This window comes from Candidatus Zixiibacteriota bacterium (assembly GCA_029860345.1).
GTDB lineage: Bacteria > Zixibacteria > MSB-5A5 > GN15 > FEB-12 > JAJRTA01.
In genome coordinates this window covers 115,343-173,013 of record JAOUBJ010000003.1, presented here as the reverse complement: position 1 = coordinate 173,013, position 57,671 = coordinate 115,343, and the positions used below count along the sequence as shown (strand labels likewise).

48 protein-coding genes (2 of these 48 running past the window's edge) are annotated in these 57,671 nt (G+C 53.6%); 22 read left to right on the top strand and 26 right to left on the bottom strand.

Translation table 11 applies throughout. The annotated features are described in order from the left end of the window. The 3 genes in view from OEV49_04380 to OEV49_04370 are tightly spaced (at most 15 nt apart) and all read right to left on the bottom strand, a layout consistent with a single transcriptional unit that may run on beyond the window. Nucleotides 1-178, bottom strand: the 5' end (the start) of a protein-coding gene (locus OEV49_04380) for a hypothetical protein (protein MDH3890299.1). Its footprint begins 1,478 nt before the window's first position; the window shows 178 of its 1,656 coding nt (coding positions 1-178); its start codon is at nucleotides 176-178; the stop codon falls past the left edge of the window. Between the two features lie 15 nt (nucleotides 179-193). After that, on the bottom strand, nucleotides 194-1,018 hold the full coding sequence (locus OEV49_04375; GenBank protein MDH3890298.1) for a prepilin-type N-terminal cleavage/methylation domain-containing protein: 825 nt from the start codon (nucleotides 1,016-1,018) through the stop codon (nucleotides 194-196). Between the two features lie 11 nt (nucleotides 1,019-1,029). Continuing rightward, nucleotides 1,030-1,395, bottom strand: coding sequence for a prepilin-type N-terminal cleavage/methylation domain-containing protein (locus OEV49_04370; protein ID MDH3890297.1), 366 nt, complete (start codon nucleotides 1,393-1,395; stop codon nucleotides 1,030-1,032). A 336-nt stretch (nucleotides 1,396-1,731) separates the two neighbouring features. Between OEV49_04370 and OEV49_04365 the strand changes: the two genes are divergently transcribed. From OEV49_04365 to OEV49_04350, 4 genes are all read left to right on the top strand, one after another. Continuing rightward, the gene (locus OEV49_04365) at nucleotides 1,732-3,156 is read left to right on the top strand and encodes an aldehyde dehydrogenase family protein (protein ID MDH3890296.1); all 1,425 of its coding nucleotides are present in this window, start codon (nucleotides 1,732-1,734) and stop codon (nucleotides 3,154-3,156) included. Between the two features lie 99 nt (nucleotides 3,157-3,255). After that, nucleotides 3,256-3,633, top strand: a complete 378-nt coding sequence (locus OEV49_04360; GenBank protein MDH3890295.1) for a hypothetical protein — start codon at nucleotides 3,256-3,258, stop codon at nucleotides 3,631-3,633. A 23-nt stretch (nucleotides 3,634-3,656) separates the two neighbouring features. Next, a complete protein-coding gene (locus OEV49_04355) occupies nucleotides 3,657-4,082 on the top strand; it encodes a RidA family protein (protein MDH3890294.1) in 426 nt (141 codons plus the stop codon). Between the two features lie 108 nt (nucleotides 4,083-4,190). Next, nucleotides 4,191-6,002: a YCF48-related protein gene (locus OEV49_04350; GenBank protein ID MDH3890293.1), complete on the top strand. Its 1,812-nt coding sequence runs from the start codon at nucleotides 4,191-4,193 to the stop codon at nucleotides 6,000-6,002. 29 nt (nucleotides 6,003-6,031) lie between these two features. On the opposite strand, the gene OEV49_04345 is transcribed toward OEV49_04350, so the two are convergent. Both OEV49_04345 and OEV49_04340 read right to left on the bottom strand, forming a co-directional pair. Continuing rightward, nucleotides 6,032-6,484, bottom strand: a complete 453-nt coding sequence (locus OEV49_04345) for a hypothetical protein (protein ID MDH3890292.1) — start codon at nucleotides 6,482-6,484, stop codon at nucleotides 6,032-6,034. 255 nt (nucleotides 6,485-6,739) lie between these two features. After that, nucleotides 6,740-7,900, bottom strand: coding sequence for a hypothetical protein (locus OEV49_04340; protein MDH3890291.1), 1,161 nt, complete (start codon nucleotides 7,898-7,900; stop codon nucleotides 6,740-6,742). Nucleotides 7,901-8,075: 175 nt separating this feature from the next. Between OEV49_04340 and OEV49_04335 the strand changes: the two genes are divergently transcribed. The 3 genes from OEV49_04335 to kynB are packed head-to-tail and all read left to right on the top strand — an operon-like array spanning nucleotide 8,076 to nucleotide 10,745. Next, nucleotides 8,076-8,921 carry a deoxyribonuclease IV gene (locus OEV49_04335; GenBank protein MDH3890290.1) on the top strand — a complete coding sequence of 282 codons (846 nt, stop codon included), beginning with the start codon at nucleotides 8,076-8,078 and terminating at the stop codon, nucleotides 8,919-8,921. A 22-nt stretch (nucleotides 8,922-8,943) separates the two neighbouring features. Beyond that, nucleotides 8,944-10,110 (top strand): aminotransferase class V-fold PLP-dependent enzyme, encoded by a 1,167-nt coding sequence (locus tag OEV49_04330; GenBank protein ID MDH3890289.1) that lies wholly within the window; start codon nucleotides 8,944-8,946, stop codon nucleotides 10,108-10,110. Next, nucleotides 10,107-10,745: an arylformamidase gene (kynB, locus tag OEV49_04325; protein ID MDH3890288.1), complete on the top strand. Its 639-nt coding sequence runs from the start codon at nucleotides 10,107-10,109 to the stop codon at nucleotides 10,743-10,745. The genes OEV49_04330 and kynB overlap by 4 nt, the downstream gene beginning before the upstream one ends. Before the next feature lie 11 nt (nucleotides 10,746-10,756). On the opposite strand, the gene OEV49_04320 is transcribed toward kynB, so the two are convergent. The 5 genes from OEV49_04320 to OEV49_04300 all read right to left on the bottom strand — a co-directional run bounded on the left by OEV49_04320 (nucleotide 10,757) and on the right by OEV49_04300 (nucleotide 18,126). Further along, entirely contained in the window at nucleotides 10,757-12,055 is a 1,299-nt protein-coding gene (locus tag OEV49_04320) for a hypothetical protein (GenBank protein MDH3890287.1), read from the bottom strand. A 428-nt stretch (nucleotides 12,056-12,483) separates the two neighbouring features. Then, nucleotides 12,484-12,879, bottom strand: coding sequence for a hypothetical protein (locus tag OEV49_04315; protein ID MDH3890286.1), 396 nt, complete (start codon nucleotides 12,877-12,879; stop codon nucleotides 12,484-12,486). A 63-nt stretch (nucleotides 12,880-12,942) separates the two neighbouring features. Then, nucleotides 12,943-14,232: a metallophosphoesterase gene (locus OEV49_04310; protein MDH3890285.1), complete on the bottom strand. Its 1,290-nt coding sequence runs from the start codon at nucleotides 14,230-14,232 to the stop codon at nucleotides 12,943-12,945. A 463-nt stretch (nucleotides 14,233-14,695) separates the two neighbouring features. After that, nucleotides 14,696-15,160, bottom strand: coding sequence for a hypothetical protein (locus OEV49_04305; protein MDH3890284.1), 465 nt, complete (start codon nucleotides 15,158-15,160; stop codon nucleotides 14,696-14,698). Between the two features lie 164 nt (nucleotides 15,161-15,324). Next, nucleotides 15,325-18,126, bottom strand: coding sequence for a cytochrome c3 family protein (locus tag OEV49_04300; protein ID MDH3890283.1), 2,802 nt, complete (start codon nucleotides 18,124-18,126; stop codon nucleotides 15,325-15,327). 490 nt (nucleotides 18,127-18,616) lie between these two features. On the opposite strand from OEV49_04300, the gene OEV49_04295 reads away from it, so the two are divergent. Beyond that, nucleotides 18,617-20,587: a cytochrome b/b6 domain-containing protein gene (locus OEV49_04295; protein MDH3890282.1), complete on the top strand. Its 1,971-nt coding sequence runs from the start codon at nucleotides 18,617-18,619 to the stop codon at nucleotides 20,585-20,587. A 374-nt stretch (nucleotides 20,588-20,961) separates the two neighbouring features. On the opposite strand, the gene OEV49_04290 is transcribed toward OEV49_04295, so the two are convergent. From OEV49_04290 to OEV49_04280, 3 genes are read right to left on the bottom strand one after another with little or no spacing between them, the layout of a single operon-like run. After that, nucleotides 20,962-23,073 (bottom strand): multiheme c-type cytochrome, encoded by a 2,112-nt coding sequence (locus OEV49_04290; protein MDH3890281.1) that lies wholly within the window; start codon nucleotides 23,071-23,073, stop codon nucleotides 20,962-20,964. Between the two features lie 10 nt (nucleotides 23,074-23,083). Next, on the bottom strand, nucleotides 23,084-24,658 hold the full coding sequence (locus tag OEV49_04285) for a hypothetical protein (protein MDH3890280.1): 1,575 nt from the start codon (nucleotides 24,656-24,658) through the stop codon (nucleotides 23,084-23,086). Then, entirely contained in the window at nucleotides 24,658-25,620 is a 963-nt protein-coding gene (locus OEV49_04280; GenBank protein ID MDH3890279.1) for a cytochrome c3 family protein, read from the bottom strand. The genes OEV49_04285 and OEV49_04280 overlap by 1 nt, the downstream gene beginning before the upstream one ends. Nucleotides 25,621-26,350: 730 nt before the next feature. Between OEV49_04280 and OEV49_04275 the strand changes: the two genes are divergently transcribed. Beyond that, on the top strand, nucleotides 26,351-27,901 hold the full coding sequence (locus OEV49_04275) for a NapC/NirT family cytochrome c (GenBank protein ID MDH3890278.1): 1,551 nt from the start codon (nucleotides 26,351-26,353) through the stop codon (nucleotides 27,899-27,901). A 428-nt stretch (nucleotides 27,902-28,329) separates the two neighbouring features. On the opposite strand, the gene OEV49_04270 is transcribed toward OEV49_04275, so the two are convergent. Further along, entirely contained in the window at nucleotides 28,330-30,729 is a 2,400-nt protein-coding gene (locus tag OEV49_04270) for an ABC transporter permease (protein ID MDH3890277.1), read from the bottom strand. 344 nt (nucleotides 30,730-31,073) lie between these two features. On the opposite strand from OEV49_04270, the gene OEV49_04265 reads away from it, so the two are divergent. The 3 genes from OEV49_04265 to OEV49_04255 all read left to right on the top strand — a co-directional run bounded on the left by OEV49_04265 (nucleotide 31,074) and on the right by OEV49_04255 (nucleotide 33,135). After that, nucleotides 31,074-31,649 (top strand): RNA polymerase sigma factor, encoded by a 576-nt coding sequence (locus OEV49_04265; GenBank protein MDH3890276.1) that lies wholly within the window; start codon nucleotides 31,074-31,076, stop codon nucleotides 31,647-31,649. Then, nucleotides 31,619-32,287, top strand: coding sequence for a hypothetical protein (locus OEV49_04260; GenBank protein MDH3890275.1), 669 nt, complete (start codon nucleotides 31,619-31,621; stop codon nucleotides 32,285-32,287). The genes OEV49_04265 and OEV49_04260 overlap by 31 nt, the downstream gene beginning before the upstream one ends. A 107-nt stretch (nucleotides 32,288-32,394) precedes the next feature. Continuing rightward, nucleotides 32,395-33,135 carry a DUF1573 domain-containing protein gene (locus OEV49_04255; GenBank protein MDH3890274.1) on the top strand — a complete coding sequence of 247 codons (741 nt, stop codon included), beginning with the start codon at nucleotides 32,395-32,397 and terminating at the stop codon, nucleotides 33,133-33,135. Nucleotides 33,136-33,274: 139 nt separating this feature from the next. Here the strand turns inward: OEV49_04255 and OEV49_04250 are convergent, their stop codons facing one another. Further along, entirely contained in the window at nucleotides 33,275-35,245 is a 1,971-nt protein-coding gene (locus tag OEV49_04250; GenBank protein MDH3890273.1) for a CHRD domain-containing protein, read from the bottom strand. Nucleotides 35,246-35,453: 208 nt separating this feature from the next. Between OEV49_04250 and OEV49_04245 the strand changes: the two genes are divergently transcribed. Then, nucleotides 35,454-35,876 carry a bacteriohemerythrin gene (locus OEV49_04245; GenBank protein MDH3890272.1) on the top strand — a complete coding sequence of 141 codons (423 nt, stop codon included), beginning with the start codon at nucleotides 35,454-35,456 and terminating at the stop codon, nucleotides 35,874-35,876. A 52-nt stretch (nucleotides 35,877-35,928) separates the two neighbouring features. Here the strand turns inward: OEV49_04245 and OEV49_04240 are convergent, their stop codons facing one another. Further along, a complete protein-coding gene (locus OEV49_04240) occupies nucleotides 35,929-38,067 on the bottom strand; it encodes a DUF4388 domain-containing protein (GenBank protein MDH3890271.1) in 2,139 nt (712 codons plus the stop codon). Continuing rightward, complete coding sequence (locus tag OEV49_04235) at nucleotides 38,067-39,149, bottom strand: type IV pilus twitching motility protein PilT (protein ID MDH3890270.1); 1,083 nt, start codon at nucleotides 39,147-39,149, stop codon at nucleotides 38,067-38,069. Before OEV49_04235 ends, OEV49_04240 begins: the two co-directional genes overlap by 1 nt. Nucleotides 39,150-39,479: 330 nt before the next feature. On the opposite strand from OEV49_04235, the gene OEV49_04230 reads away from it, so the two are divergent. The 4 genes from OEV49_04230 (at nucleotide 39,480) to OEV49_04215 (ending at nucleotide 43,560) form a co-directional block, all read left to right on the top strand. Next, entirely contained in the window at nucleotides 39,480-40,751 is a 1,272-nt protein-coding gene (locus OEV49_04230) for a thrombospondin type 3 repeat-containing protein (protein ID MDH3890269.1), read from the top strand. A gap of 117 nt (nucleotides 40,752-40,868) precedes the next feature. Further along, nucleotides 40,869-41,222 carry a septum formation initiator family protein gene (locus OEV49_04225; protein MDH3890268.1) on the top strand — a complete coding sequence of 118 codons (354 nt, stop codon included), beginning with the start codon at nucleotides 40,869-40,871 and terminating at the stop codon, nucleotides 41,220-41,222. 192 nt (nucleotides 41,223-41,414) lie between these two features. Then, entirely contained in the window at nucleotides 41,415-42,212 is a 798-nt protein-coding gene (gene recO / locus OEV49_04220; protein ID MDH3890267.1) for a DNA repair protein RecO, read from the top strand. Between the two features lie 13 nt (nucleotides 42,213-42,225). Continuing rightward, nucleotides 42,226-43,560: a glycine--tRNA ligase gene (locus OEV49_04215; protein ID MDH3890266.1), complete on the top strand. Its 1,335-nt coding sequence runs from the start codon at nucleotides 42,226-42,228 to the stop codon at nucleotides 43,558-43,560. A 6-nt stretch (nucleotides 43,561-43,566) separates the two neighbouring features. Here OEV49_04215 and OEV49_04210 read toward each other — a convergent pair whose 3' ends face one another. From OEV49_04210 to OEV49_04175, 8 genes are all read right to left on the bottom strand, one after another. Continuing rightward, nucleotides 43,567-44,016, bottom strand: a complete 450-nt coding sequence (locus OEV49_04210; GenBank protein ID MDH3890265.1) for an ASCH domain-containing protein — start codon at nucleotides 44,014-44,016, stop codon at nucleotides 43,567-43,569. After that, complete coding sequence (locus OEV49_04205) at nucleotides 44,009-46,105, bottom strand: GNAT family N-acetyltransferase (protein MDH3890264.1); 2,097 nt, start codon at nucleotides 46,103-46,105, stop codon at nucleotides 44,009-44,011. The genes OEV49_04210 and OEV49_04205 overlap by 8 nt, the downstream gene beginning before the upstream one ends. 526 nt (nucleotides 46,106-46,631) lie before the next feature. Beyond that, entirely contained in the window at nucleotides 46,632-47,708 is a 1,077-nt protein-coding gene (locus OEV49_04200; GenBank protein ID MDH3890263.1) for a protein DA1, read from the bottom strand. A 35-nt stretch (nucleotides 47,709-47,743) separates the two neighbouring features. Beyond that, complete coding sequence (locus OEV49_04195) at nucleotides 47,744-48,703, bottom strand: hypothetical protein (protein ID MDH3890262.1); 960 nt, start codon at nucleotides 48,701-48,703, stop codon at nucleotides 47,744-47,746. Further along, nucleotides 48,700-48,858, bottom strand: a complete 159-nt coding sequence (locus tag OEV49_04190) for a hypothetical protein (protein ID MDH3890261.1) — start codon at nucleotides 48,856-48,858, stop codon at nucleotides 48,700-48,702. Before OEV49_04190 ends, OEV49_04195 begins: the two co-directional genes overlap by 4 nt. After that, complete coding sequence (locus OEV49_04185; protein ID MDH3890260.1) at nucleotides 48,859-48,990, bottom strand: hypothetical protein; 132 nt, start codon at nucleotides 48,988-48,990, stop codon at nucleotides 48,859-48,861. It lies immediately after the preceding gene. Between the two features lie 208 nt (nucleotides 48,991-49,198). Beyond that, on the bottom strand, nucleotides 49,199-50,083 hold the full coding sequence (gene pdxS, locus OEV49_04180) for a pyridoxal 5'-phosphate synthase lyase subunit PdxS (GenBank protein MDH3890259.1): 885 nt from the start codon (nucleotides 50,081-50,083) through the stop codon (nucleotides 49,199-49,201). Nucleotides 50,084-50,323: 240 nt separating this feature from the next. Then, nucleotides 50,324-50,734 (bottom strand): Rrf2 family transcriptional regulator, encoded by a 411-nt coding sequence (locus OEV49_04175; GenBank protein MDH3890258.1) that lies wholly within the window; start codon nucleotides 50,732-50,734, stop codon nucleotides 50,324-50,326. Nucleotides 50,735-51,082: 348 nt separating this feature from the next. Between OEV49_04175 and OEV49_04170 the strand changes: the two genes are divergently transcribed. From OEV49_04170 to OEV49_04150, 5 genes are all read left to right on the top strand, one after another. Continuing rightward, nucleotides 51,083-51,379 carry a (2Fe-2S)-binding protein gene (locus OEV49_04170; protein ID MDH3890257.1) on the top strand — a complete coding sequence of 99 codons (297 nt, stop codon included), beginning with the start codon at nucleotides 51,083-51,085 and terminating at the stop codon, nucleotides 51,377-51,379. A gap of 584 nt (nucleotides 51,380-51,963) precedes the next feature. Further along, nucleotides 51,964-52,722 (top strand): type II secretion system protein GspG, encoded by a 759-nt coding sequence (locus tag OEV49_04165; GenBank protein ID MDH3890256.1) that lies wholly within the window; start codon nucleotides 51,964-51,966, stop codon nucleotides 52,720-52,722. A gap of 5 nt (nucleotides 52,723-52,727) precedes the next feature. Then, nucleotides 52,728-53,969, top strand: a complete 1,242-nt coding sequence (locus OEV49_04160) for a prepilin-type N-terminal cleavage/methylation domain-containing protein (GenBank protein MDH3890255.1) — start codon at nucleotides 52,728-52,730, stop codon at nucleotides 53,967-53,969. Nucleotides 53,970-53,998: 29 nt separating this feature from the next. Further along, nucleotides 53,999-55,150, top strand: coding sequence for a prepilin-type N-terminal cleavage/methylation domain-containing protein (locus OEV49_04155; protein ID MDH3890254.1), 1,152 nt, complete (start codon nucleotides 53,999-54,001; stop codon nucleotides 55,148-55,150). Beyond that, nucleotides 55,147-55,884, top strand: a complete 738-nt coding sequence (locus OEV49_04150; protein ID MDH3890253.1) for a type II secretion system GspH family protein — start codon at nucleotides 55,147-55,149, stop codon at nucleotides 55,882-55,884. Before OEV49_04155 ends, OEV49_04150 begins: the two co-directional genes overlap by 4 nt. Before the next feature lie 492 nt (nucleotides 55,885-56,376). On the opposite strand, the gene lepA is transcribed toward OEV49_04150, so the two are convergent. Further along, on the bottom strand, nucleotides 56,377-57,671 hold the 3' portion of the coding sequence (lepA, locus tag OEV49_04145) for a translation elongation factor 4 (GenBank protein MDH3890252.1). The gene runs 505 nt beyond the window's last position; the window shows 1,295 of its 1,800 coding nt (coding positions 506-1,800); its start codon lies off the right edge, out of view; it ends in the stop codon at nucleotides 56,377-56,379.

The window sequence follows — 57,671 nt, the reverse complement described above, 5'->3', positions numbered from 1 at the left end:
CGAGTCCCGCCTCGGCGGCATAAAAGGCGCGCATCTCCTGAAGTTCATTGCCGGCGATGTTTACTTCATCGTCGGATGTCGACAGGGCGGCGATGCCCAACAAAGTCAGCATGCCGACCATCAAGAGAGCTATCAGGGTGGCGAAACCGCTCTCAGATTTGAGTACAAACTTATTCATACTGAACCACCTATTCTAGGATTCCAGATTCCGCAGGTAGACCGACGTGGCGAAGGTGCGGAATCTATATACATCGGAAGTATCCGGGGCTTCCGGGTCGGGACTGTTGGAACGTCCGGTGACCGAGATAGCTATCTCTCTGATATCATCGACCAGGATCGGAGCATCGAGAGTGTCACCATTTCTCATGTGGTACACAAACTGCAGATCGGTCATGTTCATCGAGTAGACCTGTGGCGTCTGACCCATATACTGAATCATCAAATTGGGATGTTCGGTGTCGGTCGTGTCGATATAGAACTTCACCTGAGTCAGGGAGAGGATTTCCGAATCGGCGCCGTACTTCCGCGATAATTGCATAGTGTTGTGTTGCAGGTGCATGGATGCTTCCTGTACTTGAGTGATCTCAAACCACTCGCCGATGTTCACGGCCGGCTCATAAATGTAAACCCACTGTCCTGTCCAATAGCAGGAGATATCGGTACCGCACTTCAACTCCGCCGACGGCTGCGGCATTGGTGCTGAAATGTAGGTATCGCAGGCATCGGTGTGATAAGTTATCGTGATCGTATCCGGATTGGTGTTGGACGCAGCGATAGCCGCCATTCCCATCGGCAGATCGTGTCCGGCCATACGCACGTGTCGAGAGAGTTCATCGATCGCGGCTCGGGCGTTTTGCTGAATGTCGGTGACATCTTCCTGCACGATGTAGTGTCGATGTTGGGTAATATAGGCTTTGAACACGGCCAACGTAACCACACCTGTAATGGCCAAAGCGACCAGCACTTCCAAAAGGCTGGCCCCCCGCACTTGCTTTAGTTTGTCTATTACATTTTTCATTTTGTCACCACCTACACCGAATCAGATTGAATGAACGCCGTCATCGTGTCGGCTTTTTCGTAATTGCGAAGGTCCTCCCAGTTAATGCAGACATCGACCTTCCTGAGATGTTTGGCAACGGTCGAGACCGACCAAGTACGCACGTAGTCTTCTATAGTGTCACTGCCGTTGACCAGATCGCCGGTGTTCCTGAGCTGCTCCAGTTTCTCCTGCATCAATTGCGTGGCCATAGTGGCGTTATTGGCCCAGTCGTTGCCGTCCAGGGCCACCATTGCCATGTTCAAAAGTAACAGCAGCGACACGCTCAGGATGATCATCGCTACCAACACTTCCAGTAAGGAGAGACCTTTTTCGTTATGAATCTTGCGCTTTTGCATAAAGTAATTCCTCAGCTTGTTGCTTTCTATCTTGTAAATGCTGTGCCGCCTGAGTACAATTGTGTTGGCCTTGGCGGCTGGGGTCTGTAAGTAGGTGGCGGGTAAGTTGTTAGCGGCCCGGAGGGCGGGCGAGCCGGAGCAGTTTCTGGACCTACGGGTAGCTCACTCAACTGAAAACGCTCGTTCTCATTCCAAGTCGCCCATAAAGTATGGGGTATCGCCCACAGGTCAACACTGACTAGGGGAGTTGGATTGTTCCGGTTCAACAAACCGGTGGAATTCGGGAGAATCGGTGATTATACTGAAGACCTGAACCTAAGTTACACTGGAGACAAAATGGCCAAGACTTATAAGATGTACCTGGGAGGTCACTGGGTTGACCGAGCCAATAAGATAAAAGTAGCTTCCCCATATAACGGCGCTGTTGTCGGACAGGTGGCGGCAGCCTCCAGAAAAGACTATACCGAGGCGATCAAGATAGCACACCAGACATTTCAGCAAACCCGCGATCTGCCGTCGTACCAACGTGAACAAACCTGTCTGGCTGTAGCTGCCGGACTTGAGAAGAACCACGAAAAGATTGCCACCATGATGTCTCGCGAACTGGGTAAGTCGCTCACGGATGCGCGCGGCGAGGTTACCCGCAGTATCGGTGTGTTCAGAGTGGCCGGTGAGGAAGCCAAGCGGGTGGGTGGCGAGATAATCGACCTGGACTGGTCGCCCGGCTCGGAGGAGCGGATGGGATTGGTCAGGCGTTTTCCACGCGGCGTCATTGCCGGGATATCTCCGTTCAATTTCCCTTTGAACCTGGTTGCGCACAAAATCGCACCGGCCATTGCTTCAGGCAATACAATCGTCCTCAAGCCGGCTTCGAGCACGCCGATAGTAGCGTTGATGCTGGCCGAGCTGATCGACGGTACCGACCATCCCAAAGGCGCCGTATCGATTCTGCCGGGATCAGCCCGGGAAGCCTCGCCGTTGTTGGACGATCCTCGTGTTAAGCTGATTACTTTTACCGGTTCCTCCGAAGTCGGCTGGTGGATCAAAGAGCACTCGGGCCGGAAAGAAGTGGTGCTCGAACTGGGCGGCAACGCCGGGGTGGCAATCGCTGACGACGTCGACCTCGAATTTGCTGCCACCCGTCTGTTGTATGGCGCCTTTGCTGTGGCGGGGCAATCCTGTATCTCGGTTCAACGGATCTATGTACACGAGAAAATCTACAACCGTTTTCTTCGCTTGTTCAAGGCCAAAGTTCTCAAGCTGAAAGTCGGCAATCCGTTGAATCCCCGGACCGACATAGGTTCGATGGTCAGTCGTGAGGCGGTCAAAGCCGCCATGCAGATTGTCAAAGCGGCGGTCGCGGACGGCGCCGAACTTCTTACCGGCGGTGCGGCGCGCGGCGGATTGATGCAGCCGACGGTGCTGACCAATGTTAAGAGGACGATGGACGTTTGCTCGAAAGAGGCTTTCGCTCCATTGGCCGTGGTGCAACCATACAAGAGTTTCAAGAAGGTTATCGCCGAAATCAACGACTCCGAATACGGTTTACAGGCCGGGGTCTTCACCAATCGGTTGAAGGATGTGTTTTATGCTTTCAAACATATCCAGTGCGGTGGCGTGGTGGTGAATGACATCCCTACCTACCGCGCCGACCATCAACCGTATGGTGGTATGAAAAACTCAGGGCTTGGTCGGGAGGGAGTGCGCTATTCGATAGAGGACATGACCGAGATCAAGATTCTTTCGATGAATTTGAAATAGCCGGTGCAGATAATAGTTGCCGAACAACATATCCAAAGACATTATTGAGAAAACAGAAACGTCACGGTTATAGTCTGAGTTACGAAGAGGAGAATTGGTATGGAGAAACATGTACAGGTGTTGGGCATACTTTTCATAGTATTCGGTATAATGGGGTTGATTGCAGCGGTAGCCGTATTTGCCATTTTCGGACTTGGGGGTGCCCTTGCTCCCAGTGACGAGGAAGTTCTGCTATTGGTTACGATCGGAACATTCATAGCAGCCATGGTTGCAGTAACGTCGGTACCGGGCATACTGGCGGGCTGGGGTCTTTTGAAACACCAGAACTGGGCGCGGATTCTGGCTTTGGTCCTGTCCTTCTTGAACCTGCCCGGAATCCCGTTTGGAACTGCCTTGGGCATCTATGGCATCTTCGTACTTTTCAACGACGAAACGGTGCGGTTGTTCGAGGGACGGTCGACGACACCGACAGCCTGAAACTGTAGATAGAAGTGAATGAAATGAAACGAACTCTGATATCGTCGGCATCACCATACGAGAGTGAGATAGGCTTCTCACGAGCCGTGCGCGTGGGCGACCTGGTCGCGGTGTCGGGCACGGCGCCGATCCTGCCCGACGGTAGCAGCGCCTGCCCCAACGATGCCGTCGGTCAGACCCGACGATGCCTGTCTATAATCCAGGACGCTATCGAAGAAGCGGGCGGTTCGCTAGCCGATGTATACCGCACCCGCATCTACCTCACCGATGCAGTGCACGCCGAAGATGTAGGCCGTGCGCACGGCGAGTTTTTTTCAGACATCCGACCGGCCGCCACTATGGTTGTTGTCAAGGCCCTTCTTCGCGATGACTGGCTGGTCGAGATCGAGGCCGAGGCGCTGGTCGGGTGTTCCCGCAAAGTGATAACGTCCTTGACAAAGACGACTTAATGCACCATCTTCACAGTGATAGAGGACAGCACAAAAGATTGATAGATCTTGTCTTGACTGGAGGGTATCGCTGTGAACGTTCTTTTGAAGTCACCGCATGGGGTAGTCGTGGCGCTTCTTGTCACTGTTCTGCTAGTTACGTTTTGTGCCTGTGATAACAAGGGTCCTACGCAAACCAGTAATAGGGGCAGAGGCTGGCATACTCAAAGACCAGTGCCAACTGGCAATGATATCAGAGATATTGAGTTTATTGACGAACAGAACGGCTGGGTAGTAGGGGATGCCGGCACCATTCTACGCACAGTCGATGCCGGCGATAGCTGGATTCGCGAGAAGAGCAATACTGATCTGAATTTGAACGCAATTTGCATGCTCGATCACAAGTCGGCCTGGATAGTCGGCTCAAATGGCCTGATACTGACAACAACCAACGCTTTTCGATCATGGTATCAAGTTTCCTCCGGTACACCGTCAAGTCTCTACGATGTTACCTTCACTGATAAATTGAACGGGTGGGCGGTAGGCGCTTCCGGCACGATTATCCACACCAGCAACGGTGGTAGTGTTTGGCAGAAACAGCAAAGCGGTGTTGGTGTGTCGCTGAGGAGCGTCTTCTTTCACAGTAACAGAGTGGGCTGGGCGGTCGGTGGGAATCGGGTTGTGTCCACTATAAATGGAGGCGAGACCTGGGAATCCCAGACGATTGAACATGACAACACCTATATGAGGTTGAAGGCTGTTGCTTTTGCGGATCAATGGATCGGAGTTGCTGTCGGCGAAGCAATTTATTACGATAGTTTTGCAGGAGTGCGCCTCCGCACAACCGACGGTGGTGAGACATGGATGGTAACCCTTACGCCGGTGGAGCACAGTGATGTTCTGTTCACCGATTACACCACTGGGTGGATACAGGGACCTTTGCAAAAGACGACCGACGGAGGGGAAACATGGCAAGTCATCGATAACGGGCTTGGCTGGTGGAGCTATCAGTCGATCGACTTTCAGGGAGATATGGCGTGGGCAACGGGCAGGGGCGGACGTATGGCGCGGAGTGTCGATGGCGGCGTTACCTGGGAACCGATCAGTACCGGCACAGGTAGTTGGTTCAACACCCTTCAGATGGTTGACAGTCTCCATGGCTGGGCGGGTGGGTATCGGACTTTCCTCGCTACCGAGGACGGCGGCAAAACCTGGAATCCGAGAGGTGAGCAGGAGCTGGGACTTTGGGAAATCGAGTTCATAAGCCGGACCGAGGGCTGGTATGTAACTGCAGGCGCCACTGTTTATCATACCACCGACGGCGGATACACCTGGGAAAAGCAAATTGAGGACCTGGGGAGAGGTCTGTACGATATCGACTTCGTCAATGACACAGTCGGCTGGGCGGTCGGCTGGGCCGGTACTATTGCACGCACCGACGACGGGGGCGTCACCTGGAGAGGACAGGTTGCCCCGGTGTGGGAATCGATGGAATCTGTCTGTTTCGTCAGTGAGCAAATCGGATGGATCGTGGGGAGGGATGGGGGAGTCTACAGAACTGTCAATGGGGGTGAGCTGTGGGTCCAAAACCCGGTTGCGTTGGAGGGCTGGTTGCACGAGGTCATCTTCCTCGATTCCCTGAATGGTTGGTGCGCCGGGGGTGGCCGGGTTTTTCATTCGACCGATGGTGGGCTCACATGGACTGTTCAGTTGGACGCACCGGCGCACTTTTTTAGAATTCAATTCGTCGACGAGCTCTATGGCTGGGTGACCGGATACAACGGTGATGTTTACGCCACTACCGATGGCGGCGAGAACTGGAAGCTACAGGAAACCGGAAGCGACGACGTCTTCCAGGGTCTGTTTTTTACTGATCGAAACCACGGCTGGGCGGCAGGTCGCGACGGAACAATCATCCACACTTCCAACGGCGGATGGTAACCCAACAGATCGGAGCCGGAGCAGACCTGCTATGATTCATCGTCGCGAAGCAGTCCCAGTTTCTTAAGCCTCAACTTAATCGCACCCCGTTTACGTTCCAGTACCTTGGCGATTTCATTCAGGCTCTTTCCTGAGTGGAACAGATCAGTCAGTTGACGTTCCTCTGTTTCGCTCCATTTCATAAAGGCTCTTGGGTGGTCTTCGCGCATTTTACTGACATTTTGAATGCGACCGCCACTGGCGGCAATCTGGATTGAGCCTTCCACTACGATGATGTGTTCGGTTTCCACGAAATTTTCGATTAGTTCTTTGGCCAGCTTGGCCGTTACCATAATGTCGGTCAAGGTCAATCGTGTGTCAGTCAGCAGGATTTGGTAATATGACAGCCCCCGCGAGATCATGTCGAGAACATCGGTGACCTTAACTTCGGTGTCTCGAATCAGAATCGAATGCTCCATTTGGATACCCCATACCAGGTTCAAGTTTGCTCAGACACATGTTAACAGGGGGGACTGACAGATCGTGTCAGTGAAATTTCGACCTGGCCAGAAAATAGAGTCAAACCGCTAAGTTAATGGTGCAAAAATGTTAAGCGGACTGGATTTGGCCGACGCGGTTGACCGGTTTCTTCAATCAGGGCAGGCTTTTACAGCTTTGGCGGGTCCGGCTTCGCCTGCGCGCCGCGGCGTGAACCCGCCTTTTCCGGCAGGTCTGAAGGCAGACCTGCCCTACTGGATTCACGGGTCGATGAGATCGAAATCGGTCAGGAATGCCTCGATGACAATGTCGGCCGTTCCAATTGGATAGGCATGCCCCCAATCATTGATTTGCACATCCCGGGCTATTGTTCTGCGCTTGATAAGTCCTTCGGCAGCGACATAATCGACAATCTCGAGAGTATTGTCCCAAGTACCGTCTTCGGCCAGGTTGTGCAACTGCCTGATGACGAAGCAGTCGAAACGGCCCAAGCCGATCTCGATGCTTTGCCTGTCGACGACTCGACGCACCACGCTTCCCGGAGTGGCATGGTTCTCCGTATAAGTCCACTGAGTGCCGATCCTGAGAGGGTATTGGAGGGACTTTCGAGGATAATCATGATCCGACCCGGCAGCGAACCCACCCGGGATGCCAGCCCCCAGAAAAGCTGAGAGAGCATTCGTCGAATTGAATGTCCTGCCGGCGAAGCTATAACTTATGCCCTTCCCCGTCTTGGGCCATACGCCGCTGCCGGTCCCAACTTCAGCCATCGTCATGTACAAACCGTCCTGATGAACTTCGTAGTAACAAGAGGCCTCAGATGGGCGGGTGCGGCCGGTGGTTCCTGTGTGGAAGCGGTATCGTCCGGGTCCTCCGATTGCGCTGTCGAAGTTATCAATCTCTACTTCCCTGATGACAAAGGTGGTGTCACCAAATCTCGGCACCAGACTCTTGGGTTGGAGGTTTTCATACCAGGAATTGCTCCTGTATCGCCAACTGTTACCTACCGCCACCGGATAGGTTATGCTCTTTGTTGTGAAGCTCCACAGAGGTGAAGCCGGATTGCGACGACGTACACCCTTGGTGATCACCCGCCAATAGTAAGTCCAACCCGATTCCAGCCAGTCAGGTCTGAACACGGTGTCGGTCAGATTAACAGCGTAGAGAGTTGGTGGGTTGACGGTGTCGAGATACAGTTCGTAACGCGCCGATTGGTCGAAGGCATCAGCACTCGGCCAGATCAGAGTTGGACTGTTGGCAACGTCGACGGCCTGGTCATTCGGTACCGGCTCAACCTGGGGTCGGTCGATAAAAACCTGTGGTCCGCTGGGCGAATCATCGCAAGCCGACGCCCACATAAATGTCGCCAGGGCCAGGGCAACAATCTTTGTCAGCGTACATATTCCTGCCCTGTTTGGCATATTGAATCCCTCCGGTTTGATCGTCACACTCCTCTTCTACATTAATAGGTGGTCAAGGTTGTCGATGCAATTAGTTTCTTGCAGATTGATCGTGCAGATTAACCGGTTGCATCCTGCCCCCGTTTTCGTATTTTGATGTTTGTGAACTTGAAAGGCCTGTTTTAAGGATTACGATATGCTGTTTGGCGCCCACGAATCTATCGCCGGTGGTGTTTTCAACGCCATCGAACGAGGCAAAAAGGCAACCTGCGATACCATCCAGATGTTCAACAAATCCAACAATCAGTGGCGGGCCAAGAAGCTTGAGACGGCCGAAGTCGATCAGTACCTTGCGGCCATTGAAAGCACCGGGGTCACGGTTTCGTGTTCGCACACCAGCTATCTGATCAACATCGCGTCGCCGGATGAAGCCTTACGCGAGAAATCTCGCAACTCGCTCACAGAAGAAATGCAGCGTTGTAACCTTTTGAAGATTCCCAACCTGGTATTGCATCCCGGCTCACATGTCGGTTCCGGCGAAGAGCTTGGTCTGGCCACGATTATTGAGAGCATCAATCTGATGTTCGATGAACTGGGCGACAACAATGTCACGCTTTTGTTGGAAGCGACCGCCGGGCAGGGTTCCAACCTCGGTTACAAGTTCGAACAGTTGGCGCAGATCATTGATGGCGTCGAGGACCAAGAACATATAGGCGTATGTCTGGATACCTGTCACATTTTTGCGGCCGGCTATCCCCTAAGCGATCCGAAAGACTTCAAAAAGACAATCAAGCAGTTTGATGATATAGTCGGGTTGGAGCGCCTCCAGGTCATTCACATGAACGACAGCAAACGGGAATTCGCATCGCGCAAGGATCGTCACGAACACATCGGGAAAGGGCACATAGGCCTTGAGGCCTTTCGAAATATCGTTAATGATCGCAGGCTTAAGAAAGTGCCCATGATCCTTGAGACACCCAAAGGCGATGACCTTTCTGAAGACATCGAAAACCTGGCCATCTTGCGAGGATTGGTCAAGTAGGGAGTCTGCCCTGAGCGAGTGTATGAAAGACCTTCTGGACTACCGCACCGAATTCGAGTCGCTTGAGAATTGCCATCATCTTATCGCCAATTCGCTGGGCGCCATGCCCAACAAAGCGCGCGAGTGTTCTGATCGGTACCTCAAGCTATGGAGCACACGCGGGGTTCGTGCCTGGGAGGAAGAGTGGTGGATGATAGCGCGGACAGTCGGCGACAAAATCGGATCGTTGATGAATGCCGCATCCGACACGGTTTCGATCCACGCCAATGTCACCAGTGCGCAGGCAACGGTGCTGTCATGTTTTGATTTTGATAAGCCCCGCGACAAGGTCGTAATGGTCCAGCAGGAGTTTCCATCGCTGTTATACTTGTACCGGCAGACGCTACGCGATCGGGGACGGTTGGAAATCGTGCCGTGTCCCGACGGCATGACTGTGCCGACCCAGGCGGTGTTGGATGCTATCGATGAAACGACGGCACTGGTATCGATCTCGCAGGTTCTGTTCAAGTCGGCATATATTGTCGATGTCGCTGCCGTTATCGAGAAAGCGCACCGGGTCGGCGCGCTGGTGCTGGTGGATATTTTCCAGGGGTTGGGGGCGGTACCTGTCGATATCCAGACACTGGGCGCCGACTTTGCCGCCGGCGGTTGTTTGAAGTGGTTGTGTGGCGGCCCCGGTGTGGGTTACCTGTACGTTAAGCCAGAGGTAGCCCTGGAACTTACGCCGCGTTTTACCGGATGGCTGGCTCACGAAAACCCGTTCGCTTTTGACCCCTCGCCGATACGCTTTGCCGAGGGTTCTTACAAGTGGATGAACGGTACGCCGGCGGTACCGGCCTTGTATACCTGCCAACCCGGGCTGGACATCATTACAGAAATAGGTGTGCCGCGTATTCGAAAGCGGTCGCTTGAGATGACCTCGCGCCTGGCCCAATTGGCCCGGGAACGTGAGTGGTCCGTTTTTACGCCGGAGGATCCGAAACATCGCGGGGGAACAATAACTCTCAATGTCGCTAAGGCCGAGACGGTCACGCGCGAACTACTGGCCCGCAGTTTCCTTGTCGACTACCGGCCGGGCGCCGGCATCCGCGTCTCGCCGCACTTTTACAACAGTGATCAGGAAATCGACGACCTGGTGGTCGAGATTGAAAAGATTCTAACCGAACTATCGGTTAAGCAGAAGACGTGAAGCCAGACAAACAGAGATCGGGGCTGATCGATATCTCACAGCCGGTTGCTCCCGGTATTCCGGTTTGGCCGGGGGATACGGAGTATCATCGGTTTTGGGTGATGCAGATGGATCGCGGCGACTCCTGCAATGTCGGCAGTACAACTATGTCCCTGCACACCGGGACGCACGCCGATGCGCCGCTTCACTTTCGGCAAGGCGGCGTCTCGATCTCGGAGGTCGCCCTGGACGTTTACTTTGGACCGGCGCTGGTTGTGGATGCTCTAAATGCACCGCAGATTACGGTCGACTATTTGAACGATCTGCCTGAGTCAACGCCCGAACGTCTCTTGTTCAAAACGCATTCGGACATGCCGGAGACGTTTGATACCGACTTTTGCTGTTTATCAACTGATGCGGCCAGGATGCTTGTGGGGTCTGGTGTGAAACTGGTCGGGTTGGACACACCTTCGGTCGACCCGTTCGACTCCAAGACAATGGAATCGCATCATATACTGACCGAAGGAGGTGTGGCCATACTTGAGAACCTTGCCTTGCAGGAGGTGACAGCCGGAGTCTACGAACTGATCGCCTTTCCCTTGAAGCTGGTCGGCATGGACGCCTCCCCAGTGCGGGCGGTGCTGAGGGTAGTTTGAGAGTCGCTGATCTATAGCTTCACGGTGAACTCCAATTTGTACGTCTCGTGACGGTCGCGGTGGCGGTGCCACACGCCTTCGTGTTCAACCGATGGTGGATGAGAGTCAGTTCTGAAGTCGTAGCTGAGCTTTATGCTCACCTTGGGCTCCAAGTCTCCATCCTTCGCGACATCCCACTTGACGGCACACGAAGCATCCTTACGGATATCGTAGCAGCCGTCTATCTTCCCAGGATGGGATAGTGGTAGCTTCCAGTAGTGGTAGCCCTTAATCTCAAGGTCTTGGGTAATCCTGACAGCAACCGAGGGGCGAATCACCCATCGGTACCGCTCCGTTGGATCAATCGAGAGGGAGGTAGTGTCCGTAACCGCTACTACCTTATCCAAGGTGTCGATGGTCACAAGGGTATCAACGAGATTTTTAGTGTTTGCCTTTTCCAGTTCTCTGAAGATCGATAAGGCCAGTCCCAATTTGACGCGGGATTTTCGTTTTCGAATGGATGTCAGTGCCTTATCTACCTTCCCATGCAGAGGCTCTTTGAGAGCAGTGATATCTATAGGCAATTTCTCGATCGACTGGTCTATCCTGTTAATCTCGCGCTTGGCCGCTTCGATCTCGTTGACATGCTCCAAAGTCCTCTTCTTAACCTCGATAGCTCCAAGAGAAACAAGTTTGGCTGTAAGGATTCTCTTGTCACAGGTCAACGAATCCAGTTTAGATTTGGGTGTTTTCTTGCACAGCGTTGTGTCTTCGGCCCGGGCAGAGATTAAGTTCCGACGAGCCCGCTCAACAACGACCCGATCCTTACTATCAACCAATCCAAAGCAGGCATACTCAAACTTGAGTCCAATGCCGAACTCAAACCGCTGGTCGATGCCCATGTAGGTGTCGCTGAACCGTTCCATGAAAGCATAGGTCTCAACGTGCGGATGGATGTAGTAGTCGTAATTAAGCAACAGCCCGGTCACCTCATCATCCAGCTTGGAGGCCTCCAGCTCGACACTGCTGGTTGTCACAAATCGAAACTCCCTAGGATATCCACCCTTGGAGAAGTCTGTCGAGATGTTGAGCACCGATTCGGACTTGCCATCGGCGAAGTCATTCTTGAAACTGGCTACCACACCCATATCCCATTGGATCATTCTCTTTTCTTCATCCAAGGACAGTTGCGTCAAAGCCTTTGTTGCTGAATCCAGGGCAGTATTGGTCTGTACTGGTGCTTTTACTGCCACGGAATCTTCAGCAAGGCTCAACATGGGCGCCAGCAGCATTCCCACAACCGTCCATAGAACAACTTTCACTTTTCGCATACAGAAACTCCTTCCAGTCCATGCTGACCGTCAACGATCATCAATGAAGCGCCGACGGGCAGACGGTAATTGCCAGCAGGGTCCGCTGATCGGTGCGCTTATGATCTGCTGGAAAAAACGAGACATCCTCTGCAGGCGGCGACCCATGGGCTTGCCGGACATACGGCCGAACCATGGTTCCAAACCTGCAACATCGCCCTAAACTCGATTGCCGATGGTTATGTTGTAAATATCACGCCAAACCCCAGTACAAAAAACACGGACCCCAGAACACTTGGCCATAGGATAAATAGGATACATGGACCTGTCAAGTACTTTATTGTGTCTACAGTCTATGGCCCGCCCACACCCAAAAAAAAGCGCCGCCGGGCGTGGAAGCTGCGGCGGCACGGTCAAAGTTCTGAATGGTTGCGCGTGTGGCCGGGTCGTTAGTTGTACTTGATGACATCCCCGGTCACGGTGAGCGTGCGTGTACTGTACACCGGCAAAACCAAGCCGATAAGGAAATCCGTAAACTGGTACTGGCCACGTAATGTCACGTTGATTACGGCATCACCGCCGGCGGCCTGAATCTCTCGGTCGAGAATTGTTTTGAGATAATAGTGGTTGTCACCGGCCGGTGGGTTGACCGGAACGAGCCCGAGAATCCAGCCGGCTCTGTCGTTCACCGTGAAACTACTTATCACCGTGTAGTTGGCAGTCCCGGCCGCATTCATCTCGGCCGGTTCCGGCAGGGTAGTAGCGTTCATAGCGATTGTGGCGCAACCACTCAACAGACACATTGCCGCGCACAAACACAAAAGCAGTCCCGTCGCTCTCTTCATAACAGCCTCGCATGGTTTGATAGTTAAGTACATATCACCGAATCAGATTTACTCATTGACACCTCACTCAATTCGCGTTGATGCAAACCCGTCATCGGAGTTGTATGTAAAGACTTCGGCACCACAGAATTCCGTTTTCTTTGTTTTGGGATTCTTTCTGTAAAGCCATCCGCCGGTGTTGTACAGCCTGACGCTCATCTTGTTCACGGTGGTGTTGGGCGCCTTGGGATCGAGCCATTTAATCGGACGATGAGTGTGTCCGAATATCACTCTCTGTGGCTGGCTCATTTCGAGGCCGTATTCATCTTTGAGTTGTTGAATCTCCCGCAAACTTGCCTGGAAGTAGCGCTTGAAACGCATCAGCACTTCCTTTTTGGTAATGAACTCTTCGCTATAGCGTGTGTCCTCTGCTTCTTCCAGCCCCTTGATTACTTCCTTTTCGACTTTGTTGGCCACGAGATCGGTAAGCCACTCGCGCACCCAGGTCTCCGGGTTGTACCATTTGAGTTTGGTCATTTCATCCAGGGCCGTGACGATCCTGTTGAGGTACCGCTTGACTCGCTTCAGGTTTCCGTATTTCACCTCATGTTCGATTTTTTGTACCAGAGGGGTGAGCTTGCCCGCCTGGCCGATGCTTGAGCATGAAGCCTGACAGAGAGGTACGTTGAAGGCCACCAAGTCCTCAATGATGACCTTCTGTGGCAGATCTTTCTGGGCGATTTTGCGAAGCCACTCACCGGATAGACTCCAGAAAGCTTCGAGATAATGGCCGTGTGTGATGAGCAGTGATTCCTTGTCGGTTATCATATAGAGATTTGGATAAGCCACATAAAAGTTGGTAGCTTCGCCGCCCCCGGCCGGATTCAGGGTGATACCGTTGAGAAACAGCTTATTGGCATCCGGTGGCGCGTCCGGATTGATCGGTCCGTCGATGGGGCCGGGCAGGTAGACTCCCCGTTTGTTACCTCTCTCCTTGCGATCATCAATGAACCCAGGGAGCGACCAGCGGAACCACTCAGCCGGTTTGCCGCGGCGCACCTGGTGTATGATTCTGAATTCCTGCTGGACCGTGTGCCACATGTCAAAGTCGTGATTGCCCGGAACGTACAGGATACTCTTGGCTATGTTTTCCTTCTTCACCAATTCGAAGAACACTTTTGCCCGCCGGTAGGCATCCTCATAACTACTGACGGAGAAATCGAAAATGTCTCCCATCACCACCAGGAAGTCGTTCCCGGTCCCGGCGGCCTGGGCGAATAGATCGAACTTGTTCCCCCTGGTAATGTTAGCGTGATCAATCAGCGCACAATTGGTGTCGCCGAAATGCGTGTCGGAAATGAAAGCAAGTTTCATGACTGGTCTCCTTTGCCTTTGGAGTCCGGGCGGGATTTGCGGTCCTACCCATTTTTAACACAGTGTGTTGTTTGAGAGAACTTTGTTCCCGGGGCGGGAGTTGCCGCCGCGGGAAGAGAATCTGATCTCCCCATTTAGGAAGCCAACATTCGGACCCAGAGCAATACAATTGAATCTAATGGACAAGGTGGGTCTGTCAAGCGTTTTTGGAAATATACCAGCCCGTAAAGCGCTCAACAAAAGGTGTCGTCGGAGCGAATCAACTGATCGCGCTTCCGTTGACACGGTTCACCGGGGATACCTATCCGGTGGCCAGGGTTATTGGAGTCGCACTATACTGGTGCCGGCCGGTGATCATGCGGGCCGCTCAACCGCGTGTTTTCGATCATTAGAAGCTCAGACCACTCCACGCCGAATGGCACCTGATCCTTGCCGTAAGCCTCCTCATCCTCTGAAGAGGAATCTACCAATCCACCCCGCCCGGACGCAGGGTGCCATGGGGGCCGTCGGTTTCGCTGCCCATCAGCACCTCGGTGGCGCTTTTGACATCAGACGGCGCCACCCACAGGATATAGCCGAAGCGTCCTGATCCGCAGGCGACACCATTAGCGGCGTGCACGTTGATGTTGGCGTTGGCCAGTTTCAGATGATGGTCATGCAAGGCTCCCGCTCGGTCGTCCCCCTGGATAAGAATGGCCTCCTTGGGGCCGACCAGATCCACGCCGGCATCGGCAGCGGCCGCCAGCAACTCCTCGGACTTGTCGGGGACGAAATCCAACTGTGATCTGTTCCCCTCGATGGGAAAGGCCGTGAAGGCCAGCAGGTTAACCCCTCTTTCACTGAGGTGCTCCATCAAGCGCCTCGCTTCGCCCGGCCGGTCACCGACAGTCGCATAGTAATATTTGACAATTCTTATGGTCTCAGCCATCTCCAACCTCCTTGATAGACTTCCTCCAAGTGCCGGTCTCCACTGCCAATAAGCCACTTTGCATCAGCAGGCACCAGAAGGCCTTGGTCCGATTCGATGGACAATTCTAAGTCAATAGACTGGAGCCCCGAAAGTCAACAAATAGACTGTGGGCCAGACGCCAATCAACGATAACCGAATACTTCGGCGTAGACAATGAGCAGGATTATGGTGATCCCGATAGTCAAGGCGATGGCGCCGAAAACTCGCGCCGTTCGCTCCATGGCCGGCGGTAACGGTTCGATGAGGTGCTTTCTCAACTGATGAGTCTTGACCAGGTGATCGTATTCGCGGGGGCGTTCCAGCCTGAGTTCTTCAAGCGGCATGCGACCGGTGAAAATGACCGTATCCATCGGGAATTTGTCCGGCCGAAAATGGGTGTTGAAAAAGTGCACGGTGAAAATAAAGGCCACCGCCAGAAGGGCTTCGTCCGAGTGTATGATCGTGGCCACATTTATGAACCAACCGGGGAAGAGATGCGTGAAAAACTCCGGGAACCACAGCATTAGTCCGGTGCTGCCGATAATAGCGACACCCCAAAAGACGGCAAAGTAGTCAAACTTCTCCCAGTAGGTCCAGCGTCCGTAAGCCGGGCGCGGGCCCATGCCGATGAACCACTTCAAGGTGTGATACACTTCTTTTGCATCCGTCCAGTTCGGCAACATCGAATATGGGCTTCGTAGCATCGCTTTCAGAGATACCTTCTTGTGCCGATTCACCCAGATGAGATCGAAGACATGCACCCCGAAGTAGAAGAAAGTGATTACCGCGCACAAGCGATGTATGAACCCGGCCGATTCAAAACCGCCCAGCAGAGCCGATATCCATTGAGCCCAACCGAGGTAGGAGAACTTGAGGGTCATGCCGGTCAAGGCCAGTCCGAGGAAACTGATGACCACCAGAATGTGCAACCGGCTATGCAGCGGTTTGAATCTTCGATACTGCAACTGTCCGCGCATGTCCTCGCGCATCTTTTTATGCTGCCGCATGGCCTGGAAGGAGCGCGGCAACCACAGTAGCGTGTGGGTCAAGGCGATTACCAGGGTACCGATCAACAGGCAGGTCATGAACCAGAAAGTGTAAAACAAAATCGGGTACTTGTCCCGATCATGGTGGGTGGCGTGGGTCAGGTATCCGGCAAACTGGCGATGAGAACCGCTGTGGCATTTGCCGCAGGTCTCGACAATATGCTGTCGGGCCAGAGTAGATTTCGGATTGTCGGGTGGGAGTATATTGTGAGCGCCGTGACAATCGTAGCACTGCGCCGCGGCCGAGTAGCCCAACTTGGATACCTTGCCGTGAAATGTCTCAAAGTAACTTTCGGTAACCTCCTCGTGACAGCCGCCGCACTGGTCTCTTAGCGTCAGTCTGAAATCTACTTTGTCGGCGCGACTGATGGTATGCGACTGGTGACAGTCCTTGCAGTTGGGCAACGGTTTGTCGGTGTCCGTGACGGTGGGCGAGTGAACACTACTGGTGAACTGTTCATAGATACCGTGGTGACAATTGGCACAAGTCTCAGCAATTTTGTCGTGGTGTATGCTCGATTCCGGGTCATCATGGGGCAAGACATGGTGCGCCGTATGGCAGTCGGTGCACATAGCGGTCACAATCAGCCCGCTTTGCAGAAGTCCCTTACCGTGAATCGACATGCGGTAGTTCTCGACGATATGGTCCGGATGCTCCGCTCCATTGTAGTATCTCACGGCTGCCTGGTTACCTTCGCGGTGACACTTTCCGCAAAGTTCGGGGACGTTGGTGGGAAAGGTGGGTGAGAGCTTGTCGAGTTTCTCGCGAATATCGTGTATACCGTGACAATCTGTGCATGACGGAGCATCTTCGTCGCCCCTATCGGCCAGGGTACCGTGCATACCGGTCTTATAAATGTCGACAATCTCGGGATGGCAATTGGAACAGTCCACACTTGTAGCCACGGTGGCGCAGGGTCTGTCGAGTCCGGGTGTTGCACCGGTATGACACTGGGCGCAGGAAGTGTTGCGGTGTATCGAGCTGTGCGTTTCGATGGAGTCGACATACAGCGAATGAACCTCGCCGTCCCTGGTTATGGAAAGATCAGGTTGTTGGTGGCATTCCATGCATTCGCGGTCGGCCATCCCTTCTTCGTAGAATACTCTCCGGATTTTGTGAGGGGAGTGACAGTCCACACACACCGGCACCTGCTCGGGTTGCTTCTCCCATAACTCGCCGCGGATTACTTTGCGATGGACCTTCTCAATCTGGCCGTGACACTGTTGACAGGTGTTGGCGACATTGCCGCGATGAATCGACGATTCAGGATCGGTGTGGTCACGGACGTTATGCGCGGTGTGGCAATCCACACATACTGCGGTAACAGTTAACCCTCGTTGAAACAGACCAACGCCGTGGATCGATTGCGAGTAGTTGGAAAGAACGCTGTCTTCCGGGATATCATAGGCTCGCGTCACTGCCGAACCCTCTTTATGACATCGCCCGCACATAACCGGAATATTGAACTTGGTAACAGCCGAACCGGGCTGATCCGGTCCTACTATATCATGAGCACCATGACAGTCCCAGCACTTAGGCGCCAGGTCTTCACCTTTGGCCACCAACTCGCCGTGCAGACTGGCCATGTAGGTCTCGGCCACGTCGTCGTGACACATTGAGCAGTCGACAGGTTCAAGGGAATCCTCATGCGGAAAGTCAACATCGGTAAGGTCCTGGTGACAATCGATACAATCCTGATCTCCATGGACCGATTTGTGAAAGCTATCCAGGTTGACAAACAGGGATACCTCTCGGCCCCGGCGTTCTTTGGTAAGGTCGGGATCATCATGGCAGGCCAGACAGTCATCAACCTCCTGGGCCGAGGCCGGTCCCGCAATGAAAATGGTCAGCAGAACGAAGATGAAAAGGCTCAAGCGTCCGGAAATGTTGTTGGTCACAAGTCTCTCTTTGTCCTCAATGTCAAATCCAAAGCCTCGGCTGAGACATTCAGCCGATAACTTTCCATAAGCATAATAAACTTTCTCGCCTGGTCAAGAGAAAACCTGTCAAGATTGGTATATTTTAGAGAAATTATTCACATGGTTTATATGCTTGATCTCGTGCTCAATCCAGATCAAGGCGCCTCCAGAGGCTGTTCCGCCTCAATAAACAGATAGCCTGCCGCTGCAAACCGGGTGCAAACAAGACAGTTTTCCCCTTGAAAACCCCCAAGAATCAATACAAAACCAGAATAGGGATAGTTTTATCTGTTTTTTCCGCTTGCCAAATACGTAAATCGGTATTATGATAATATGAGAATGATGATTGACTTTTTTTTGTGGATATTTGTGAAAGATTTCACATGAAATTTACTTACTTTGGACTCAGGCACGCAAGTATTGACCTTGTACAGCCGATGAGAGAAAATAGACTCAAAAGGAGAGTTAAATGATACGAACGCATAACATTGGTTTTTGGTCGGCCCTTCTGGTTCTTCTGATTTGTGTCGGGGTGCCTGTCCGGGCGCAGGAAGATGTAGGAGACGGTACCACCGCATGTTTGGATTGCCACGATGTTACCGAGGACAATGGTGACCATGCTTTTGATGTCGCCTTGAACGGCTCGGTTCATGAGGGATTCTCATGTACCGATTGTCATTTGGATATTGAACAGTTGCCGCACGAGGAGACGCCCGGCTCTGTTCCATGCGGCGACTGCCACTCCGATGTGAGCGAAACATACATGTGGCATGGCCGACTCAAGACCGAGAGTGGCGTGGATATTCCCGGCTGCGCGAATTGTCATGGTCGTCACGATATTCTGGCCTCAAGTGAGAAGCAATCTCGGGTGAATCCGATCAATCTGCCGTATACGTGCGGAAAGTGCCATGAGAATCTGGATATGACCGAGAAGCATGTGACTCTTTACGATCAGGCGGTACAGACATACCAAAGTTCAGTTCATGGGAAGACCGAGATTGGCGGTATCTACTCGGCCGCAACCTGTGTCGATTGTCATTCCCCCGGTGGCAGTTCGCATCATATTTTGGCGGCCAATCATCTGGAGTCATCGGTCAACCATTTCAATATTCCAAAGACCTGCGGAAAATGCCATCAACGAATCGAGCGCGACTTCTGGGATGGCATTCATGGTCAACTGGTTCTGCAGGGGGATAATGATTCGCCGGTCTGCACCCACTGTCACGGTGAGCACGGGATCATAGCCTCCAGTGATCCTCGTTCGCCGGTAAGTCCCGACCGAATTGCCGAAGCTACTTGCAGCCCCTGTCACGAATCGGCGGCCTTGAATGAAAAGTATGAAATCCCCACTGGTGAAGAGGTCAGCTATGTCGACAGCTATCACGGATTGAAGAGCCAGGCTGGCGATCAGTCGGTGGCCAATTGTGCTTCCTGTCACGGTGGTCACCGCATCCTTGATCACAGCGATCCGACGTCATCGATCCACGCCGACAATCTTGAAGAAACTTGTGGTAACTGTCACCCCGAGATTTCAGCCGAGATAGCTCAGACCCCAATCCATGGTGATCCCGGTTTGGAAGACAACCGTCTGGCCAATATTGTCAAAGATATCTATATTTGGTTGATCCTTCTTGTTATTGGGGGTATGCTTCTTCACTGGCTGATCGACCTTCGCAAGGAGATTCAGAAAGTCAGCAAGGGTCCCCAACTGGTCCGCATGACGAGAAGCGAAGTGTGGCAGCACACGTTTCTGACAGTGTCCTTCATTTCATTGGTGGTATCCGGCTTCGCTCTCAGGTATTCCGATTCTACATGGGTTCACCTTTTGTTTGGGTGGGAAGGCGGCTTCGAACTCCGTGGCACGATCCACCGTATTTCGGCGGTGATGTTGATAGTGACCACTGTTTGGCATCTGCTCTACTTGATGACGGCTCGCGGGAGAGGCTTCCTCAGGGACATGATCCCGACCATGACAGACTTGCGACAGGCGATTCAACTGATCGGCTACAATCTTGGCCTGGCCAAAGACAAGCCTCGTTTCGGACGCTTCGCCTATATTGAGAAAGCGGAGTACTGGGCGCTTGTTTGGGGTACGGTAGTAATGGTGGCAACGGGACTGCTCTTGTGGTTCGACAACTTCTTCATTGGGTGGCTCTCCAAGTCATATCTGGATGTGGCGTTGGTGGTTCACTTCTATGAGGCCTGGTTGGCCACGCTGGCCATTATGGTTTGGCATCTATATGCCACTGTTTTCAATCCCGGAACCTATCCGATGAACCCGGCCTGGTACTCAGGCAAGATGCCGGTCGACAAGTATCGTCACGAGCATCCCGAAGATCCGATCATACTGGAACTGGATCGTGAGAATATGGCTTCGCGCGACAGTGTTGGCGAAAGCAAGGATGACAGAGTGCGCAAGGAACGCGCAGCCGACACTTGATTGTGAGAGGGGACCCATAGATGGGCCATCAATGGCTCCCTCTCGCTTCGCGCGCCCTTCACCACATCCTGGGCGGACAGGTTGTGTCATGATAGGGTTGCGCTGGGTCCTTCGCTGCCAAAGGCAGCGTGAGACCCTGCGCCATGGCAGCAGCTGGGTCTCAGCTTCACCATTGGTGAGGCCAGGACCCTGCTGAACGAGGGAACAAAGTGTGAAACGGCCACTCGTCGAATTGTCACGACCACAATCCGCCACGGCGGACTGACCTGCGAAGAGAACAGCTAATGAGGGGAGCGGCTTGATACGCTCACTCGGATGCGCGTACAAAAAAGGCCCCTTCGTCTGAAGGGGCCTTTTCACACAACAAATACAATCTAATGAGTTGTCAACATGACAGGTTTCCGCCTGGCGGGAGCGCCGTTGGGATCACCGGTCGTCATGTAATTATAGGCTGATCGCAAGAGCCCCACAGCGTACAGAGTGTTGTGGATGCCGTGCGACTGGTCCTCATGGACGAAGGCCCAGTTGTAGACAGCGCCCAAACTGTCAACGTTCGGCACAACCAGGTCATCGGTAGGTTCCCAAATGCCATCCTCGGCAATCCATTCGAGCAGGCCGGCCGCGATCAACTCATCCTGCAGGTCATCAATAAGACCCTCGATCTCATCGAATACGCCTTCGATGTTACCGTCACCGTCGAAGTCCGCGTCGGCAACCCTGTTCAAGCTGTCGATTTCGAACTCGTCGCCGTGACAGCCGGTAATATTGCAGGCCTCGACGTTTTCATCGCCGTCCTCGTTCCTCATTCGGAAGCTATGTCCACCGAATTCGTAACGGTCGGCTTCGTCGTAGTGGCAGCTCAGGCAGGGATCGTCGATTCCAGACGTGTGCCACGAGTTGGTGTAGGTATATCCGTCGTACTCATAGGCGTTTGTGCCCATCACCATGTCGGCATGAGGTCCGTGATGGGGACCGAAGTGGTTGCTCATTTCCTTGCCGGCTACGACGTAGGTAGCTACATCGCGACGGCTCTTGTGGCAGTTGGCACACAGATTTGAGATACCGTTGTCGAATTCGGTGCCGTCGCCCAGCTCCACTTCATCGGTGGTTCTGATAGCGAACGATCCATTGGTGTGAGGATCGTGGCAAGTGAAACAACCGATGGCGTTGAAGACGTCGCCGGCAACTTCTTCACCCTCAAGATCGGCTATGAATCCTTCATTGGTATGACACGGAGCGCAAGAGCCACGGCTGCGATCAGAGCGTTCGCCGGTTGCGTGGAGTGAGAACTCCCACTGACGAGTGGCGGCAATCACTTTTTGAGCGAGATTGTTGGAACCGTCGTGGCAGGTCATGCAAACATCGGTATCAGCCGTGTTGGGAGCGTGGGAGCGGTCGGCGTTGGCCGCTGCCCAGGCCTTGTCTTCGGTGGTGTGACACTGAAGGCAGGTGTACTCCACAGTCAGGTAACCGTTGGCGAAGTTGTCGGTGATGTACTCGGCGTCGACATCGGTATTGATCCGCCACAAATGCGAAGTCACGTCGCCGACATAAGTATCCGCTGCCACGGCCGATTTGGCTCCTTTGGGCATGTGGCAATCGATACAGCCGGGCGCGAACGGGCTGCTTAGGTGTTCCTCGATATCGGTCCGCCCGAACGATTCTGTTTTTTCCAGATGGCAATTCTCACAGGTGAGCTTGATAGCCATGTCGCGGTCGGGGCTATCCGGATGCAAACCATAGTGCACGTCGTGACAGTCCACACACTGGATAGAGGCGTGCTTGGTGGTGAACATCTCGTTCCACTGTTCGTGATGCTTCACAAAACTTCCGCTGGCCGGAATCTTATTGACATCGCCGCGGATGTGGCACTTGCCGCAACCTTCGTTGGAGCGGTCGATTTTCATGGCGACATCGTAGGGTGTGGAAGCATGCAGACTACCGGCACCGTGGCATTCCTCGCACTGAACGCCGCCGAATGCCCAGGTACCGATCAGGCTGTCGTGGCCTTCCTGGTTGCCGGTATCGCGATAGGCGGTCATGTGACAGGGACCACAATCGTAGGGGAGGTCCTCCCCATCATGGTAGCCGACCCATCCCTCGGTGGCCAGATTGTACTGGACCGCGGCGCCGGTAACTATAGAGCCTGAGTGGCGAATGAATCGCGCTTTCCACCAGAAGCCACCGATCACTTTGTCAACATCGTCCCATGATACTATAGAGGGCGCATCGGGCACATCGCTGAACGGATAGTAGTCACCCGCCTGGACATCTTCAGCCTCGTTTAGCTTGTAAGGGTGTCCGGTGTTCTGGAAACTCTCATAGGTAGCTGCATGACATGCGCCACAGGCAGAGCTTCCGATGTATTCGGCAGCGTCCTCGGCTGCGACGATTTTGGTCACTTCCTCGGTGACCTTTCTCTCGCAGCCTGAGAAAACCGCTATCAAAACGGCCAGCCCCACTGCTGCAATTCTCAACTGTCTCATCATTTACTCCTCAATCTAAAGATACTGCTTTCTTAACGTTTATCTCAACGATGTTGGCTGTGTAGTAGGCGCTTCGCGCCAGGTAGTCATCAAAGTTGAACACATTGTATTTGATTTCCAACTCATGGTCTTTCAGGAAGCCGTATGTCACACCGAAATTGAGGCTGAATTTCTCCGTGTCCAGGTCGCGACGGCTGCGATAGTAGCTGCCGCCGATGTAGGCATTAGTCTTCCGGTATGACCTGGGATACAGTGTTGCCGAAATGACATTATCTGCGAACTCAAACCCGGTATTGAGGTCGGTGTTTTCGTACTTGCCCATGTAGTAGCTGTAGGCTATGGCTACTCGCCCGTATTCGGATCGTTTCAGATTGGCATTCAGCGAGATCGATTGGTAATCAACTTGGCTGTTCAAGTCATCGTTGGTTCTGAAGCGTCCCTGCCACTGTGCTCTGATGTCGCCCCACGCCGCACTGCGATACTGCGCCGTTACTCGGTGGCGGGTCAGGTCTTCATCACCAAGCAGCGTGGCACCGGTCTTGACTTGTTTTTTGCGTGTGGCCAACGAGGCCTTGATAAACAAGCGTCGCTGATAGTCGTACCAGGCCTTGATCAGGAGCCCGTGCGAAACGGTGCGATCAACAAGGTCATCGGATATGCGATTCTCGTAGCCTATCCTGACACCACCATATCCTTTGATTGCTTTTCCAACGGCCAAAGTGTTGACGACATTGTCGGTCTCTGAGTTTTCGCCGGTGTGCCTGGTGCGAGCAAAGAGTAGCCGATACTCGACTTGATGAAGTTTGGGCAGATGAAGCTTGAATCCGCCCCAGCCCTGGTTGGTTTTCAATTCGAGGCCGGATGATTCGTACTCGTCGGTGCGGTGGTAGTATCCGCCGGACAGATCAAGCCAACTGTAATTGGGTACTCGGATGTGAGCATCCAGGTTGATGCCGGCAGCCTTGCGATCACCGTTCGAGATCAGGCGATCATCGAAACTTGAACTACGGTATTCAAGCCGTGCAAAGCCGTATGGCAAGGCGGCCAGAGCGCCTAAGTTCCATTTGCTGTGCTCATAATCGGTGCTGTGATAGACTGTGTCGGCAACAGGGGAGAGCAGCACGGCACTGTTGCCGTGTTTGTCAGACCGGCCGAAGCCACCAAACAGCGTGATCTCTCGATATGGTTGTACCGATATTTTCATGCCCGTTGAGCGTCGGCGTGTAAACTGAAGGCCGTCGAAATCATAGCTGCGCCGGTATTGATTGTTGTTAAGCGAAATGTTGAACCGTCCCGGCTTGGATGCTGAGAGACGCAGGTTACGATTGTTGAGCGTGAGGTTGCGAAGGTCGGCCCGGAGAGTGATGCTGTTATTGACCCGGTATCTCCAGTTCTCGAACGAGATACCCAGACCTTCATAGCTGTTGTAGGTTTCATGATTTACGCCCCGGTTGCCTTCCTCGTCGATGTAGATATAACCGGCCTTGATCGAGCCGCCCCCCTCACCAGCCAGCGCAGGTGCCCAAAGCAACAGGCAACAGGCCGCGAACAGGAAGGTCAGTTTTGTAATGACAGAGTGTCCCATTAGTTGCCTCCCTGACCGTTGAGAGAATGACATCCGGCATCATAGCAGTTCCCGCCGAGTTTGGCGGGTAAGTCCGGGTCCAGATAGAGCGCGCTGACAAAAGAACCGTGGGTATCAGTATGGCAGGTTTGACACGGCTGTTTGCTCCACACGTTATCCCAAAGATCGGCGTGGTTTCTGGTAACATGCTCAACATGGCATGAGCGACACATCTGATTCCCCGGCTGACGCAACAGACGATTGTTCTCACTGCCGTGCGGGTTGTGGCATTCGACACAGTGACTGCCTGTCACCGCGTATGCCTGGGTGGCCGCATGTTCATGCAGGAAGGGACCGCCCTGATCGGGATGACAGTCCTGACAGACGCCCCCTAACCCATAGACCGTATTATGGTCGGCCCGCTTGGTGAAATTATGGCATGACAAACAGGTGACGTTGTCCTGAAGCACCGGATGATTGGACCGGCGGGAGAGTTTGTTGCTCATTTCCTGGTGACACTTCAAACAGAACTCAGCCCGATCATCGAGCAACTCCTGGCCACCGACACTGTGTACGCGATGGCATTCGGCACAGTTTATCTCCAAAGTCGAGTGAGCATCAAAACCATAATCGTCAAGTTCCTGGTGCGATTGATGACACTTGGAACACAGTGTGGTAACTTCGGTGCCTATCAGGCGGCTGGGGTTGGTGATATTGTCCGTTGACGGATCGTCGATATGAGCCTCGCCACCCGTATGGCAATTCACGCACCCGACCTCAAGGGCGTACCCGGTGGTCTGGGAACTCAGCCGATGAACTCCTTCCGCCAGTGAACTATCCAAACCGTCGTGGCAGTCCAGACAGGTCTCATCGGGAACCTCAGCGCCATAGAGAACCAGTGGTATCGACAGAACGATAACACCTATGGCCAGGATCGATCCAAGCCTCTTGTATCGTCGCCAATGCGTTGGTCTACTGCTCATAAAGAAACCTCAAAATTGTCCCGTATCATGGGCTCGTTTAGCCTTTTTTTTTCAATAATACCTACCCCATCCAAGGCCAGGGTGCAAGATAAAAGTGAATATTTTCACATGGGCCAATCCAGCGGCGGGAATCTGTATAAAAGCGTTCGAAATTCTCGGATCGGTAGAACTGGCCCCCATTCTCTGTGGTGATTCTCTCAACACATCGTCCAAAATCCTCAATTCTCGTCCTAGCTAATCTATCGGTAGAAACACATAGAGTATTAGCTTTAGACCAGGGCTTGAGGAGTAAAACCGGACAAAGATGACCATGAATAAGGGGGAAAACAGGCTCCCTGAGGGATACGGCGGCACTCAGGCATGCTTGCATGTTTGTCGCGACAAATGGCAAACTCCGCCGATTGAGAAAAAAATAACAAGCATCGGCGAAGTGCCGAGATTGAGCGTGAATGGCTGCAGTTATCTGATTGGCAGCGCCTTGAACATCCCCGGGTATGGCCTGCTATGTCCCTGTCGGTACTGGTTTTGAGCCGATCAGCGGAACCGGTCGAAGGAATCGGCTTGCCCGACAAAGAATAAGAATACCATAATTATCCAAAAGGTGCATAAACTTCTCTTGTGTTTTACCGAGGAAAACTTATATTCCGCCAACTGGAGCTTGAGAAAAAATTAACAAGCTCCGGGCGGCCAATACCGACCGCCCGCAATGGCTGGTAAATGAGAGGTCACCATGACTGATGAAGTAGAAAAGCCCCAAAAAATCCGGCGGCGAACGATATTCAGACATCCCTTGTCGGCGGTCGGCGGAGCACTGCTGTTTTCCGGCGCCTTCTTGTTTCTGATCCTTTTGCTGATCGATCTGAGCAGTGGTACAGAAAACCCGTATCGCTCACTGGTTACCTTTGTCGTCGCGCCCTTTATCATGCTAATCGGCTTGCTGTTTTTCGGCGGTGCGCTGGCCCTGCAGATTCGCAAAGCCAGGAAAGCCGGTGAGCGAATCCGCTTCCGGTTGTCAATCGATCCTACCATTCCGCAAAACTGGCGCAACCTCTGGCTCTTTTTGGGATTGTCGTCCGTGTCGATTTTTGTAGTCGCCTACATAGGGACCAAGGCATACGAAGCGACCGACTCCACCGGTTTCTGCGGCGAGACCTGCCATGTAGTGATGGAACCTCAGAGCGTGACCTATCACAATTCGCCACATGCCAAGGTGCCATGCGTTGAGTGTCATATCGGAGAAGGTGCGTCGTTTTGGGTGAAAGCCAAGTTCGATGGTATGCGTCAGATGTATTCGACGGCTCTTGATTTGTTCGACAGACCGATTCAGACGCCGGTGCACGATCTCAGACCGGCTCAGGAGACCTGTGAGAACTGTCATTGGCCCCAACAATTCTACGGCGATAAACTGAGTACGCGGACCTACTATCGCACCGACGAAGAAAACTCGCCGTGGACTATAAAGCTGCTGCTCAAAATAGGCGGTGGCAATCCGCGCACCGGACGGGCCGAAGGTATCCACTGGCACATGATCGGTGAGAACCGCGTTGATTATATCGCTACCGATTACACACGCCAGGAAATCCCCTGGGTGCGTTTTATCACTGCCGAAAATGATACAGTCGTGTACACCGATCCCGGATTCGAACTGACCGATTTGCAAATTCCGGAAGGGGAGGACTCAAGCTTGTATGAGATTCGGCGGTTCGACTGCATGGATTGCCACAACCGACCGTCGCACCGCTTTCAACCGCCGGCGGTGTCCATTAACCTGGCCCTCTCGACAAGGCGCATAGACCCCGGTTTGCCATACGTTCGTCAAGTCGGTCTCGATTTGCTTAACGGCGACTACAAGGACAACGACGAAGCTCACATGAAAATCACCAGTGGCTTAGTCGATTACTATCAGGAGAATTACCCCAAAGTAGCCGATTCGGCCGTCGATGCCATAAAACAGGCATCGAAAACACTGACTTCAATCTACGACCAGAACTTTTTCCCGGAGATGCGCACCGACTATCGGGTGCGGGAAAACAACCTCAGCCACTTCGTCAACGAGGGCTGTTTCCGCTGTCACGATGGTGAGAAGACCAATCAGTATGGTCAGATTCTGGCCACAGATTGTAAGACTTGTCACTTGATGGTGGCACAGGGTGCATCGGAGGACCCTGGGGAGTTGGAAACGGATATTACCGGGCTTTTGTTTGAGCATCCGGAAGACATCGACGGCGCCTGGGCCGAGATGCTATGTACCGAATGTCACGACGAGAGTTCGGGGTATTAGTATTGTAGGTCAGGTCCTTTACGGACCTGCCGCAATTGTCGGGACCACAAGGGGTTCCGACCTACTGTTGTCATGCTTCGCGCGCCCTCTTGTGTCATGCTTCGCGCGCCCTCTTGTGTCATGCTTCGCGCGCCCTCTTGTGTCATGCTGAGCGCAGTCGAAGCATGAACGCACCCACCTCATCCTGAGCGGAGTCGAAGGATGAACTCGGCGATTTGACATGTTGTGAATTCCTGTAGGGTGGGTCCGTCTTCGGACCCGCCTTTCTTGGTTGGGTGTAGAAGCCTCTATGGCGGCATCCCTGTGATGCCGCCAGAATCGGCAGGATCACAGGGATCCTGCCCTACTAAACTGTTCGTGGTGACTATGCACAAGGGCGAGGTTTCGACATGCGCGCAAAGCGCAAAAACAGGGCTTGACCCTGTTGTCTACTCACTCCTCAACGAATCGGCCGGGTTGGCCAAAGCGGCACGAGTGGCCTGGTATGCAGCCGTGGCCAGGGCTAACAATAGCGCTGCTCCTCCGGCGATGACAAAAGTCGTGATCGAGATGTCGATATGTGAGGCGAACATCGACAAAAAGTCCTGCATGAAAAAGTAGGCCGCCGGCCAGGCAATAGCATTGGCGATGGCTAACAGAATGACAAACTCTTTGGCCAAGAGGGCGACGATGCTGGTGACATGGGCGCCGAGAACTTTTCTGACACCAATTTCTTTGGTTCTCTGCTCAGCCGAATAGGAGACCAAACCGAATACACTCAGGCATCCGATGATAATAGTCACCAAGGCCAGACTGAAAAAGATCCTACCGATCCATCTCGCTTCATCGAATTCCTGATCGATCTCAGCATCGAGAAACCGGTACTCGAAAGGTTCACCCGGCGACACCACCTCCCACGCGGCCGCCACCGAAGCCAATGACTCGGTCACGCTTCCAGCCGGCAGCTCTATGGTCAACGTTGGGCTTTGTTCCGGGTCCAGCATGATGACCATTAAATCCTGACGGGCCCAACTCTTTGAGGTGCCGAGGAAGTCCTTGACCACGCCTACGATCTCGAACGTCTGATCACCCTTACGATAGAGTCGTTGACCGACCGGGTTATCCATCTGCAAGAACCGGGCGCTGGATTCATCGATAAGGACACTGCGTTTTTCATCTTCGGGGTGGTCGGGTGAGAAAGCACGTCCCTGAGCCAGAGTCAGGTCAAAGGTCGACATGAAATCGTAATCGACGACGTAACCGTTGGTCCGAATCACTTCGCTACACTCGGCGTCGGCGTAGAATCCCCAGAAGGCGAAAGAGGTTCTTCCCGGCGGAGGATACGATGCAGTGGCAGAATTGGTGGTGCGGTTAGCCAGCAGACCGGATTTCATAATCCGGCATTTTTGAGGTCCATCGTTCCCTTCAAAATCAAGGACAAGCATGTTTTCATGTTTGAAACCGAGGTCATACCCCATTAGGTAGTCCACCTGCTGGTAGGTGATGACAGCGCAGCAGATGAATGTAATAGCAATGGCAAACTGCGTCACGACCAAAATCCGGCGGAGCGTCGACCTGGGCGATCTGGCCTGGGCTTGACGCTTCAGGATAGCTGCCGGTCGGAACCGCGACATATACAAAGCCGGGTAGAGCCCGGCCAGGATACCAACGACCACAACAAGTGACCCGGTGAGGGCCAGCATTAGCGGACTGTCAGAAAGATTAACGGTGGCCTGGCGCATGAAAATCTGATCGACTTCCGACTTGAAAACTTCGTAGAGCACCAGACTGACCAGTATGGATAACATTGTGAGCAAGAGTGACTCGCCCAGGAACTGCTTTACGATATTATTGCGTTCGGCGCCCAGTACTTTGCGCACGCCCACCTCTTTCATCCGGTCGGCCGACCGCGCCGTGGTCAGATTAACGAATCCGGCCACCGCCTGCACCAGTATGAACAGAGCCAGAATACCGAACATGTAGATGATCTCGTACTCTCCGCGCGGCTGCATCTCGCTAATGATACCTTCACCCAACGTCCCAAGATAGATATCGGAAAACGGACGTAAGCCCAGTTCGTATTCCACCCCGATCTCCGGAGGTAGATGCTTTGCCACCAGTGCGCCTATCTTTTGTTCGACCGAGGCGACATCTGCATTGTTGCTTAACAACAGGTACAGGTAATCATACGGTCGCTGTTCCCATGAGTCCAGATCAACTGCGGTTGACTGGAGGCTGGTATAGGATGCGATGAAATCACAGTGCAGTTGAGTGTTCTTCGGAATGTCCGCAAGTACGCCGGTGATTCGGTAGTCAGTGTTTTCGTTGATGGTGAGTGTGCGCCCCATGGGGTCCTGAAGCGGGAACAATTTTTCAGCCGCACTTTCGGTGATAAGCAGGGTGAACGGTTCGGTCAGAATCGTGCTGGGGTTGCCGCGCTTTAACGGCAGCGTGAACACATCCAAAAGCTCCGGATAGGCGGTGATCATGTTGCCTGCCCGAAAGCCCTCGCCGTCGATTGTCACGGCAACATCGGTGTACTGCCGAAAGATGGCTGTCTTCTCGACTTCAGGTATCTCCAGCGCCACCGCCGGACCGACCGGGGCGGTCACGCGCGCACTTTTGAACCTGTGGGTGTCATCACCGTTTCGATAGGTGTAGTCACCGTCGACCCGATAGATGCGATCCCGGTTTATGTGCATCTCCTCGAAGCTGATCTCGTAGGCAAGGTGACCCATGGCGATCAAACAAGCGGCCAGGCCAATCGTTAGTCCGAAGACATTGATCGCGGTGAAGAGTTTTTGTTTACTCAGGGTTCTGATTGCGGAAATAAGGTAGTTCTTAAGCACTTCTCTTGTCTTTCAATGACGGCTCATACTCTGCTGATGTCAGTGTTGCCTGAGTTGAGTACTTTTGCTCTACGAATTCAGGCAGTCTATGTTTTAGCAAAAGGAGTGCCGGTTTTTTCAAGTTGTTATCTCATGTGTAGTTACCGCGGCGTGCGGCTTGTACTGTTGTCCGTATTTGCTACAGGAGTGACCGCATGCGGACACTGCGCTGGGACATCAGGAGCAATTCTTGGTGAAAAGTGCCGGCAAACTGTGTAAAATGGTCGCCTGAGAGATCATACGACAAACTGTAAAAACAGCAAAAACTCGGTAACCCAACCGACCGGCGGAACGTCTTAGTGCGGATGCAAGAAACAAAAGAGCTGTTCTGGAAGTTAATGGAGCCCGAATATGTGCGCGCGACGCTGTACTGCCGCAAACTCTGTGGCGACCGCGATCGCGCCGATGACCTTTTGCAGGATGTAATGGTGAAGGCGATGACCAAGTTTTCTGATCTGCGCAATAATGAATCCTTTCGACCCTGGCTGTACAGAATCCTGATCAGCACTTTTCGAGACAGTATTCGGCGACCCTGGTGGCAGAGGCGAGTATCGTTGACACCTGAGATCGAATCGGATCATGCCGTCACTGACCCCGTCAACCGGTTTAATGCTCGACGTTGGCTTGACCTCGCTTTCACGGCTGTATCGCCCGATGAACAGGCTCTGGTTACCCTGCACGAGTTGGAACAATGGAGCATAGCCGAACTGGCACAGTTATATGACAAGAGCGAAAGCGCAATAAAAGTCCGGCTCCACCGGGCCAGACAGAAGATGAAAAAGCGACTCAAAAAACTCCTGGCCGACATAGGCGGAGACAGTGAGCTAACAAATATCAACGGGATAAACCAATGCATTGCGACCAGGCCCAACGGAGAATAAACGAGCTAGTGCAGGCGGGCGCCGATCCTCAGACGGACTCGTCACTGGTGGATCATCTCAGAGATTGCCCCCGTTGCAGAGAGGAAGCTCAGGCAGCCGGCCTTCTGACACAGGTTCTGCGGGCAGCGGACGAGGACGACACATCCGGCATAACACCCTTCCATCAAGCGCGACAAAGAGTCGAGGCTCGGATAGCATCTTCAGGCGATGGCCGTGCAGGAACAGATCGCACAGCCGGAAGCTTCTCAATCGTTCGGTGGTGGCGACCGGCTCGGGTGGTTTATGCATCGGTGGCGTTGGCGGCTTTGCTGGCTGTGGCCTTGATACCGTTTCAGTATGATCAAACGATCGGTTACGCAGTCGCTTTTGCCGGCGTGGAGAAGGAGCTGGCCGAGGATGATGAGGCCATCTGCGATCTTCTTTTTGACCTCGGTCTCCTGGAGGCCAATGTTGATGTGCTGGAGTGTGACACCACCTGCAACGTGCAAGTGGTCGAGTTGAAATCACTTGAGGAAGCACAACTGGTTGTCAACGCCCTGGCCCGTATCAACACGGCCGAGTTGAGTTCTGATATTATCCCGGTGCGCGAGGGTGCCTCGGCCAGCCTACTCGAGCGGGCCGGGCGGGATATTTTGTAAGACGATAACAATTTTCGGATAGCGCCGTCCATATCGCCGACAGCGAGTCGGCTCATCAACATCAAACCACAACGGTGTTGTGAACAGCACCGTCAAGGAGGTACGTCATGTATAAGTATGCCACGTCTATCCTGTTGGCCCTGTTGCTGCTCGCAATTGGAACTACGCCATCGTCGGCTGCGCCGAAGTTGAGCATTGCCGAGAAGTCGTTTGACTTCGGTTTCAGTCCGCAGAATGCCAAATTGTCGCATGTCTTCTGGCTAAAAGCCGAAGGCACCGACAGTCTGAAGATACTGAAAGTCGTGCCCGGATGCGGCTGTACCAAAGCGCCGCTGGAGCGCAACCACCTGGCCGTGGGCGACAGCACGAGGTTGGAAATTGTTTTTTCCACCGGTAAGCGCAGCGGTCCGGCATCCAAAAGCCCCAGTATCAAAACCAACGCCGGTGGGCCCGACCAGCGGGTGCGGTTTGTCACTAATATCGTAACCCGGCCGGACTCAACCTACCCGATAATCATATCGCCATACAAACTGACTCTCGGCCAGTTCACGGCCAAACAGCGAAACGAACTATCCTTCACTATCGAGAACGTTTCGCCGGGCGATCTCACCTTCCGGCTGGTGGACCTGCCGCAAGACTACTTCGACGTCAGCCTGCCGACAACCATCGCATCGCAAAGCACGGCCGAGTGCTCCTTGGTGTTGACAGAAGTCGGTTTGACCGGCTCGTTCGAAAAGTCGTTCACGATTGAGCTTGACGACGATGAGAGAAGTCGATTCACCGTGCCAGTGAAACACCAGGCCGCCGGGATCGGGAAACAGGTCTCATCCATGGCGGCGCCGGAGTAAGCGGTGTGACAGATACTTGTCTCTATCGACGCCGGGTATCTTCTGTGAGTTGATGACGAGAAAAGAAATGGGACGCGGTGACATCCTTGTTGCCGCGTCCCATTGGTTATACAGCGGGCTCTTCCTGACCCGCAAATCATCAGCAGGTTGGCGGTGGACCGCCGGTGAACATAAAGTCAACCAGCCAGACCAGGTCTGAAATATCAATTACGCCGTCGCCGTTCAGATCGGCCGCCCCCGGGTTTACAGGTGGTGGGCCGCCGGTGAACATGAAGTCTACCAGATAGACCAGGTCGGAGATGTCGATGGCCGGCGATCCGCTATTATCAATATCACCACAGAACCAGGCCGCCACATCGACATCGATCTGTCCACGAATCTCTCCGGCGGGAAACGACGCCGAGTGGATATTGATATACAATTCCTTTTGCAGCAGGTTGATCACGTCGGCATCCGACAAGTACCAGATTTCAGTGATCGGCGAGGCGAAGCTCGTGAATCCAAACTGAACCGCCCCGTTGACACATTCCGGGGCCAGATGAATATGGCCGTCAACGGCACCGGCAACATCGTGGGTGAGACTGACGGTGAGTTCCTTACCGCCCGGCTTCAATGTAACCGTGCTGCTACCGGTGGCCGGACTTCCTGTACCGCCGCAGGCATCGGCTTCGGATTCATCGAGGCCAAATGTTACTTCAAAGTCAGCATCCAGGTCAATCTGACCACGAATCTCCCCGGCTGGGAACGATGCCGAGTGAATGTTGATATACGTGCTGCTGGCAAGAATCGCATCGTAGTCCGCATCGTCACACAAGAACGTCTCAAAAATCGGTGACACCGGGCTGGTGAAGGCCTTCACTATCGGTCCGCTCACACCCGGAGCGCCCAGATGAATGTGAGCGTCGTTGGGACCGGCCACATCGTGCTCACAATAGACAGTGAGTTCTTTGGTATCCGAGTTTAGTGTTGCCACACAGAATCCGGTCGCCGAGCTACCTGTGCCGTTGCCGCCATCGGCCTGCGCTTCGTCCAGGCCAAGCGTAAAGACGATTTCACCGGCCACCAATTGTCCACGAATCTCCCCTGACGGATTGGCCGTTGTGTGGAGGTTTACATACAGATCACCCGCGAGGAAATTGATCACATCGGCAGCAGTGAGCATCCAGGTCTCGTTGATGGGACTGGTAAGGCCCGAAAACACAAATCGTATGGGTCCCACTGCACCGGGTGCACCGAGATGTATGTGGCCGTCGGAAACATTAGAGACATCGTGCGTGACGGTGAACGACAGCTCGGTGGCGCTTGCATTCAACTCACCGGTGAACACACCGGATGCAAAACTCCCCGTGCCCGCCCCGCCGTCGGCCTGGGCTTCGTCGAGGGTGAAGGCCATCTTGTGTGTCTGTTGTTCGACCTGGCCACGAATCTCGCCGGCTGGGAAAGTGCTGGAGTGAATATTAATGTAGAGACCACCGGCCATTAGGTTTGTAACATCACTTGAAGTCACCGACCAGGTTTCCACTATCGGACTGGTGGGCGAAGTAAACGCAAAAGAGACGCCGCCGTTGGTACAGGCCGGAGCGAAATGAACATGAGCAGCGGTGACACTACTGACATCGTGCTCGATGTGGAACGATACTTCGGTGGAATCGGCGCTAAGAATAGCCACGCCGAAACCACTGGCCAAACTGCCGGTACCGGCGCAGGCAGCAGCCTGGGCTTCATCGATCTTAAAAGCAAAAATAGTCGGCTCGGCCGGCGCGGCGGTCACGAAGATAGTATCTTTCATGCTGAAAGGATGCACCGAACACAAGTATGGAAACGGCCCGGGACCGTCACCGGCGCTGAAGACCACATCGAAGCTATCGGACACCGGCATGATTCCTGAATCCCAGGCTTTGGGCGATGTAACCTCAGAGGTGGTTGTGTGCGAGCCGCCCACAAACGTCCAGCGCACCGTGTCGCCAGGTGCGACGGTTGTACCGGTCGGGGCGAAGAAGAAGTTGCCGACATCAATGTGATGAATTGTGGCGTGGACACTGTTGCTGAAGGCGAAGACCGCCAACAGAATTGCCGCCAGAAAGGCAGCTTTCCGATATAAACCAGGCATCGTATCCTCCTATGGAAGTTCGTGTCCTGTGTGGACCGTAATAATCTATGTTGTACAAAACCACAAACGAAGCCCGATTGTTCCTTGTTTTTTGGCTGCATCTCCGGGGGCAAACTCAACCGACTAACTGTCGATACAAATAGGGTAGACGATAGCGGAATCCAAAATGGGTACCGTCGGGTATCACCAAACTGTTCCGGAGGGAAAGATGGCGCGGGTCCAATGGTGCGAAGCATTTGAGGTTGACATTCCCGAAGTGGATGAGCAACACAAGAAACTGGTAGCCATGATCAACCAGTTGGACGAGTCAATGAAAGACGGGATAGTCAACGAGACGATCGGTACCGTTCTGATAGCCTTGGTGGATTACACCGGATACCATTTTGATACCGAAGAGAAGGTCATGCAAGAAGTCTGTTTCGAGGGATACCTGGAGCACAAGGGGATGCATGAACGGCTCAAGGGGGAGATTGCCGGCCTTTTGAGACGGATGAAAGCAGGTGAGTCTGTAAACGTATTTGAGTTAACCTCTTTCCTTGCCGACTGGCTGGTGAACCACATCATCAAAGAAGACAGAAAGATCGGCGAGGCCTACATGGCGGCCCATGCCTTTTCGCAGGCGACACAGTAAGCTCACCTTGCGACTGAAGTAGTTTACCCCGTCCAGCTATTCAACGATATCCCTACAACAACTGTCCGGTGCGGACGCGCTCGTCCATCAGGCGGCGGCCTTCCAGGAGGATCGCATCGTTGGAGGTATGATTGTTGGGTACCGGTAGTTTGTCAGGTGTTACCGGCTCGACCACCCAGGACCCTTCCGACCAACAAACGCCTACATGCACGGCCGGTGCGCCGACCTGGCCGTTCAACTCAGCGTATGATATGACGCCCTGATCGAGGAAGATGATAAGCCGCTTGTCCTCAGTCGAACCGGTTATGGTGATCTTTACCGTGCGGCGGCTCGGTCCCAAAGCGTGCAACAGGTCGATCACGTTCATGTCGGAAAGCCTTCCATGACTGCCGGACGAAGATTGGTTGTCCGACATCAACTGGCTGTCCTGCAGTTGTGCTCTCGTTTGAACTTTACGTAGTTTGGAGACGAGCATGTCGGGATTGACATCACTGGGAATAATGTCCTCAAGCCCTCGATCCAACAACGGCGTCATCGACGATGCCTGGTTGGATTCGACCATGAGGAAGGTCGGTAACGTGCGCGGAACCACACCGGCCGCTTCCAGAGTGTCGACGAACGATAAGACCTGAGAGTATTCACCCTCCAGGAGGAGTACAATCATGTCGGGTTCGCTGCGTTTGCAGAGGTCCACGAATGTATCGCGAGACAACTGAGAGATGGTGCGAAATCCCTCGTTCTGCAGGCGGCGTTCGATGGGATACAAAGCGCCCGGATTGTCGGCGTAGATCATCACCTGCCCATGCTTGCTGGTTGCCTGGGCGTGCAGAACTTCGCTTTGCATCATGGTTATGAAGTTCTCGACAATCTCGGGCAGGAAGAGCCGCCCGGCCAGATCACGACACTTTTTCCTGATAGCATCGAACTTATCCAGCGACAGCTTTTCATGCGGGTCCACGGTTTCGCAAAACAGGTCTACAATGGTGAGGATGTTCCCGCCGAGAATCTCGATGGGCAATCGTTTGGTGTATTTTCCGCCCAGGTCCTTGTACATCGAACGGAGCATCTGGACTACCACCGGTGGATACTCCAGCGACGACAGCAACTTGGCCGAAAGACCTATCCACGAGCGCTGGTCCCTGGAGTTGTCGTCACGATAATAGTGGCGTGACAGATCATGCAGATAGGCGGCATTGGTAATGATCGAACGTTCCTTGGCCGGTAGCTTCATCTGAGCACACAGTCGGTCAACGTAGGTTCCCACCGAACCGGAATGATTGTCGGCCAGTCCGCTCTTTAGCGCCAGCAGCGAGGTGAACAGTTCCAGGTTTTTATCCAGCAGGTCCGCCTCGGCTGTCATTGCGTGGCGTCCCAGGATCAACGAGGAGGCCGACTCATAATAGTGTACGCTGGTGCTCGGTGAACTTTTTCGCAGGCGGTCGATCAGGTCAAGGTAGTCTCCGGAAACCGTGTCTTTGATTAGGACGGCGTTGAAAGCGTTGTCGCCGGTGATCTCGATAGCTTCATCCGCTGAATCGGTCATGGTCACTTGGTATCCGTCGCGTTCAAACAACGACTGCAACAGCGGTCCGGAATATTCTTCGTCGGTGACCAGGAGGATCGCAGGCAAGTCAGGCGTGACCGTTTCCTCCGACGCCTCCGGCTGTATGGTGGCGTCATCGATCGAGTCGGTCGCATCATCGGGGATCTCCAAAAGGAGGCGATCTTCAAGTGTGACGTTCTGTCCCAGGTAGTGTCTGTTGATTGCGGTGTTCAAAGCCAACTCGGCGGCAATGTAGAGTTTGATCTCCTTGCCGCGGGCCACGAAGTTCAATTCGTTGATCAGGCTCTGATCCTTCGGGGATTCGCAGGCTACTTTCAGCAGGTTCTGTTCGGGGTCATAGTCAAAGGGCATCACTCGTCGTGCAATCGCAACTTTGGAGGGGATCAATCTAATCACTATATCCGGAATCTCCAACGAGGACAAGACCACACCTTCACATTCAAACTGAATGGCCAATGCCCGCACCAAACCGGCTTCGTCGATGTCGCGGTGGTAGAGCAGTTGCGATCCCAGTTTGCCGCCGTGCGCCTTCTGACGCATGAGGGCTTCTTTGATTTGAACCTCAGAGATGAGTCCTTCGTGCACGAGAATTTCGTCGAGACGGATGCGTTGCGAGCTGTCGTTCATTATGCCTCCACCGGCTGGGCCTCTGCTTCGTTGACGCGATCGAAAAACTCCGCCGGGTTGGCCGCTACCCGGATTGCTTCGTCTACCGTTACGATACTGGAGTCGACCAACGCCTTCAGGTGATTATCCAAAAGACGCATGCCCATCTTGCGACTGGTTTGGATCACCGATGGAATCTGGTAGGTTCGCTCCTCGCGTATCATGGCCTGGATCGATGGTGCCCGTGTCATGACTTCGTAAGCAACCACCCGGCCATTGCCGTCGGCTCGCCTTAGCAACTGTTGCGAGATAACGCCGATCAACGTATCGGCCAGCATGACCCGTATCTGCTGCTGTTGATCGGGCGGGAAAACATCGGTTACGCGCTCGATTGAACTTACGGCGCTGCAAGTATGCAAGGTACCCAGGACGAGCAGACCTATCTCGGCGGCCGTGATAGCCATCGAGATAGTCTCGGTGTCACGCATCTCGCCCAGCATGATGACGTCAGGGTCTTCGCGTAGCGCCGAGTGCAGCGCCTGGGTAAACGATGCAGAATGCAGACCGATCTGACGTTGACTGATCAACGAGTTCTTGTTCGTATGCGTGTACTCGATGGGGTCTTCCAGAGTTATGATATGGCGTGATTCGTGCGTGTTGATGTGGTCGACCATGGCCGCCAGGGTTGTCGACTTGCCGGAGTTGGTCGGTCCGGTCACCAGGAGCAGCCCCGATGTCGATTTGATCAGTCCCCGTACAATATCGGAGAATCCCAGTCCGGCCAGGTCCGGGACGATATCCGGGATTAATCTGATTGCAGCCGCGATACCTGCGTGCATCATGTATAGGTTGATTCGATACCGTGCGCTATTCTCGATGCTGTACGCAAAGTCCAGATCGCCTGACTTTTCGAAACTACGAATCTGGTCGTCGGTTAGGACTTCGTAGACCAGTTGTTTTATTTTCTCGTTGCTGAGTTTCTTGTGCCGTGTTTTGGCCAGACTACCGTCGACTCGGACCATCGGTACACTACCGGCACCCAGGTGCAGATCGGATGCTCCGGCTTCTTTGACAATTTTCAACAGGTCATCAATTTTCGGCATAAGCTGCTTTCGACCGTTTTACCCTTTATCTCTTCTATTGTCGGCGAATTGGGCAGGGAGTTTACGGGGGGGCGGGAGAGGAACTTTAGACGCCGATACTGAGCCGTTCACCCTCGCTGATAGGCCTCCCAAGCCGTCGATCACGGCCAGCGATAGAGGACTAACTGGGCTGCTTTCTCTTGACGAAAGCGGGGTTCGGGACTATCTTTGTTACAGAAGCCGATTGGACAGCTTTGTATTTGATCAGTCTCATGAAACATTATGCTCGTAGCACCATACCAGCAAGACATCCAGGAACCTAACCTAAGCTATGAATGTCAGGAGTATAGAATGTCCGTTCCCAAGTCCGTGACGCTAATTCCGTTAATCGGTTTGACCTTGGTCTTATTGGCAACGGCCGTTGCTCAGAATTACTCTGCCGTATGGGAGGGTTCATCGCAGAAACTTCCTGGGGCTGTCTGTTGCCCAGGAGACCTGGACGACGAGTATAACGACAGCGAACTGTCATTTGCATGGACCTCAAGCGGCAATTGCGTCGATGACGATGTATGGGAAGGAGGCGGCTACCTCGTTCTTGATCTCCCGGCTACCTGCAGTGGAGTTTCATCGGTTGACGTCCACTTGGCGAATGAGCTCGAAATATGCGGCGACTTCGATATTGAGGCACGCTTCAAACTCTACGACTGGCCGACACCAACAGCGGCGGCTTGGACTGGTATACTGGTCTATAATAGCGATATGACCATGCGCATCGAACGTAAGAAGTTTCCGGACCCTGACTCAAACGCTTGCGGGACTTACACCGAAGCGTTTGAGTGCTGGTACCCCGATGAAACCGGTTGTCCAAAGGCCGCATTCCCTGAAACTGGTTTTTACCCCACATTCCGAATCGCTCGGTCCGGTAGCAGTATTAGCACTTACTATTGGGACGGTAGTTCCTGGGCACTTCTGTGGATGGAAGCGGACGCCAGCACCAATCCGGTAGGCTTTTCCATGTACACTGGTAACGCTACCGATGGCGGGCAGATTGTACACATCGACTGGGTCCATATCCAGAGTGAGCCGGCGAACGACGCTGATCTCGATGGGGTCGGGGACTGTGTCGATAACTGCCCGGAGCATGCTAACGTCGACCAGGCTGACTCTGACGGTGACTTTCTCGGAGATGATTGCGACAATTGCCCGGAACTGGCTAACACCGACCAACAGGACAGTGACCTGGACGGCGTGGGAGACAGTTGCGACCTCTGCCCCGGTTTCGATGACAATCTACACAGCGACAACGATGGCATTCCGGATAGCTGCGACAACTGCCCGCACATTGATAATGTTGACCAGCAAGACAGTGACAGCAACGGTGTCGGCGACGTCTGTGAGCCATGCTGCACCGGCGTCCGAGGAAACGTCAATGGAGACCCGGCTGAAGTCATAGATATTGCGGATCTGGTCTACCTTGTCGATTGGATGTTCGTAGCCGGTCCTTATCCGCCGTGTCCTAAGGAAGCTGATCTCAACGGTGATGGACCTATCGACATTGCCGACCTGGTTTATCTCGTGGACTTCATGTTTGCCGGAGGACCTGCACCGGCGGTCTGTGACTGACTCTGGTTGGTTGGTCTGAAGGCAAACCCGCCGTAATGAAGAGTACCCGACAGCCGTCTCCAGTTAAACCTTGCATCGTGAACCTGCCCCCGTTTCCTTCTGTCCATGTGTCCGCGTGTGAGAAAAACTAAGTCGAAAAGGCCATCGTTGGCTGAAAGTTTTGTCAAAAAGCTCTCCTCCGCCGATGCCCGTCTCAGACGAAAAGTCGTCCGTTACGCATTTTGGTCGGTGGGGCTGTTGTTTTTCTACTCGCTGATGGTCGGTACCTACAGTATTCCGCGCATCATTCGCCTCGAAATGGAAAAGACGGAACTGGCCGAATCCAATAGGCAACTGTTGGTAAACCTGGTGGACAACGATCGCGTCCGCAAGATGCTCGAATCGGACACGATCTACCTGGAACGGATCGCCCGCACCCGCTTCCACATGGCCCGCCCCGAGGAAACCATCTACCTCTACCGCGGTCGGTAGGCGTTATGGCGGACGAAGCGGTATTCTCGGAGGTTGTTTCGGTGGTTCCTTCGACCTCCCGCGGAGGTCGTGAGAACCGCCGATCTCTCTCGTTCGGATTCTCTGTTTGCATAGTGAGCTTCGCAGGGTCACAACCCCGCCGGGGGCGGTGTCAGGACCCTGCGAAACCGTATGCAGGGGTCGGTAGACGTTATGGCTCTTGAAAAAACCGACGCCGTTGTTCTGAGGACGTTCAATTGGTCCGAATCTTCGCGGACGGTGGTTTTTTTCACCCGCAACTTCGGCAAGATCGCGCTGGTCGACAAAGGGGGTCGCAGTATCAAGTCCAAACGCGGTCGGATAGTATCGTTCGCTCACATGGAATTGACTTTCTACGCCTCGGAAAAAGAATCGAACGGGTATATCCGCGACGTCGACCCCATGCAAGCTTTTTCGTTTGAGAAAGACGGCGCGGTCGGTCGGCTGGCCTATGGTTCGGCGGCCTGCGAACTGCTCAACCTGCTGCTGCCCGATGAGGAACCGCAAGAGACACTATTTGACTACTTCGTCGGTTTCTTGAGCGCTGTGGAAGTGGCCGACAAACGGTCGCTACCGGGTTTGTTTTTGGCTTTCTTTCTGCGATTGCTTTCGCACCTCGGCTACCACCCCTCGCTCACCCACTGCCCCTCCTGCGGACAGCAAGCTGTCTCTCTTGTCGCTACGCGACCTACTGAGTACATACAGTTCTATCCGGAACGGGGGGGGGTGTTATGCAGTTCTTGCCAAACGGCGGCGGATCATTATATTCGTCTCTCTACAGCCGGGTTTGAGCAGCTTGTCGCCCTGCAGACCGCCTCATTAACCGAGGCCGCAGCCTTGCCGATAGCTTATGCAGATACCGAACTGTTGCTGGAGGCGTTGACCAAATTCATGAGCTTTCAGACCGGACTGTCGGCGAAAATCAAGTCGCTGGAGTTCTTGAAGAAGTTGAAAGATACAAAACTGACATAGTAGAAAGAGACGCATGGCCAAGAAGAACGAAAACGATACGATGGAAAAACTGGTGTCGCTGTGCAAGCGGCGCGGCTACATTTTTCAGTCATCGGAAATCTACGGAGGTCTCACTTCCTGCTGGGACTACGGTCCGCTGGGCGCGGAGTTGAAGCGCAATCTCAAGAACTACTGGTGGGATGCCATGACCAATCGTCGCGACGACATCGAAGGTCTCGACGCCGCAATTCTGATGCATCCCCAGGTCTGGCACACTTCCGGTCATGTGGCTGAGTTCAATGATCCCATGGTCGACTGCCGCACCTGCAAGGCGAGGTTCCGGGCCGACCAGCTCGATCAGGCCCGCTGCCCCAACAAACCGTCGAAAAGTCCGGTGGAACACCAATGCGACCTGACCGAGGTGAAACAGTTCAACCTGATGTTCAAAACGTTCATGGGTCCGGTCGAAGATAGCTCCAACACTATCTACATGCGCCCGGAAACCGCGCAGGGTATCTATGTAAATTTCCTCAACGTCAAAAACTCCTCGCGCCAAAAGATACCATTCGGAATTGCGCAGATCGGCAAGGCTTTCCGCAACGAAATCACGCCGGGCAATTTCATCTTTCGTACCCGCGAGTTCGAACAGATGGAAATGCAGTTCTTCGTGCATCCATCAGAAGATGAAAAGTGGTTCGACTATTGGAAACAACAGCGCTGGGAGTGGTATCAGTCGCTGGGTCTCAACATGAGTAAACTCCGCTGGAAAGAGCACGGACCGGACGAACTGGCCCACTATGCCAAAGCGGCCTACGATGTCGAGTATGAGTTTCCGTTCGGCTGGCAGGAACTCGAAGGTGTGCACAACCGGACCGACTTTGATCTCGGACGACATCAGGAAGCGACCGGCAAAGACATGGGTTACAAAGACGAACGGTTCGAAGAAAAGTTTGTGCCTTACATTGTTGAGACCTCAGCCGGGTGTGACCGGACATTGCTGACTTTGTTGTGCGATGCCTACGACGAAGTTGAGATCAAGGGTGAGAAACGGGTCTTCTTGCGTTTGTCACCGAAGGTGGCGCCGATCAAAGCGGCTGTCCTTCCGCTGGTCAAAAAAGACGGCATGCCTGAGTTTGCCGAGAAGGTCTACAACAATCTCAAAAAGCAGTTCAAAGTCTTCTACGATGTCTCCGGCGCTGTTGGTCGGCGTTATGCGCGAATGGACGAAGCCGGTACGCCGTATTGCATCACTATCGACGGCCAGACTTTGGAAGATGAGACCATGACCTTGCGCGACCGCGACTCTATGGACCAAACGCGCATGAAAGCTCCCGAGATCGTCGAGTTTTTGGAGGGGAAGGTTAGGTGAGGGGGGTCACGCAGCCGAACTGGCTCGACGTCCGATATATCTTGATTCAGATGCCGATACATAGCGAAAGCTCTGTGGCGGCATGAATCCGAGGTGTTTTCGAAGAACGGAGAGTTGTGGTTTCTTTCGGAATTCTGTAGCGTCGGAAAGGAACACTGCCACGCCCAAGTCTGAGCCTTCAAAATAGGCATCGAACTCCTCTCGAGTGACGCCAGCGTGTTCAGAGACAATTGTCCACAGTTTCTCAACGGGGGCAGATATGATTGCCTCTACGTGGGCGAATCCAGCGAGTTGTTTACTCGGTGAAGTCTCCCAGAAGAAAATCCGCGTGCCTTTCCTTATTCGAAGTGGCTTCGTTCTTCGCAATTCAACAGTCTTTAACCCTGAAAAGATCAGGGATATAAATTTGGGCTTGATTGAAAAAATGGCTGACCGGCTGGAATCCAGTTTATTCATCGGATCGTCCAATTCCTAGGTTATATATCTTCCAGAACAGATTATCGGGGATTTCGATCGGTTGCTGAATATAAAAATTGCGCCCTCTCTCCTGCTGCCAAAACTGGTTCAGGTCGGATCGCGGGATTGGATTGTCGAAAATCTCTGTGTGGCTAAAGACCAATGCCATAAGCTCCCCAGAGGCTCTCTTCATCGCTGTGTGTTTAACATCTTCCCAACGATAAATGCCTAGATGTTGGAACCAATTGAAAAGTGTTTTTGGATCACCTATGTGTACTTCATTAAGATAGGACGCAGCCCTGATAGCTTTACTACCGTGATATCGACCCTGCCCTCTACTCACGTACCACAGGATTCGTGCCGGCGCTTTTAGTCGTCTAACTGTGGCCGAGCGATAGTACACGTTTTCGATATTGAGAAGTAGCTTCGCCCTTCCGCCGAAAAGGTCACCTTCCGCGATACCTTGATCAAATAAGTGCATGGCATACTGCGACCGAATGCTAACTGCCCAAGTCGGTAGCTCCAATTCTCTGAGCTTTGTAGGCCATAATTGTTTCTCAAGTTGGTGTAAGAGAGATATATCTTTGGCGCCAATTGCTCGCTCTAGTTGACTCTTTACAGTTGTTGCGTATTTCTGTGGAATGGTCAACCGCAAACTCGGGGCGGTAATTGCCGTCTTGACACCCTTCGAATCGTATCGACCCTGTCCGACCCATCGAAACAATTTTCTTTTCTCCTGGAATAGCCCAAACTCAAAACAGGCTCTGGTCAACGTGGAGGTCATGTGTGAGTCCACGATTTCGAGGCATTCCAGATTGCTAGAACGACATTCAGCAATCAGCCAATTCACAATTCCCAGTGCGACAGTTTTATCCGATTCACTTGGTGCGAGCCTTAGAAGGTGCACCAACAGTCTCTGCTGCCCGACGATCTCCCAACTCACCAAAGCCAGAACAGTATTTCCATGGAGTATGAGTTGAGTAATCCTCTGCTCTGGCTGTGTCATTTGAAGTCTAAGCTTCCTCAGAAACTCCTTCTTCCCTTCCAGCCCCAAATCCGCTACTGACGACTCAATACCATCAAGATCGTCCCCTGTCACACGACGGATTCGAAGTTCCGACTCTGAAAAGCGTTTGGGTTGATACTCTGCTGATCTCAATAGGCTGTCAGGCCGAGAAATAAAGTCAGCTGGGTGTAGCACTCTGACATCAGTTAGATCGTAAACGTCACTACTTTTCTGAATGAGTTCCCTGTCACTGGTGACAAAGTACTGTATTGTCCCGGCCCAACACCATGCGATATGTCTAAGGTCTGATTCGGTTTGTGCGCTTCGAGGAGCTGGAAACAGCGTTTCTGCTTTGTGTCTACACTCATCGAATAATTCTGACGCTCGAGCTATCCTTGCAAATGACTGAGCCATCCTCTTGGTCTTCGCACCTCGATCGGCTATCGGATCGCGCGCTATATCTTCGAAGATCTCTGGAGTCACATAGAACGTAATCACTTCTGGCAGCCAATCGGCCATGACGGCATGCGCGCCGCTTGTTGCATCAGAGCAGGGTTTCATTGAATCTGCAAGGATGTTGTGGTCTAGCGCAACACGTAGTCTTGTGTCTTGTGTTACTATGGCCGGGTCAAACAGGCTAGGCAGCGGAGTATCCTTGCGCCAAACGCCGAGCTCACTTCCAGCCTTGCTTCGCCCCGGTATCGTGCCACATCGAGTGAAGCCGAGCTTTGGCCAAACGGCAGCCTCCTCGTAGTCTATACGACAGTGCACCCTAATGCCAACAACCATATCTCCAACCGTCGCTTCCAGCTCACGAAAAAGCCGCTTTGCTATTCCGTGTCCTCGCCTCTCCTTCTCAACACAAAGATGAACTATCCGCGCCGTTCGCGTACTCAGCTTGAAGTCGAACAAGAGATACCCTTGAACCTTGCCCTTCTCAATCGCCACCAGAAGTTTGTCTTCATCGGCCTTTTCTCCGATTGCACCCTTTGGGATAAACCCTAGTGTAGCACTGTTCTTGTTCCCAAGCTCGATTACTTGCTTGAACAATTCACTTGAGGCTCCCAAAGTCTCGATCTTCATGGAGTAATCCCTTTATTATAATCCCATAATACGTTGGCATAAGTTGTCAGTCAAGCATTCGGTTCGTCCCTTCTCGGCCCGAGGACAGGCAGCCCATCCGCTCGCGGTGGGTTTCCAGGACATCACAAAAACACCACCAACTCCTCCCAAAACGCGGCTGCTCGTCATCCTTAAAGGAGATGACATTCGAACACCAACTACAGGCCTACAGGAATGATCGGGGACTATGCGCGGAGCGCGAGAAAGCAACTTGGTGCCCGGACGATTTCACTACCGAATGTATTATGCGAACGTGTAACTATGCAAAACGAACCCATTTGCTCAGGGGTGGGTTGTTGGGAAAAGCGAAAGTACCCAAAACGAACCCAATCCGTTGCAACCTTTTGTCCCCGTGTACCATATCACGACTTCGCGTCACATGACGAAGATGGATTCCGGATCAAAGTCCGGAATGACTGAGTGGTGCGTGCTTCGACTCCGCTCAGCATGAGGTTAGGAAGTGCGCGAAGAACACGGCTTGACCGTGTTACCAGGGAGGGTCGGTGAACGTGGTGAGATACTCAAGCCATGCCTCGATGCCGGCTTTGTCGACGAACGTTTTCACCTTGCGGAAACCCTCGCCGTAAACAGGGTGGTCATCGTTCACGAATCGTTCCAGAAGGAGTTGTCCCTTCTCAGATGAGTCCCGACGCAGGATCAGGTAGGCGGCATAGTTGCAACTTCCCTCGCGCAACAAGTCCTCCGGATCGGGCCGTCCCTCGTTGAACATCCAGACATGCATCAGTTCGTGCGCTACGATGACGCGGAAATGGTAAGCCGGCAGGCCGACCAGGATACATATCTGAAAATCCGAATGCGACCAGCTACCGCCTTCTATAGTCTGCTTCTCAAATATCGTTATACCCATCTGGTCGTGCGTGAAGTGATCGGACAGCAGACCCAGTTCGTCAAGCGTTACCAGTTGCAGCGTGACTTCGGGCTTTATATCGATTCCCTCGCCACGGAGACGCCTGGTAACACCTTTCATAATAGACTCAGCTTCATCCAGGTCGGTGACAGCCGTCTCCGTACAGGAGGCGCACATTGTACGTCCGTCGGCGTATCTGAGATGCTCAATGCCGGGAGCATCTTTCAGAAACCGTGCGCATGACTGACAGCGCAGAATTCTCTCGAAGTCATCGGAACATACCTTGTTCCCAAACGGGTCGTAATAGAGTGAATCCGTCAGCGCATTCTTACAGACCATACACCTTTCGACGACATGATCGTAAAAGCAGGTGGTGTGGTATAAGGCGGTGTCGTCTCCAACGTAGCTGGTTAGAACCGGCTTGGAGCAATAGCCGCACCGGAAGATAACATGGTCGGCGAAGCAGGTGCTGTCGTAGTTGCCTCCTTCGTGTTCGTAAAAACGCTTTTTCCCTATCGGCTTCGAACAATGATCGCACAGAAAGTGATTGCCGTGATAGGTCTTACCGTCGACTTCGACCCAGCTACCTTTAGTGATAGGCTGTTTGCATTTGTCACAGACACGTCTGGCGGCAAACAACGAGGCAGACACGACCAAACAAATCAGACCAACGGTTACTATGGATAGTTTACGCATTCAGTTTCTACCTGCCACGCAGCCGGTGCGTGGCGCTATTTCATGTCCTCGGGTTTCAGACGTTCGATGAAGCTGGTATTCACCCAATACATGTTGCCCGGTCCATCGGGGATAGGACTACTGTTGAGCGCGGAGCGACGGTTGCTGTTGAAAAACAAGTATTCTCCGTCGGCCGTGACATACGGGGAATCATCCTTGGCGCTGGAATTGATGGCAGTACCCAGGTTTCTGGGTTTGGTCCAGGAACCGTCATGGTTGCGATAACTGATAAACAGGTCAGACAAACCGCTCCCACCCTGGAACGATGAGAAGATCAGATAGCTCTCGTCGGGCGCTACAAAGGGACAGAATTCTGGGGCGGGGCTATTGATCACTTGTCCGAGATTCACTGGTTCGCTGTAGCTACCGTCAACCAACTCTGATGTGAACAGATCGTGGTTTGGTTTTCCATCGGAGGTGGTCCGGGCGCTTAGGTACATCGTGCCGCTCTCAGCCACCGAGCCGCAGGCCAGACCGGCCAGTGAGTTTATGCGGGCGTTTTGGTACTCTGGTTTTTTCCACTGTGACCCGGTGCGCTCGACACACCACAGATGTCCTTGATCGTTCCTGAGCGGTGCTCCGCCTTCGGTTAGGGGACGCATGGTGTTATAGAAAATACGATCACCGCTGGGCACAAGAAACGGGTACAACTCACCAGCCTGGTGGGCAAACGGCGCCAGTTTGGGTTCGGTCCATTGTCCATCGACTTGTTTCATGTACCAGATGGCCGCCGGGAACATCCGACCGAACCACAACTCGGTTCCGTCGGCGGTAAACATAGCCGCACTGTGTTCTTTGCCGGTCGAGACGACCCCGGGTGAGAACAGCCTGGGCTTGTCCCCCGGCGGCTCTTCACCCAGGTAAGGACCGGTGAGAACAACTGGCTCTTCAGCGAACGCACCAACTACCAGTACCGACAACAGGACGACCGACATGATAAATACATTCAATTTCATTCTGCGTCTTTTCCTTGTTTTTTGGCTGCTACCCGCGCATCACGAAACTGGGCGCGAACCTTGCCGGAGACAACGGCCATAACAATGGATTGCACGGCGCCGATCTCGTCATCTGAGATACCTTGTTCTTTGGCCACGCCAAAGTAATGTTGCATTCAGGGACCGCATCCTGAAGCCATGGCTGCGGCCAGATGGATCATGAGGGTGGTTTCCGGCGGCAGGATATCGTTGTTGCGAGCCGCACTGTAGAAAGCGCCATAAGTCTGTTTCTGTTCTTTGGGTAGCATTGATTCCTCCATTGGTTCCAACTGTTGCGGCTGAAGCCACGGCGGGTCTTTGCGCCGCTATGGTTTTGACATGCCGTGGCATTGCAGCAATGCCCTTATGTTGAGAAAGGCGCGGAGTGCGAAAATGTGATTTATCACCCTCCGAAGAATCGTTCCGTTGCGTCGGCCGCACGAAGCGAGTAAGACCCATTAATGGGCTTGCCTGCGCCTACCTGGTGTGCAGCAGCTCCTCGTCGGGAATGCTGTCGACCTGCATACCTTTCATGGCATCACCGAGACCGCGTGAGGCATCGGCCACGATCGCTGCATCTTTGTAATGTGTGGCAGCGGCAACGATAGCCTTGGCTCTTGCTTCGGGATTGTCCGACTTGAAAATCCCTGAGCCAACAAACACCGCCTCGGCGCCGAGGTACATACAGAGTGACGCATCGGCCGGTGTAGCGATGCCGCCGGCGGCGAAATTCGGTACCGGCAGGACACCGGTTTTGGCCACCATGCGAACCAGGTCGATTGACACCCGGTGTTCCTTGGCCACACCGTATAGCTCTTCATCGGGCATGACGGTGAGCGTTTTCATGGCCGATCCGATCTCGCGCAGATGTTTGACCGCCTCGGAAACGTCACCGGTACCGGCCTCACCCTTGGTGCGAATCATGGCGGCGCCTTCTGAGATTCGTCTGAGGGCTTCACCCAAATTGCGGCAACCGCACACGAACGGCACCTTGAATGGCCATTTGTCGACATGATGTTTGTAATCGGCCGGGGTTAACACCTCGGACTCATCTATGAAGTCCACTTCCAGAGCTTCAAGTACATGAGCCTCGGCAAAATGTCCGATCCGGCATTTGGCCATAACCGGAATGGACACTTCTTTTTTGATTGAGTCGATAACGTCGGGGTCGGCCATGCGGGCCACGCCGCCATCAGCGCGAATATCGGAGGGGACTCGCTCTAGGGCCATTACGGCCACTGCGCCGGACTGTTCGGCTATCGATGCCTGCTGGGCGTTGGTGACATCCATTATCACGCCGCCTTTGAGCATTTCGGCCAGGCCGATTTTCACACGATGCTGTTTATCACTGAAATCTACCATTCTCATTCTCCTGACAACAGGTTGGTTCTATTCTTAGACACCGCTGTCGACTGGAAGTTCGTATCTTCACCGAATGTCGCGCGGTGCTCGTGTCGAACCGGCGTGGCATTCCGGCCGGTTCTCTGGTTGAATATAACATGCGCCTCGGCGAAGGCACAAGTCCCAAAAAATAAGACGGGTCACTGACAAAGGCGACCCGTCCTCACGTCTTCGATCTATCAGGCGCGTTGGCCGAATGATCTACTTGCGGCCCTTGCGATACTTGCCAAAGTGCTGCTTGCCCAATGCTCTCTTGAAAGTACCTTCCTGCGTCTCCCAGAAACCTTTCAAGTCACAGGTGTTGAACTGCTCACAGCGACAGCCATCCGGTTCGGTACAGAGATTGAGATGAATGGGACCGTCAATGGCTTCGATGACGTTCAAAAAGCTGACTTCCTTGGGCTCACGAGCCATCGCATATCCACCCTTGACGCCCTGATAGGAAACCAGGATACCGCCGCGTGTGAGGTCCTTGAGGATTTTGGCCAGGAATTCGCGAGGTATCTGTTCTCCTTCTGCGATGGAGTTGATAGATCCAAGCTGGCCTCTGCCCAGAGTTGAAATATGCCGAATGGCTCTGATGGCGTAGTCTGATTTGCGTGATAACCGCATGCGATGTTCCTTCTCTTTTTAGTTCAAGCTGTCGTTTTCTACAGACTTCCATGGCGGGAATACTATCCCTACCTTTCCATGTTCGAGGCATTATATCTAAAAAGATGCATTATGTCCATAACAAAATTGCCCCATTTGGCCTTTTTTGCACCTAAAGTGGACTTTTGCACGTTTTATGACAAAAGGGGGGTCGTTAACGGGCCGGTGTCAGTCCGTCAGAATTCCAGCAAGCTGCGCCAGTCAAGGGTTTTCGGGCCATATAAGGCTGTTGAACGCCGACCGACAAAGCCATTTCACTTTCAACCACCAGACGGGGAACAAAGCCGGGCCAAAGATGTTGACGACAGCATGAAATCGAAGCTGTTTTTCAAAACCGAGAACAGGACAATTGAAGCCGAAGCGGGCACGACCATTTTGGATGCCGCCTTGGATGCTGATATCGATATCAACTATGATTGTGGCGGCAATGGCGCTTGCAGTACCTGCCATGTTGTGGTCGAACAAGGGTTGGAGACGCTCAACGGCAAGACCGAAGATGAGCTTGATCTGCTTGAGGAGGCTGAGGGCGTCACCGAATCCTCGCGGCTTGCTTGCCAATGCCAGATCGGCGGCGATTTGGTTTTGGTAATTCCGCCGGAAGCATAGCGCTCCTGCTCGATTTTGTCAGCGGTGGACATCCATTGTCTGTCTGGTGAGGGTGGGTTACATCCGCCCCAAACAAGGTTCATTCGTCAGCCGCGCGGAGCGCGAAAATGTGATTTATCACCTTCGACTCCGCTCAGGATGAGGTGGTTGTCTGTGCCTGAATCCGAAGACTCCGTCACAGAAGGTTCATTCGTCAGCCGCGCGGAGCGCGAAAATGTGATTTATCACCTTCGACTGCGCTCCGGACGACACGGTCAAGCCATGTTTCTTCCCCTTCGGGCCGGGGGTTTCGATCTACAAGACTGGCGGGTTCACGCCGCGGCGCGCAGGCGAAGACGGACCCGCCCTACCAAAGTTCAGACAAGGGTGGCGGGAACTCTGACACTTCGGCGGGTTGTGCGTGGTATACGTCGACGTGGGCCAGGTGGAAACGTGGTAGCCCACCCAGAGGCTTTGCGTCGGGTGGGTTTCTACCAAGCGTCTCCACAGCTTATCACAAGTCCCTCGAAACCGGGTCGGGATAAAACGGTCCCGGTAGTCTGCCGATAACCTAATGAGACCAAAGATGATGGGACCCAGACTGTATGCTCGCAAAAATACGTTCGACAGCCGGTTACTCGCTATTGGAGTTGGTGATTGTCATTGTCATTGTGGCCATAATCGCTACGGTGGCCATGAAGTCGCAGACGGCGACCAACGACATTGTCCGGGTCGAAGAAACCAAAGGGGAGCTTGAGCAGTTGGCTTGGGCCATTACCGGCAACCAGTCGCTGGTTTCCGGTGGCTCTCGAATCGATTTCGGTTATGTCGGCGATGTCGGCGCACTGCCGAGCAATCTGGATGACCTGATCAGCAATCCAGGCGGATTGGCCACCTGGGATGGTCCTTACGTGCAGGATGACTTCTACGCTGCCGTTGGTGGTCCGTCGTCTGAGTTCAAGACCGACGCCTGGGGCAGAGCCTACCAGTTTTCGGGCGGGGCCACCATTGTATCCACCGGTGGCGGGACGACTATCACACAACGGTTGGCCAATTCCCTTGACGATCTACTGTACAACCGGCTAACGGTAACCGTGGTTGATCTCGACAACGACCCGCCGGGAAGCGTTTACCGAGATTCGGTGCGGTTGATCCTGATTCATCCCGACGGCGCCGGTGGTTTTGCCACTCGCAACTCATCTCCCGATGCCAACGGGTTGGCACTGTTCGACTCAATCCCCATCGGACAACAGACACTTCGGACTGTCTATCTGCCGTCCAATGATACGCTCACGCGGCTGGTCACTTTCACGCCCGGCGGCGACAGCTTCATGCAAACTCAGTTGTTCGGTGATTTGTGGTGAGATTGATGCTACCCAGACTTCATAACAACCACGGCTTCGGGCTGATCGAGCTGACCATCGTGATTATCATAATCGGCGTGCTGGCGGCCGTGGCTATGCAGTCGGCCACGGTGATGGTGCAGGATGCCAGGCGGGTGGCAACCGAGCGCGAGATGGAGATGCTGGCTCGGGCCATCGTGGGGGATCCATCGATCAAAAGCAACGGGCAGCGGGCGGAGTTTGGGTATGTGGGCGATGTCGGGAGTTTCCCGGCCAGTCTGCAAGCCCTTTACGAAAACCCGGGTGGATACAGCACCTGGGATGGTCCCTACCTGCCACCCGGAATCAGCGAGGACGCGGTCGGATTCAAGACGGACGAGTGGGGGACACTGTATGCATACACCGGTGGTGTGGCCATTCAATCATCCGGAAGTGGATCGACACTGACCCACAAGATCGCCGACCAGGTTGCTGACCATACACTCAACAGTCTGGATGGCACAATCCTTGACGCCGATGACTCGTTGCCGGGTGTTATCTACATGGACTCTGTCGATATCACCGTGACGATACCGAACGGAGTCGGCGGCTCGGCAACCAAGAGCTACACACCGGACGCGGTCGGTGCCTTCACCCTGGACTCACTGCCCGTGGGCACGCATCCGGTGCGACTGATATACACACCGAATGTCGATACCCTATTGCGATATGTCACTATTCTTCCCCGGCACAAAAGTCCGGTTAGTTACAAATTTGCCTCAGCCTACTTCGCGGGCGGAGGTTGCGCAGGTTCCGGCAGCATGGCTTTGCGGCCGGTGGCAGCAGGCAGTGCCGCAGAACTCCAGACCAGCGGTTGCGGGTCGAACTATCAGTGTGTCGATGAAGTGGTCAGCGACTCAAATGTCACCTACGTAGAGTCAAACAGCCTGACTTATCTGAGAGACATTTACGCCATCACTGATCCGAGTGACACTTCGTGCAGTATCAGTTCGATAACCGTCTACATGCGGGCGCGCAGATTTGTCAAAGACGCCCATGCACAGATTGTCATGCGCACCAATGGGACCGATTACAACGGCGCTGAAGAAACCCTGACTGACGATTTCCTGGATCACAGTCAACTATGGGTCGCCAATCCGTTCACCGGAGTCGCCTGGACCTGGACCGAACTGATTGACCTGGAGATCGGCGCTCAATTGAAAACCAGTAAGGCTACCCATCCCGCTCGATGCACACAGATGTGGGTGGAAGTGGCGTACAGTAATTGATTTTGGTGAGGTCTGTTATGCAGGCGCGGTTGCCACACAGAATTTTCAATCGTTCCGGTTTCACTCTGATCGAAGTGATCATTGTGGTCGTAATTGGCGCCATTCTGGCTAGTGTCGCACTGCGTTCGGCTATCACTCTGTCCGACACGGCAAAAGTCGAGGAGACCAAACAGGAGTTGCAGGCGCTGGCTTTTTCGATGGTCGGCAACCCGGCCCTGGCTAACAACAGTGTGCGTTCCGATTTTGGATATGTCGGGGACGTTGGCGCCTTGCCCCCGGATTTGGATGCCCTCAAGAGCAACCCCGGCGGTTACTCAACCTGGAACGGTCCCTACATCGTCGATGAGTTTACGCAGAAAGTCGACGACTATAAGACAGACGCCTGGGGGGTCAACTACGACTATGCTGGGGTTAATATAACTTCCAGCGGCTCCGGCTCCGACATTGTCCGCACGCTTGGCAAAAGTGTAAACGATTTTACCTTCAATCAGGTTCGTGGTGTTGTCTCCGACCGCGATGGTACGCCACCCGGTCCGACCTATATGGATTCTGTCGAGGTGACCTTGACCATTCCCAACGGTACCGGCGGAATGGTTGGCAAGGTGTCAACCGTCGATGTCGGTGGGTACTTTTCATTCGACTCCGTTCCGGTAGGCAACCACGACATTCAGATAGTCTACATGCCCAACGATGACAGCCTGACCCGGTTCGTTTCGGTTTTACCGGCGTCGTCGCCCTACGGCGAGTATGGTTTACCCTCGGATGTTTGGGCGGTCTCAGGCGCCGGTGGCAGCGGTCTGGAAAGTATGGCCGGACGCGACAGTGTGTACACCACGCCGCAGTGCAACAATTTTTCGTTCTGGGTAATCAATAACAGCGGCAGTCTGGTCTCGGTTAACAGTATCACTTTGACCTATGCAACACCGACCGCTTATTATCGCTATGTCAGGTGGAACGGCACGACAGTGTTCGACTCCAACAACCCGAAAGCAGGCAGCGGTGAGCTGGCGTCCTTCTCTGTCGGCCAGGCGGTTGCCGATGGGGACAGTGCCCGAGTGCAGATCGAGACGTTCGAGGCTAACCCTGTTGGGGGAGCCAATGTGGACATGTCGAATGTGAGTGTGACGGTGCTTTTATCCGACGGTTCGACTTTCGCCATCAGTTTTGGAGCTTGCCAGTGATCTTGTCCCTTCGCAACAACCGGGGTTTCACGCTGATAGAGCTGGTCATGGTGATAATAATCGTCGGTATACTGGCTACGGTGGCCGTGCGCAAACTGTCGACCTCGGTGGAAACGGCCAGGTACGAGCACACCCTGAAAGAAATGAATGCGCTGGCCGAAGCTATTGCCGGTAACACGAATCTATACAGCGAGAGCAGCCGAACGGATTTTGGGTATGTCGGCGATGTTGGGTCGTTGCCGCCCAACCTGGATGCCTTGGTGACCAACGCGGGTGGATACTCAACCTGGGATGGACCCTATATTAATCGCGGAATCGATCTGAACGAATTCAAGACGGATGGTTGGAACGTGTTATACACCTACTCCGATTCACTCATTCGTTCGACCGGATCGGGATCGAACATCGACAAACTTCTCGCAACGTCTACCGCTGCTCTGCTGAGCAACACGGTTGACGGATACATAGTAGATGCCGACGATGAAATGCCGGGTGCTGTTTACTCCGACTCGTTGGAGATTCATCTGACGTATCCCGATGGCGTCGGCAGTACGACCACGAGTATGATCAATCCCACGATTCAGGGCGGCTTCTCGTTTGTCGGTATACCGGCAGGCAATCAGACCCTTAGGGTCGTATACCTGCCCGACAATGATACAACGACTTTTTCCGTGAGCGTAACGCCGCAAGCCGACGTGAAAATCGCTATCACCTTTCCCGCCGACCTGTGGTAACCCATAAATGGGTCTTATGCGCTTTGCGGTGATAAGTCAAAAAGGTACCCCACCCAGAGGCTTTGCGGCGGGTGGGTTCCCATATCTGCCCAAGTTCATGGTTCGACTCCGCTCACCATGAGGTGATGATTCTCTATCTTGTGTTCCGCGTCTCTACCTCAACCAACGCACCACAACCTAAACTTGAGCAGCTCAACCTCACCCTGAGCGGAGTCGAAGGGTGACACGGTCAAGCCGTGTCTTTTGCGACATCGTCGAAACCTCGCCCTTCGACTGCGCTCAGGACGACACCCTGGGGACAGGGGTTTCGACCTACAAGAGAAGATGGATGCCGGATCAGGTCCGGCATGACGGACGTGGGATGCGTAGCACAAAAAACGGGCTTGTCCGCCGCCCCAAACAAGGTTTGAGACGGCCACCCGCTCGCGTTAAGAGTTGTCAATTGGATGTTTGGTTTCAAGGGCGCGTAGCGCCAAGAAAGCGATTTATCGCTCACCGGTCGATTTGGAGGGCGGCCAGGAAGGCTTCCTGAGGTATCTCCACAGAGCCGAATTGTTTCATCCGCTTCTTGCCTTCCTTCTGTTTTTCCAGAAGCTTGCGTTTGCGGGTGATGTCGCCACCGTAGCATCGGGCCGTGACATTCTTGCGCAAGGGTCGTACCGTGGCGCGGCTGACAATGCGGCTGCCGATAGTGGCCTGGATGACGACTTCGTACATCTGTCGCGGTATCAATGTGCGGAGTTTTTCGTTGAGTTCTTTACCCCAACGGTAAGCTTTGTCGCGATGAATAATCACCGAGAGGGCGTCGACCGGTTCTGCGTTGAGTAGAATGTCCAGCTTGACAACGTCTGAGCGACGATAGTAAGGCTGGTCGTAGTCAAGCGAGGCGTAACCGCGCGTGGACGATTTTAGTTTGTCATAGAAATCAAAAATGATCTCCGACAATGGAAAACGGTAGGACAGGCTGACCCGATCTGAAGTCAGGTATTCAGTGTCCTTGTATTCACCCCGGCGGTCCATCGACAGACGCATAATAGCACCGATGTACTCAGCCGGCGCGATTATCTGGGCGTCGACATAGGGCTCCTCTATGAATTCCGTGTCGCCCGGTGAAGGCAGATCGGCCGGGTTGTCTACATCAACTATGGAACCATCGGACTTGTGCACGTGGTATTCGACATTGGGTACGGTGTTGATTATCGTTTGGCCGTATTCGCGTGACAGTCGTTCGGTAATAATCTCCATGTGCAAAAGTCCGAGAAAGCCGACCCGGAAACCAAAGCCCAGAGCCGTCGAAGACTCCGGTGTGAAAGTGAGCGAGGAGTCATTGAGTTTCAGTTTCTCAAGCGATTCGCGCAGCCGACTGAAATCTTCGGCGATGGCCGGATAGAGCCCGGAGAAGACCATTGGTTTTACATCGATGAAGCCCTCAAGTGCGGTCTTGGCCGGGTGGGCGGCGGTGGTGATGGTGTCTCCTATTCGCGTGTCGGCTACTTCCTTGATCGAAGCGAAGAAGTAACCCACCTCACCGGCTGAGAGTGATTCCTGCGATATGGTAGACAGAATCATGTGGCCGAGTTCGTCCACTTCGTAAGTCTGAGCGGTCGAGAAGAATTTCACGCGCGCACCTTTGTGCAAGGTGCCGTTCATAATCCGCACGAATGGCATGGCTCCCCGGTAGCTGTCGAACACAGAGTCGAAGACCATGGCCTGCAGCGGCGCATCCGGGTCACCTTCGGGCGGTGGTATCTTTTCGACTATGGCCGTCAGAACCTGGTCGACACCAA

Bases quoted from the DNA above. Each gene is read 5' to 3' on its own strand.
- OEV49_04375 (MDH3890298.1), bottom strand. From the start codon at position 1,018: ATGAAAAATGTAATAGACAAACTAAAGCAAGTGCGGGGGGCCAGCCTT.
- OEV49_04370 (MDH3890297.1), bottom strand. From the start codon at position 1,395: ATGCAAAAGCGCAAGATTCATAACGAAAAAGGTCTCTCCTTACTGGAA.
- OEV49_04365 (MDH3890296.1), top strand. From the start codon at position 1,732: ATGGCCAAGACTTATAAGATGTACCTGGGAGGTCACTGGGTTGACCGA.
- OEV49_04360 (MDH3890295.1), top strand. From the start codon at position 3,256: ATGGAGAAACATGTACAGGTGTTGGGCATACTTTTCATAGTATTCGGT.
- OEV49_04355 (MDH3890294.1), top strand. From the start codon at position 3,657: ATGAAACGAACTCTGATATCGTCGGCATCACCATACGAGAGTGAGATA.
- OEV49_04340 (MDH3890291.1), bottom strand. From the start codon at position 7,900: ATGCCAAACAGGGCAGGAATATGTACGCTGACAAAGATTGTTGCCCTG.
- OEV49_04335 (MDH3890290.1), top strand. From the start codon at position 8,076: ATGCTGTTTGGCGCCCACGAATCTATCGCCGGTGGTGTTTTCAACGCC.
- OEV49_04330 (MDH3890289.1), top strand. From the start codon at position 8,944: ATGAAAGACCTTCTGGACTACCGCACCGAATTCGAGTCGCTTGAGAAT.
- OEV49_04320 (MDH3890287.1), bottom strand. From the start codon at position 12,055: ATGCGAAAAGTGAAAGTTGTTCTATGGACGGTTGTGGGAATGCTGCTG.
- OEV49_04315 (MDH3890286.1), bottom strand. From the start codon at position 12,879: ATGAAGAGAGCGACGGGACTGCTTTTGTGTTTGTGCGCGGCAATGTGT.
- OEV49_04310 (MDH3890285.1), bottom strand. From the start codon at position 14,232: ATGAAACTTGCTTTCATTTCCGACACGCATTTCGGCGACACCAATTGT.
- OEV49_04305 (MDH3890284.1), bottom strand. From the start codon at position 15,160: ATGGCTGAGACCATAAGAATTGTCAAATATTACTATGCGACTGTCGGT.
- OEV49_04295 (MDH3890282.1), top strand. From the start codon at position 18,617: ATGATACGAACGCATAACATTGGTTTTTGGTCGGCCCTTCTGGTTCTT.
- OEV49_04290 (MDH3890281.1), bottom strand. From the start codon at position 23,073: ATGAGACAGTTGAGAATTGCAGCAGTGGGGCTGGCCGTTTTGATAGCG.
- OEV49_04285 (MDH3890280.1), bottom strand. From the start codon at position 24,658: ATGGGACACTCTGTCATTACAAAACTGACCTTCCTGTTCGCGGCCTGT.
- OEV49_04280 (MDH3890279.1), bottom strand. From the start codon at position 25,620: ATGAGCAGTAGACCAACGCATTGGCGACGATACAAGAGGCTTGGATCG.
- OEV49_04275 (MDH3890278.1), top strand. From the start codon at position 26,351: ATGACTGATGAAGTAGAAAAGCCCCAAAAAATCCGGCGGCGAACGATA.
- OEV49_04265 (MDH3890276.1), top strand. From the start codon at position 31,074: ATGCAAGAAACAAAAGAGCTGTTCTGGAAGTTAATGGAGCCCGAATAT.
- OEV49_04260 (MDH3890275.1), top strand. From the start codon at position 31,619: ATGCATTGCGACCAGGCCCAACGGAGAATAAACGAGCTAGTGCAGGCG.
- OEV49_04255 (MDH3890274.1), top strand. From the start codon at position 32,395: ATGTATAAGTATGCCACGTCTATCCTGTTGGCCCTGTTGCTGCTCGCA.
- OEV49_04250 (MDH3890273.1), bottom strand. From the start codon at position 35,245: ATGCCTGGTTTATATCGGAAAGCTGCCTTTCTGGCGGCAATTCTGTTG.
- OEV49_04245 (MDH3890272.1), top strand. From the start codon at position 35,454: ATGGCGCGGGTCCAATGGTGCGAAGCATTTGAGGTTGACATTCCCGAA.
- OEV49_04240 (MDH3890271.1), bottom strand. From the start codon at position 38,067: ATGAACGACAGCTCGCAACGCATCCGTCTCGACGAAATTCTCGTGCAC.
- OEV49_04235 (MDH3890270.1), bottom strand. From the start codon at position 39,149: ATGCCGAAAATTGATGACCTGTTGAAAATTGTCAAAGAAGCCGGAGCA.
- OEV49_04230 (MDH3890269.1), top strand. From the start codon at position 39,480: ATGTCCGTTCCCAAGTCCGTGACGCTAATTCCGTTAATCGGTTTGACC.
- recO (MDH3890267.1), top strand. From the start codon at position 41,415: ATGGCTCTTGAAAAAACCGACGCCGTTGTTCTGAGGACGTTCAATTGG.
- OEV49_04215 (MDH3890266.1), top strand. From the start codon at position 42,226: ATGGCCAAGAAGAACGAAAACGATACGATGGAAAAACTGGTGTCGCTG.
- OEV49_04210 (MDH3890265.1), bottom strand. From the start codon at position 44,016: ATGAATAAACTGGATTCCAGCCGGTCAGCCATTTTTTCAATCAAGCCC.
- OEV49_04205 (MDH3890264.1), bottom strand. From the start codon at position 46,105: ATGAAGATCGAGACTTTGGGAGCCTCAAGTGAATTGTTCAAGCAAGTA.
- OEV49_04200 (MDH3890263.1), bottom strand. From the start codon at position 47,708: ATGCGTAAACTATCCATAGTAACCGTTGGTCTGATTTGTTTGGTCGTG.
- OEV49_04195 (MDH3890262.1), bottom strand. From the start codon at position 48,703: ATGAAATTGAATGTATTTATCATGTCGGTCGTCCTGTTGTCGGTACTG.
- OEV49_04190 (MDH3890261.1), bottom strand. From the start codon at position 48,858: ATGCAACATTACTTTGGCGTGGCCAAAGAACAAGGTATCTCAGATGAC.
- OEV49_04185 (MDH3890260.1), bottom strand. From the start codon at position 48,990: ATGCTACCCAAAGAACAGAAACAGACTTATGGCGCTTTCTACAGTGCG.
- pdxS (MDH3890259.1), bottom strand. From the start codon at position 50,083: ATGGTAGATTTCAGTGATAAACAGCATCGTGTGAAAATCGGCCTGGCC.
- OEV49_04175 (MDH3890258.1), bottom strand. From the start codon at position 50,734: ATGCGGTTATCACGCAAATCAGACTACGCCATCAGAGCCATTCGGCAT.
- OEV49_04170 (MDH3890257.1), top strand. From the start codon at position 51,083: ATGAAATCGAAGCTGTTTTTCAAAACCGAGAACAGGACAATTGAAGCC.
- OEV49_04165 (MDH3890256.1), top strand. From the start codon at position 51,964: ATGCTCGCAAAAATACGTTCGACAGCCGGTTACTCGCTATTGGAGTTG.
- OEV49_04160 (MDH3890255.1), top strand. From the start codon at position 52,728: ATGCTACCCAGACTTCATAACAACCACGGCTTCGGGCTGATCGAGCTG.